The organism is Nodularia chucula CCY0103, from assembly GCF_963923915.1.
In the GTDB taxonomy this organism is placed as follows: Bacteria; Cyanobacteriota; Cyanobacteriia; order Cyanobacteriales; family Nostocaceae; genus Nodularia; species Nodularia chucula.
This window is the reverse complement of sequence record NZ_CAWUOL010000037.1, coordinates 1-43,056: the sequence shown is the minus strand read 5'-3', so window position 1 is coordinate 43,056 and position 43,056 is coordinate 1. Positions and strand designations below refer to the sequence as shown.

General features: G+C 40.6%; 40 protein-coding genes, 1 pseudogene and 1 CRISPR repeat array. Of the genes and pseudogenes, 17 read left to right on the top strand and 24 right to left on the bottom strand.

Translation table 11 applies throughout. The features are described from left to right. Positions 1-11: 11 nt before the first annotated feature. Together ACM0OP_RS12410 and ACM0OP_RS12405 are read right to left on the bottom strand one after the other, a co-directional pair. The gene (locus ACM0OP_RS12410; protein ID WP_414528713.1) at positions 12-599 is read right to left on the bottom strand and encodes an ABC transporter transmembrane domain-containing protein; all 588 of its coding nucleotides are present in this window, start codon (positions 597-599) and stop codon (positions 12-14) included. Positions 600-736: 137 nt separating this feature from the next. After that, positions 737-1,045, bottom strand: a pseudogene (locus ACM0OP_RS12405) (hypothetical protein); the annotation flags it as partial. A gap of 170 nt (positions 1,046-1,215) precedes the next feature. On the opposite strand from ACM0OP_RS12405, the gene ACM0OP_RS12400 reads away from it, so the two are divergent. The 4 genes from ACM0OP_RS12400 to ACM0OP_RS12385 all read left to right on the top strand — a co-directional run bounded on the left by ACM0OP_RS12400 (position 1,216) and on the right by ACM0OP_RS12385 (position 6,345). Next, positions 1,216-1,983 (top strand): LmeA family phospholipid-binding protein, encoded by a 768-nt coding sequence (locus ACM0OP_RS12400; protein ID WP_414528712.1) that lies wholly within the window; start codon positions 1,216-1,218, stop codon positions 1,981-1,983. A 119-nt stretch (positions 1,984-2,102) separates the two neighbouring features. After that, on the top strand, positions 2,103-3,797 hold the full coding sequence (gene crtO, locus ACM0OP_RS12395; protein ID WP_414528718.1) for a beta-carotene ketolase CrtO: 1,695 nt from the start codon (positions 2,103-2,105) through the stop codon (positions 3,795-3,797). Positions 3,798-4,697: 900 nt separating this feature from the next. Next, positions 4,698-4,976 (top strand): photosystem I reaction center subunit PsaK, encoded by a 279-nt coding sequence (gene psaK / locus ACM0OP_RS12390; RefSeq protein ID WP_414528717.1) that lies wholly within the window; start codon positions 4,698-4,700, stop codon positions 4,974-4,976. Between the two features lie 172 nt (positions 4,977-5,148). Beyond that, positions 5,149-6,345 carry a site-2 protease family protein gene (locus ACM0OP_RS12385; RefSeq protein ID WP_414528711.1) on the top strand — a complete coding sequence of 399 codons (1,197 nt, stop codon included), beginning with the start codon at positions 5,149-5,151 and terminating at the stop codon, positions 6,343-6,345. A gap of 49 nt (positions 6,346-6,394) precedes the next feature. Here ACM0OP_RS12385 and ACM0OP_RS12380 read toward each other — a convergent pair whose 3' ends face one another. From ACM0OP_RS12380 to ACM0OP_RS12360, 5 genes are all read right to left on the bottom strand, one after another. Continuing rightward, positions 6,395-6,610: a hypothetical protein gene (locus ACM0OP_RS12380; protein WP_414528710.1), complete on the bottom strand. Its 216-nt coding sequence runs from the start codon at positions 6,608-6,610 to the stop codon at positions 6,395-6,397. 32 nt (positions 6,611-6,642) lie between these two features. Further along, positions 6,643-6,963, bottom strand: a complete 321-nt coding sequence (locus ACM0OP_RS12375; RefSeq protein ID WP_414528709.1) for a helix-turn-helix transcriptional regulator — start codon at positions 6,961-6,963, stop codon at positions 6,643-6,645. Between the two features lie 17 nt (positions 6,964-6,980). Then, the gene (locus ACM0OP_RS12370; RefSeq protein ID WP_414528708.1) at positions 6,981-7,337 is read right to left on the bottom strand and encodes a type II toxin-antitoxin system RelE/ParE family toxin; all 357 of its coding nucleotides are present in this window, start codon (positions 7,335-7,337) and stop codon (positions 6,981-6,983) included. A 319-nt stretch (positions 7,338-7,656) separates the two neighbouring features. After that, entirely contained in the window at positions 7,657-8,382 is a 726-nt protein-coding gene (locus tag ACM0OP_RS12365; protein ID WP_414528716.1) for a lipoate--protein ligase family protein, read from the bottom strand. A gap of 51 nt (positions 8,383-8,433) precedes the next feature. After that, positions 8,434-8,901: a YbjN domain-containing protein gene (locus tag ACM0OP_RS12360; RefSeq protein WP_414528707.1), complete on the bottom strand. Its 468-nt coding sequence runs from the start codon at positions 8,899-8,901 to the stop codon at positions 8,434-8,436. A gap of 194 nt (positions 8,902-9,095) precedes the next feature. Between ACM0OP_RS12360 and ACM0OP_RS12355 the strand changes: the two genes are divergently transcribed. Next, positions 9,096-10,172: an aromatic ring-hydroxylating dioxygenase subunit alpha gene (locus ACM0OP_RS12355; protein WP_414528706.1), complete on the top strand. Its 1,077-nt coding sequence runs from the start codon at positions 9,096-9,098 to the stop codon at positions 10,170-10,172. Positions 10,173-10,524: 352 nt separating this feature from the next. Here ACM0OP_RS12355 and ACM0OP_RS12350 read toward each other — a convergent pair whose 3' ends face one another. The 3 genes from ACM0OP_RS12350 to ACM0OP_RS12340 are packed head-to-tail and all read right to left on the bottom strand — an operon-like array spanning position 10,525 to position 12,588. After that, entirely contained in the window at positions 10,525-11,100 is a 576-nt protein-coding gene (locus ACM0OP_RS12350) for a Uma2 family endonuclease (protein WP_414528705.1), read from the bottom strand. A gap of 44 nt (positions 11,101-11,144) precedes the next feature. Then, entirely contained in the window at positions 11,145-12,260 is a 1,116-nt protein-coding gene (locus tag ACM0OP_RS12345) for a HigA family addiction module antitoxin (protein WP_414528704.1), read from the bottom strand. After that, complete coding sequence (locus ACM0OP_RS12340) at positions 12,253-12,588, bottom strand: killer suppression protein (protein WP_414528703.1); 336 nt, start codon at positions 12,586-12,588, stop codon at positions 12,253-12,255. Before ACM0OP_RS12340 ends, ACM0OP_RS12345 begins: the two co-directional genes overlap by 8 nt. 212 nt (positions 12,589-12,800) lie before the next feature. Further along, a CRISPR array of direct repeats spans positions 12,801-13,505; the repeat unit is 36 nt; unit sequence GTTTCCATCCCCGTTAGGGGAAGAGGTTATGGAAAG. A 370-nt stretch (positions 13,506-13,875) separates the two neighbouring features. Here ACM0OP_RS12340 and ACM0OP_RS12335 point away from each other — a divergent pair. The 6 genes from ACM0OP_RS12335 to truB all read left to right on the top strand — a co-directional run bounded on the left by ACM0OP_RS12335 (position 13,876) and on the right by truB (position 22,834). Further along, positions 13,876-14,991: a protein kinase domain-containing protein gene (locus tag ACM0OP_RS12335; protein WP_414528702.1), complete on the top strand. Its 1,116-nt coding sequence runs from the start codon at positions 13,876-13,878 to the stop codon at positions 14,989-14,991. 95 nt (positions 14,992-15,086) lie between these two features. Then, complete coding sequence (gene ligA / locus ACM0OP_RS12330; protein WP_414528701.1) at positions 15,087-17,117, top strand: NAD-dependent DNA ligase LigA; 2,031 nt, start codon at positions 15,087-15,089, stop codon at positions 17,115-17,117. Between the two features lie 138 nt (positions 17,118-17,255). Further along, positions 17,256-18,437, top strand: a complete 1,182-nt coding sequence (locus ACM0OP_RS12325) for a GNAT family N-acetyltransferase (protein ID WP_414528700.1) — start codon at positions 17,256-17,258, stop codon at positions 18,435-18,437. A 64-nt stretch (positions 18,438-18,501) separates the two neighbouring features. After that, the gene (locus tag ACM0OP_RS12320) at positions 18,502-19,419 is read left to right on the top strand and encodes a DMT family transporter (protein WP_414528699.1); all 918 of its coding nucleotides are present in this window, start codon (positions 18,502-18,504) and stop codon (positions 19,417-19,419) included. A 652-nt stretch (positions 19,420-20,071) separates the two neighbouring features. Next, on the top strand, positions 20,072-21,823 hold the full coding sequence (locus ACM0OP_RS12315) for an alpha/beta hydrolase (protein ID WP_414528698.1): 1,752 nt from the start codon (positions 20,072-20,074) through the stop codon (positions 21,821-21,823). A 138-nt stretch (positions 21,824-21,961) separates the two neighbouring features. Further along, positions 21,962-22,834: a tRNA pseudouridine(55) synthase TruB gene (truB, locus tag ACM0OP_RS12310; RefSeq protein ID WP_414528697.1), complete on the top strand. Its 873-nt coding sequence runs from the start codon at positions 21,962-21,964 to the stop codon at positions 22,832-22,834. 164 nt (positions 22,835-22,998) lie between these two features. Here truB and ACM0OP_RS12305 read toward each other — a convergent pair whose 3' ends face one another. Beyond that, entirely contained in the window at positions 22,999-24,333 is a 1,335-nt protein-coding gene (locus ACM0OP_RS12305) for a pentapeptide repeat-containing protein (RefSeq protein WP_414528696.1), read from the bottom strand. 151 nt (positions 24,334-24,484) lie between these two features. On the opposite strand from ACM0OP_RS12305, the gene ACM0OP_RS12300 reads away from it, so the two are divergent. After that, on the top strand, positions 24,485-24,793 hold the full coding sequence (locus ACM0OP_RS12300) for a TRADD-N-associated membrane domain-containing protein (RefSeq protein ID WP_414528695.1): 309 nt from the start codon (positions 24,485-24,487) through the stop codon (positions 24,791-24,793). Positions 24,794-24,954: 161 nt separating this feature from the next. Here the strand turns inward: ACM0OP_RS12300 and ACM0OP_RS12295 are convergent, their stop codons facing one another. The 6 genes from ACM0OP_RS12295 to ACM0OP_RS12270 all read right to left on the bottom strand — a co-directional run bounded on the left by ACM0OP_RS12295 (position 24,955) and on the right by ACM0OP_RS12270 (position 30,322). Beyond that, positions 24,955-25,251, bottom strand: coding sequence for a hypothetical protein (locus ACM0OP_RS12295; RefSeq protein WP_414528715.1), 297 nt, complete (start codon positions 25,249-25,251; stop codon positions 24,955-24,957). A gap of 110 nt (positions 25,252-25,361) precedes the next feature. Next, a complete protein-coding gene (locus tag ACM0OP_RS12290) occupies positions 25,362-25,997 on the bottom strand; it encodes a Uma2 family endonuclease (protein WP_414528694.1) in 636 nt (211 codons plus the stop codon). A gap of 78 nt (positions 25,998-26,075) precedes the next feature. Beyond that, on the bottom strand, positions 26,076-28,151 hold the full coding sequence (locus ACM0OP_RS12285; protein WP_414528693.1) for a TonB-dependent receptor plug domain-containing protein: 2,076 nt from the start codon (positions 28,149-28,151) through the stop codon (positions 26,076-26,078). A 167-nt stretch (positions 28,152-28,318) separates the two neighbouring features. After that, positions 28,319-28,933 (bottom strand): anti-sigma factor family protein, encoded by a 615-nt coding sequence (locus ACM0OP_RS12280; RefSeq protein ID WP_414528692.1) that lies wholly within the window; start codon positions 28,931-28,933, stop codon positions 28,319-28,321. A gap of 133 nt (positions 28,934-29,066) precedes the next feature. Next, positions 29,067-29,723, bottom strand: a complete 657-nt coding sequence (locus tag ACM0OP_RS12275) for a sigma-70 family RNA polymerase sigma factor (protein ID WP_414528691.1) — start codon at positions 29,721-29,723, stop codon at positions 29,067-29,069. A gap of 446 nt (positions 29,724-30,169) precedes the next feature. Next, complete coding sequence (locus tag ACM0OP_RS12270; RefSeq protein ID WP_414528690.1) at positions 30,170-30,322, bottom strand: hypothetical protein; 153 nt, start codon at positions 30,320-30,322, stop codon at positions 30,170-30,172. A 231-nt stretch (positions 30,323-30,553) separates the two neighbouring features. Between ACM0OP_RS12270 and ACM0OP_RS12265 the strand changes: the two genes are divergently transcribed. Beyond that, positions 30,554-31,285, top strand: coding sequence for a L,D-transpeptidase (locus ACM0OP_RS12265; protein WP_414528689.1), 732 nt, complete (start codon positions 30,554-30,556; stop codon positions 31,283-31,285). 201 nt (positions 31,286-31,486) lie between these two features. On the opposite strand, the gene ACM0OP_RS12260 is transcribed toward ACM0OP_RS12265, so the two are convergent. The 5 genes from ACM0OP_RS12260 to ACM0OP_RS12240 all read right to left on the bottom strand — a co-directional run bounded on the left by ACM0OP_RS12260 (position 31,487) and on the right by ACM0OP_RS12240 (position 37,182). After that, positions 31,487-32,023 carry a late competence development ComFB family protein gene (locus ACM0OP_RS12260; protein ID WP_414528688.1) on the bottom strand — a complete coding sequence of 179 codons (537 nt, stop codon included), beginning with the start codon at positions 32,021-32,023 and terminating at the stop codon, positions 31,487-31,489. A gap of 121 nt (positions 32,024-32,144) precedes the next feature. Then, positions 32,145-33,083 (bottom strand): M23 family metallopeptidase, encoded by a 939-nt coding sequence (locus ACM0OP_RS12255; RefSeq protein WP_414528687.1) that lies wholly within the window; start codon positions 33,081-33,083, stop codon positions 32,145-32,147. A gap of 196 nt (positions 33,084-33,279) precedes the next feature. Beyond that, positions 33,280-34,452 carry an ABC transporter permease DevC gene (gene devC / locus ACM0OP_RS12250; RefSeq protein WP_414528714.1) on the bottom strand — a complete coding sequence of 391 codons (1,173 nt, stop codon included), beginning with the start codon at positions 34,450-34,452 and terminating at the stop codon, positions 33,280-33,282. Between the two features lie 45 nt (positions 34,453-34,497). After that, the gene (locus ACM0OP_RS12245; RefSeq protein ID WP_414528686.1) at positions 34,498-35,703 is read right to left on the bottom strand and encodes an ABC exporter membrane fusion protein; all 1,206 of its coding nucleotides are present in this window, start codon (positions 35,701-35,703) and stop codon (positions 34,498-34,500) included. 735 nt (positions 35,704-36,438) lie between these two features. Beyond that, positions 36,439-37,182 carry a class I SAM-dependent methyltransferase gene (locus ACM0OP_RS12240; RefSeq protein ID WP_414528685.1) on the bottom strand — a complete coding sequence of 248 codons (744 nt, stop codon included), beginning with the start codon at positions 37,180-37,182 and terminating at the stop codon, positions 36,439-36,441. A gap of 470 nt (positions 37,183-37,652) precedes the next feature. Between ACM0OP_RS12240 and ACM0OP_RS12235 the strand changes: the two genes are divergently transcribed. The 4 genes from ACM0OP_RS12235 to prfC all read left to right on the top strand — a co-directional run bounded on the left by ACM0OP_RS12235 (position 37,653) and on the right by prfC (position 41,773). Continuing rightward, positions 37,653-38,348 (top strand): class I SAM-dependent methyltransferase, encoded by a 696-nt coding sequence (locus tag ACM0OP_RS12235; RefSeq protein ID WP_414528684.1) that lies wholly within the window; start codon positions 37,653-37,655, stop codon positions 38,346-38,348. Positions 38,349-38,574: 226 nt separating this feature from the next. Further along, on the top strand, positions 38,575-39,324 hold the full coding sequence (locus ACM0OP_RS12230) for a beta-1,6-N-acetylglucosaminyltransferase (protein ID WP_414528683.1): 750 nt from the start codon (positions 38,575-38,577) through the stop codon (positions 39,322-39,324). A 219-nt stretch (positions 39,325-39,543) separates the two neighbouring features. After that, positions 39,544-39,870, top strand: coding sequence for a hypothetical protein (locus tag ACM0OP_RS12225; protein ID WP_414528682.1), 327 nt, complete (start codon positions 39,544-39,546; stop codon positions 39,868-39,870). A 277-nt stretch (positions 39,871-40,147) separates the two neighbouring features. Continuing rightward, positions 40,148-41,773 carry a peptide chain release factor 3 gene (prfC, locus tag ACM0OP_RS12220; protein ID WP_414528681.1) on the top strand — a complete coding sequence of 542 codons (1,626 nt, stop codon included), beginning with the start codon at positions 40,148-40,150 and terminating at the stop codon, positions 41,771-41,773. A gap of 16 nt (positions 41,774-41,789) precedes the next feature. On the opposite strand, the gene ACM0OP_RS12215 is transcribed toward prfC, so the two are convergent. Continuing rightward, positions 41,790-42,464: a DsbA family oxidoreductase gene (locus ACM0OP_RS12215; protein WP_414528680.1), complete on the bottom strand. Its 675-nt coding sequence runs from the start codon at positions 42,462-42,464 to the stop codon at positions 41,790-41,792. Positions 42,465-42,603: 139 nt separating this feature from the next. Continuing rightward, entirely contained in the window at positions 42,604-43,017 is a 414-nt protein-coding gene (locus tag ACM0OP_RS12210) for an arsenic resistance protein (protein ID WP_414528679.1), read from the bottom strand. Positions 43,018-43,056 lie beyond the last annotated feature (39 nt).

The window sequence follows — 43,056 nt, the reverse complement described above, 5'->3', positions numbered from 1 at the left end:
TCAATCCTCTCCTAGAATCCCACTGTCAATAGGGTTTGAGACGCGCTAACCCTGATTGCTAACCAAGCAACATTAGGGGCGATGAAAAGAAATGAACCACTAACAGCTACAATCGTTGTCATGATTTGCAAAATGTGAGCAGCCAGATAAGCAAGAAATTTTTCTAGCTGGTTGATATCATCATTCAATATCGATAATAGAGTACCTGTAGAGCGTTCTTCAAAATAGCTCAATTCTAGTAATTGCAAATGATTATAACCATCAACACGTAACTGATGCTGAATACTGTGGGCTAGGTTGAGCCACAGGCGATCGTAAATAAATTCAGATAATGATTCTAAAGTCCGTGTCAGTAAAGTTAATAATGATAGAACTACCAACTGTGCAATAATATTACTAATTCCCCATTGGGCAATGATAGAATTTTCTGGGTCTACCACTACATCCACCGCTACCCCAATCAGATAAAATCTGCCAATGACGAAAACTCTTTCTACTATGGTAAAAGTTACAGCAGTCCATATTTGCCAACGGTAGTTTTTAGCGTAGTGTAATAACCGCAGCAGTGGATGTTGTTTAGTGAATGGTAAAGAGGTCATTGTGATTAAGTTAAAACAGCTATAGAAATCCTACTTGAATCTTACTCAGTATACTGAGAAGTCAAGCTTCTAGGCAGCTTGATTGTTCAAAAATCAAATATTAGTCCTATAGCTTGGGTTGTTCGCGTTAGCGTTGCTCAATCCCCGAACAGATTATCCTCGAAGGTATGAGTAGGCACATATCCAGATTGTACGTTCCACAAACTTGTATAAATTCCATTACCTCATGCTTACCCTGCTCGACAATTTGACCTTGTTCCATCACATATATGCAATGACTGTGGCGAATTGTGGAAAGACGATGTGCAATGGCTATAGTCGTGCGATTTTGGGTAATGATAGCTAACTAAAGATTTCTGAATAGCTGCTTCGGTTTCATTATCCACCGCAGAGGTTGCCTCATGCAAAATCAAAATAGGTGGATCTTTGAGAATAGATAGCAGGATACCCGTGCTGCGGTCTTCAAAGTAAGCAAGTTCTAGTTCTTGTAAGTCGTTGTAAGTATCAACTTCATCATCGGAACTACTCATATTTGTATATTTCTGGCTGTAGATAACATTTTTACCATCCAAAGTTTAAAGTAACCAATATGTAGAAATAATCAGAGGCAAATTTTATGGAAAATAGCAAAAATATTGAAGGAAAAATTGCATCATATCAAGCTGAAAAAACAGTATCAGAAAGGATAGAAGCAGCCGAAGAAATTGATATAGATATAGAAACTGATGTTGTGAAAATCCTTCAGGGACAAGCAGAAAAGGTTTCCGTTTCAGGTAAAGGAATAGTGCTAAAAGAAAATATCCGTGTCCAGGAAATCCAACTGCAAACAGATAATATTACTATAAATCCTTTCCGAGCGATTTTCGGTCAAATTGAACTCAATCAGCCAGTAAATACCGTTGCGCGTGTAGTCCTCACCAAAACAGATATTAACCTCGCCTGCACCTCAGATTTAATTCGTAGCTTGGTAGAAAAAATTACGTTAAATGTAGATGGCCAAATAATTAGTTTTGCACCGCAAAATATCAATATATTTTTACCTGGAGACGGCAAAATCGGTTGTAATGCCACAGGGTTACTCAAGTCAGAGAAAAATACACATCTTTTAGGTGTGACGGTGACTTGTCGTCCCCGGAATAATTCCCATCCCATCTTGTTAGAAAGTGTGACTTGTACTGAAGGAGAAGGAATTTCTGTAGAACTAATATTAGCATTCATGCAGAAAATTAAAGAACTAGCTAATCTCCCCTTTTTGAAGTGGGAAGATACAGCATTTAGGATTATAGATATGGAGGTTGAATCGGAGAAAATTATACTAATGATTGAAGCAAATGTGCAGCCAATCTCCGAATCACAAATTGAGTTTATCAATCAGCTTCAGTAGTCATAGAGGATTAGTGTAGAATTAATTATTTACGAGAACCTGAGATTCGGTAAGAATTTTCGGGGATGACAATTTATAATAATAGTCTAAACTCTAGAGATCAAAGTGTAGCTAAAAATATGCACGAGTATGATGTTGTTATTATTGGCGCAGGACATAATGGGTTGGTTTGTGCAGCTTATTTACTGAAGGCTGGTTACAGTGTGTTGCTACTAGAAAAGCGTTCAGTTCCCGGTGGTGCAGCGACGACAGAAGAATGTATACCGCAAGAAGCACCGGGATTTAAATTTAATTTGTGTGCAATTGACCATGAATTTATTCATTTAGGGCCAGTTGTGGCAGAATTGGAATTAGAAAAATATGGTTTAGAATATTTAGACTGTGACCCGGTTGTTTTTTGCCCACATCCTGATGGTAAGTATTTCTTAGCGCACAAATCAGTGGAAAAAACCTGTGCAGAAATTGCTCGTTATAATGAGCGAGATGCTAAAAAATATGCGGAGTTTATAGATTACTGGCAAAGGGCAATTAATGCAATGGTTCCTATGTTTAATGCTCCACCTAAATCAGTTATAGATATTTTTGGTAATTACAATATTCAAAAATTTAAAGATTTATTTTCTGTAGTTGGTTCGCCATCTAAAACCTTAGATTTCATTCGCACTATGCTGAACAGTGCTGAGGATATTTTAGAGGAATGGTTTGATGAGGAATTTTTAAAGGCCCCACTTTCCCGACTGGCTTCCGAACTGGGTGCGCCTCCTTCCCAAAAAAACTTAGCTATTGGTGTGATGATGATGGCTATGCGTCACAACCCCGGTATGACTAGACCCCGTGGGGGAACTGGGGCTTTAGTCCAGGCTTTAGTTAATTTAGTTACTAGTAAGGGAGGAAAAATTCTCACCGACCAACAGGTAGAGAAAGTCTTAATTGACGACAGGAAGGCTGTGGGTGTCAGGGTTGGGGGTGGTCAGGAATATCGGGCTAAATACGGGGTAATTTCCAATATTGATGCTAAACGTCTATTTTTACAACTTATAGATCCCTGTGAAGTTGATCAAGTTGATGGTGATTTACGCGAGAGGTTAGAACGTCGTATCATTAATAACAATGAAACTATTCTGAAAATCGACTTAGCTTTAGACGAACCTCTACATTTTCCCTATCATGACCACAAGGATGATTATCTCACAGGCTCGATTTTAATTGCCGATTCAATGGCTCATGTGGAACAGGCTCACAGTAAATGTACCTTGGGAGAGATTCCTGATAGTAACCCTTCTATGTATGCGGTTATGCCTAGCGCCCTTGATCCTACATTAGCACCACCCGGTAAACATACGTTATGGATTGAGTTTTTTGCTCCTTATCAAATAGCGGGTGCTGAGGGTACTGGTTTAAAAGGTACTGGTTGGACGGATGAATTAAAAAATCAAGTTGCAGACAAAGTAATTGATAAATTGGCTAATTATGCCCCAAATGTGAAGAATGCAACTATTGCCCGTCGTGTGGAAAGTCCAGCCGAATTAGGGGAAAGGTTAGGTAGTTATAAGGGAAATTACTATCATATTGATATGACGTTAGACCAAATGGTATTTTTCCGACCTTTGCCAGAGTTAGCTAATTATAAAACACCAATTGATAATTTATTTTTGACTGGGGCTGGGACTCACCCCGGTGGGTCAATTTCCGGAATGCCAGGACGTAATTGTGCGCGGGTATTTTTGCAAGCGAAACATCCTTTGGCGCAAAGTTTAAAAGATGCACGGGATTCTTTTAAATCTAGTTTTATTTCTGTATTTGGTATTGGTTAAAAAGATTTGGCTGCTAGATCTATATATCAGAAGTTATAAACTTCGGGAAAATAACTCTTACTTAAGTCTTCAATAAAACACTATCGTAGGATGAGGTTTTTATGGGCTAAAGTGCTGAAAATGGGAATGTAGCAACTTCTTGTATAGCAATTCCCATTTAAGGGATATGGGAGCGGTAATAATTGAACGCGGATGGACGCAGATAAACGCAGATAATTTTGGATTTGATTAGACTATTAGACTAGAAAATGCTATGTGGGGTATCATTTTTACCTATGTTTACTGTTGGAGATTATGTGATCAATAAAGAAACAGGACATTTCGGAAAGGTTATTGGTTATGGGCAGATATTAATTAATCATTTACCATCTGTAACTTTACAGGTTTTTGTGAGGGAAACTAGAAATTGTCAAAGGTATGAATTGATTATAGAGGATGAGATTTCAAGCTGGAGTCTCTGGTGTGTTCCTGCTAGTTGATACATCCTGAATCTATGCTAAATAGAGCTAATTTTTATGGTGAAAGATATTATTTTCTGTCTTAAGGAAGTAACTTTATATTATATTTCCAAAAAATCTACTACACCCCAAGATGCGACAGATTGCTTTGTTAATCCTCCCTGTGGTTGCGCTAATCCAGGCAAGGAACTGAAGTGTGAGGACTGTAATTATTTGGAGTCTTGTTTGTCTCACTTTAAACTGGGTCACAAACCAATGCTATAGGATAGTTAAATAAATCTCTCTTTGTTAAGGATATTTAATTTATTTTGTCATCACTTGGACGGAAGAGTGAGAGATTAACCTAACCTTTGAGAGAGGATTTACTCACTTCAATAGGCGGACTATTTACATGGCTGATAAATCACAGCTATATCCGTTTGTTAATGCAGGAGTAAAAACCATGATTTCATCAATGTTATTGGTAGTCCAGATGACTGTTCCCAATACTAATACTACAGGGAATTGGACTCAGATGGCAATTATTATTGGTAGTTGTCTATTATGCTTGTTGATTATTCCGCGTATAATTAACTATCCTCATGTTGGGCAAAAAATGCCTTTACCTTTTCCGGCAATATTTAATAATCCTAGTGTGGCTTCTTTCTTGGCGGCGATGAGTGCTGGTCATCTGATTGGTGTTGGCGCAGTCTTGGGATTGACAAATCTGGGAATAATTTGACGGTGGAAATCCTCACCCTCAGTTATTAGTCCTGGGGGTAGGTTATATGTCAAAATATAGTAAGGAAGGGGCTTGAAACTCTTTGATAAAATTGGCAATTGTAAATTTTATTAATAATGAATGTACATTTTGAGGATTAATTACCGAAAATATCTAGTTGTGGGAAAATATAATGCAAACAAATTGGCGAATCGGATCTTTATTTGGCATTCCTCTATTTTTAGACCCGTTGTGGTTTGTAATTTTAGGGTTAGCTACGCTTAATTTTGGCATGGCTTACCAGGAATGGGGTTCTGCTGTGGGTTGGAGTGCGGGGATGGTGATGGCGCTGCTGCTGTTTGCTTCGGTGTTGTTACACGAGTTGGGTCACAGTTTGGTGGCGCGATCGCAAGGGATTAAAGTTAATTCTATTACTCTATTTCTGTTTGGCGGTGTGGCGGCCATTGAAGAGGAATCGAAAACACCAGGAAAAGCGTTTCAAGTGGCGATCGCGGGGCCTCTAGTCAGTATTGCCCTATTTTTGCTATTTAGCCTCGCTACTAATGTTACACCTGAATCTAGCCCAATTACAGCAATGGTCGCAGATTTGGCGAGAATTAATTTAGTTGTTGCCCTATTTAACTTAATTCCCGGCTTACCTCTGGATGGGGGACAGGTGCTAAAAGCCGCACTATGGAAAATTACCGGAAATCGCTTTCAGGCTGTACACTGGGCTGCGAGGGCTGGGCAAATTTTAGGTTATGGTGCGATCGCATTAGGATTTGCTGTAGACTTTTTCACCAGAGAGTTAATTACTGGTTTATGGATTGCTTTAATTGGTTGGTTTGCTGTGCGTAATGCTAACAGTTATGACCGCATGACCACATTACAAGAAACTTTACTGCAAATAACAGCCAGTGACACCATGACTCGTGATTTTCGAGTAGTGGATGCTGACCAAACTTTAAGAAATTTTGCTGACTCCTTCCTCTTAGATATTAACGCCCCCAGTGTCTACTTTGCCGTTTCTGATGGTCGTTATCGGGGTATGGTAGCCATTGACGATTTACGCTTAGTAGAAAGAAGTGAATGGGAAAACCGCACTCTTCAAAGTATTGTCCATCCCTTAACAGAAATTCCCTCTGTATTAGAATCCACTGTATTAGCCGAAGTGATCAATAAACTAGAAAATGAGCAATTACCGCGAATTACTGTACTTTCCCCTGCGGGTACAGTAGCGGGTGTCATTGATAGGGGCGATATTGTGCGGGAATTAGCCCAAAAGTTAAATTTACCGATTACCGATGAAGCAATTAAGCAAATTAAAGAAGAAGGTAGTTACCCCCCAGGGTTGCAGTTAGGAAGTATTGCCAAATCAACCACAAATTAATAAAGTTTGTAGTGAGGACTTTAGTCCTCCGGAATCACCAATGATTTTGTTAACTTTCCCCGGTGAAAAACTGGCTTAAGGTTGCAGGTAAGTTTGTAACTTCTTCTATCAGGTCTTGGGGACTAAAGCCAAAGATATTCAAAATGATCACAATTACCAAAATTGCGATCGCACTACTCAGAAATGTCTTTAATAGTTTTAAAGCAGCTTTAAAGATAATCCATGCAACTATTAAGGCAGCAATTAAAATGATTATGTTTGGCATCAGTAAGTTAAGTCTCGATAAATCTAAATTTTTTAGCTTTGGATAGAAGAGATTGCTATTGCTACATCCTCACGAGTTCCCCCGACTGCTAAAATGGTCTTTACTATTAAGTCTAGAGAAACTGAAGGATCTCCCGCTTCCATCTTAGCTACCCGCGATTGACTGGAATTAATTTTCTTAGCCAAATTCGCCTGAGAAAGCTGGTTTTTTAAACGCAGTTCCTTCAAATATCTACTTAATGATAGCTTCATTTCTATAAAAGCTACTTCTTCAGGTAAAAGTTCTAGAAAGTCAGCCGCATCTCCGACAGACCAACCAGATGCTTCCAAACGTTGACGCTTTGCTATATCCATATATGTTCTTCAATAAATTAACTCTCCTGAGAAATGTCGTCATAAAGTTTCAATCTTCTTTGGCAATTTTCAATTACACGCTTGGGTGTTTTCTGAGTAGTCTTTTGAAACACATCTGCAATGACAATTGCATCTGAATCAATTCTGTAAATAATTCGCCACTGTTTCTCAGCATCATTATCATTAATCCGCAATTCATGGCAGTGAACACCAATATTTGGCATTGGTCGAGATATTGGCAGTGAAAGAATTTCTCCTTCTTGTAATTGCCTTAACAAAAACCCTGCTTCAAGTCGTCCTGATGCTGAAAATGGTGGAGTCTTTACCTCACCACGGAGCCAAACAATAACTTTGCTTTGATTTTGAAACTTCATAGAGTATTATTTTCTTTTGATTTTGATTAGGCATCTGTTTTTTCTTCCTTGGTGGTGGTTGTTATGTCAAATCTGACATAAAAGTACTATAGCAGCAATATGATGGCAAAGCCATAAAAAGAAACTCAAGTTGCGTGACGCTGATTCAGAGATTGTTTGAAAAGTCTAATTTATTACAGCCCTGGCGACTAGAAGTCGCGGCTATACAAACAAAGTCCGCCTACGCGGACTAACGAAAAAACAAGGGTTTTGAACCCACGTAGGTGGGTTTCGCCTGTGTAGCCGTGACTTCCAGTCGCCAGGTGCAAGATATGAGTATTCAGACTATTGTGAGAATTTCCTTCCACTCAGACTGGGAGAGGGGTCGTACTTCTATACGCATCGCAAAACAATCACAAGCTGCTGTGATTAAAGTGGCAATTATCTTGTCTAAACTCAAATTTGGCGCAATTTCCATACTGGTAGAAGATGCTGCACCAAATACTTGAGTAAACAACTCTACATCTGGCTGTAGACGCATAGAACCATGTTGTAAAATCACCTCACCCCGTCGCAGTTGGGCGCTACCTATGAATTTACTTCCATCTGGTAAGACTAAATCTGCACTGGTAGCTGTGCCAAAACAATTAGGGTTGTGAATATAGCCACGCCCAGCTTCACCGTAGCTTAATTCTACCCCCAGCGATCGCCATCCTTGAATTAAAAACTCACAAATCTTTTCATATATCTGAAAACGGCTACCAGGTATACCAGAAGTAATCACAGCATAAGTTAAATCACCTTGATGCAATACCGCCCTACCTCCAGTGGGACGACTCACCAAATCTAATTTCTGTCCCCGCCAAATCAAATTTCTCCACAATTCCGGGTATTGGCGTTGGTGATAACCAAGAGAAATAGCAGGTGGCGACCAAGTATAAAATCGCAGAGTTGGGGGGTGGTTTCCAGATTTATGCTGTTCTAACAACCATCTGTCAATGGCCATCTGCACATCACCAGCAGCTTCTAATAAAGGAATTAGTCGCCAAACCTGCTTACCATCAATGTTTTCAATTGGATTCAAGACTAATATTTACAAGGGGACAAGCAATACAGTTTAAGCAGCACCATACTGAGATTGTAAAACTTCATCGTTCTCATCAGCAATTGTAGCCACAATGGTAACAAGCCGTGAGACTTCTGCCGGTGACAAATCTTCTAGAGTACGGGTTGATATCACCACTACCCGATTATCAATAATACCAAAACGGGCTTCTAAGGTGCTAGAACAGTTCATTTCCAAAATATGACGCATCAAATTCAGTTCATCTTTAGCTGGTAAGTTTAGCACCGTTGACCAAATCGTGATCGTATCTTCATCAGAAGTACCAGTAAGTTGGATAAAAACTTCTACAGTCCCATACTTAAATTTCCACAGATAACTATTCTCTGAATTGTGGCTCACCATAGCGCTATCATCTTGTTCTAGGGATGAGATGACATTTTCTATGACTTCCACATGGTTAACACTCACTGTATTGCCATTGAGTTCATTGCTGGATAGGGTTTCTTGGTAGTTTGTCATACAGATTTTTCCTCAATTTCGTGAACGTCTTATCTACCCATACTTTATCGCTTGTGGGCAAAGTTCGTTGTCGGTGCTTCGCAGAATATTTTAACCCAGGCGATCGCAGTTATAAATATTACATTTTCTTTAGACAAAAAATACCTGTAAAATATCTCTTACTGCACCTTCAATATTTCAGGATATTTGATAGTATGTCCTCCTTATCTCCCACTGTCCAAAGTCGTGATGTGCGTCAATTAGGCATAAACCCCAATCATTGGTATGTAGTCGCACGTAGCAGTGAAGTAAGCAATAAACCGATAAATGTAGTATGCTGGCAGCAGACGATGGCGCAAGCGCCCGCCGCAGGCATCGCCCTATATCGAGACAGTACAGGTAAAATTCACGCCTTAGAAGACCGTTGTCCCCATCGCCAAGTCAAACTCAGTCACGGACAAGTAATTGGTAACGAATTAGAATGTGCATATCACGGTTGGCGCTTCAATTCTACCGGAGAATGTGCGGCGGTTCCTTATCTCGCAGAAAATCAGAAATTACCCAACTGTCAGCTTCGCCATTACCCAGTTAAAGAACAAGATGGATTTATTTGGTTATTTCCCGGAAATACCAAACCAACTGTAGAACCGATGGGTTTACCAGAATGGGAACATCTTAATTATATTGCCACAGTTTCAGTGATTAATACCCAAGCCCATTACTCATATTTAATTGAGAATTTAATGGATATGTATCATGGACATTTACATGAAGACTTGCAAGCATGGGCAGAAGCATCATTACAAGATATTGAAGAAAATGAGCATCGTGTAGATGCTCATTATATCGCCCAAAGTTATTACAAAATCGACAAAATTTGGTCAATATCCCAGTTATTTTTTCCCGCACTGAGAAAATTACATCCTGAACCCTTAGATGTGAGTTATATTTATCCCCATTGGGTATCTACCTTGGGCAAAGATTTTAAAATTTATTGTTTATTGTGTCCCATCAGTGCAACCGAAACCAAAGCCTATTTAATCCATTTTACATCATTAAATGCCTTTTGGCGCTTACATAAACTACCTATATGGTTTCGCCGCTTTATTAAAAATAGTTTATTTGGTGCAGCGCAAAAATTACTTGATGGTTTAGTAGTTCAAGATGTGAAAATGATAGAAGAAGAACAACAAGCCTATTTACAGAATCCCCAAAGGCGCAATTTTGAATTAAATCGAGCCTTAGTCAGTGTACAACGTTTAATCCAGAGTCAAGTAGAACGATTGGGTTAATTGTTCATGAAATTATGGAAGCAAAACCATTGAAAAAATCTAGGTAAAGAAAGGCTGGAAACTGTGAAAATGAGGATGTTTTAAAAGTTTTGGGCGAATATAATTCGCTACTACACAAACGAAGTCCGCCTGCGCGGACTAACGAGAAACTAAGGATTTTCAACCCACGTAGGGGGGTTTTGTCTGTGTAGCCGCGACTTTTAGTCGCCAGGGCTAGTAACGCTTTGGTGCCGTACTCTCCTCGCTAACACACTTAGATACTGCGATGGTTTCTGCACTTGTAACTGGAATTAAGAATTGGGATTACTGTGAAATAAATAAATTTTGTATATGAAAGCGAAACAGCCGAAAACTAAGGTATTAAACCAGCACGGTTAAAGATAGTATGGGGAGTAATTGCTAATTCTGGTAATAGTTCATGGCTAATCACTTGATTATCTCGAAATGTCACAGGCAGAGAAGAAGCTGTAAACAGAGTGATGGTTTGAGATATTGTATCTACTATCCACACCAGAGAAATTCCAGCTTGAAGATAATAAGTAGCTTTTTCAATCATGTCTCCAAAAGTTTGACCAGGAGAAATAATTTCGATAACTAATTCTGGGATAACAGGACAAGCTTCATCTTTAAGCCAGTCAGCAGGAAGACGGTTATAGGAAATGTAGGTTAAATCAGGTACAGGTAGCCAATTTTCTTGATTTCTTGTTAAATTTATCCCCCATTCCACCACAACACGACCTTTTGCTTCCGCCCATGTGGATAATAGTATAAATAATGCTCCTGTGGTTGCACCATGAAAAAACTTAGGAGACATTTGCTCATTTTTATATTTAGGTATAGCTTCACCGTTAACAAACTCATAAGGAAGTTCACTTTCGGGAAGTGCAAGAAATTCTTTGAGAGTGAGTTTGGTTTTTAGTTGAGTCATGGTTAATTTTAGTGGGTTCCATTAAGAAGCTACTGCTTCCACAATTAACTTTCTGATTCATCCAATCTCCACTCAAATCGGCGCTTGAGTTCATTGCAGTGACTAGGGGGTAAAATTCCATCATGCTGAAGTCTGCCCACTACAATGCCTGGAGTAATGCCAATTTTAGCAGCAAACTCCTCAATTCCCAATTTACTGCGTTGTTGTCCTGATGCTAAAAATCGCTGGAGTTCCATAGGGGGAATAAGTATGTCCGCAGCAAATTTATTTGCTTGTTCCTCCTTTGCTAAATCCTCGCCATCACCAAAGCCTTTGCCCTCAAAGAAGACATCGCGCTTACCGTGCAGCAGAATATGACCAGATTCGTGAAAGAAAGCAAACCATAAATGGTCATCAGTTTTATGCCTGAGACTAAGTTGAATTAGTGCTTTGTTGGGATTTAACCAACGTGTTGCTCCACTGACTCTTGTTTTGGGAAGTGCCGGTACAAAAACCACAGCCACACCTGCTTCAGCACACAGTCGCATCAATTCTGGTTGAAAGACTGCTGGGGGTTGGTTTGTTAAAAGGCGAACTTGTAGCAATGCTTCCTTGAACTTATTAGCATCATAGCTAGCACAAGGAACATCAGCTGCTGCGATTTCACCTTGACGCAACCAAGCAGTCATTGCTCCAGCCTCAGTTTGAAAAACCTGAGATTTACGGAAATACACATGACTGTTACACCATATTCCCTCCCATTGTTCAGGGGAGGCGACGGCGAAAAAATTTAGCACTGCCCGTAATTGCTCAACTTTATCCTGATATTGGTGAATCCATCCAAATTTAATCATGGCTTTCACGGGAATTGCCTTAAGCCACCTGATTTGCTCTTGCAAGCGTTCTTTTTCTTCAATTCGTGCTAAAGCTTCTCGATATTGTCGTTCACGGTTGTTCCAAAAACTAGCGGAGATACCCAATACACGCTCTATCTGCAATGCAGTTTCAGGAGTAAGAGCTGCTTTGCCATTGATGATTTCGTTAATTGTTTTTTTAGGTCTTCCTGTACGTTCCGCCAGTTCTGCTTGGGACATACCCCGCTCTTCCAGAATTTCTTGAAGAGTCTCTCCAGGAGGAGAAACATAATCTGGCGTGTATTGATTTTGGATTGTATTACTCATGAGTATTGTCCACGCCCAGTATTCTAACGGCAGTTACTTTATTCCAGTCTATGCCACCATCTGGTTTACTAGGAATTGGTTCATCTGCTGGCTCAAGTATTAGCCGATAGGGATGATCCAAATCTAGCGATAACTGACCTGCGCGGTCTTTAACTAATTCGTGGCATCTTCCTGGAAGACATCGCATATCTTCCAATACATTAGCAGCACGTAAATCATCTAGTCGTCTGCGGATGCGTTTTGCTCTATCTGCACCATGTTTTTTCTCTAGAAGCTTCTGGTTATTGCACTCTTTTTCAAATTTACGGTTATTAAACACAATATCCATTGTAGCAAGCTTCTAATCATATTGTTAACCCTTAAGGTTAATATTATTTTAGAGCCTAGAACTAAAAATGACAGCCATTACCTAAAAAATACTGTAAAACTGTTTTTTTAGTCCATTTGTCCGAAATTGTCTTCATAGCTCAAAATTTCAGCTTTTGATCTGATACTCACAACTGACAGTATCTGCTCATAGAAAGCCACGTTAATTATTGTGTTTCCATCCCCGTTAGGGGAAGAGGTTATGGAAAGGTTTCTTTTGCTTTTGCTGCAGTTTCTGCTCCTGTAAATGTTTCCATCCCCGTTAGGGGAAGAGGTTATGGAAAGTCTTCAACTTCAAATTCAACTTCTATTTATTTTAGGGTTTCCATCCCCGTTAGGGGAAGAGGTTATGGAAAGCAGATACAGCGACATATCTGTACTCAAGGTACTACATAAAAGTTTCCATCCCCGTTAGGGGAAGAGGTTATGGAAAGAAGAAGCTCAACCTTCCAAGGAGGCGCCACCGTGGTGTTTCCATCCCCGTTAGGGGAAGAGGTTATGGAAAGAGGTGCTGGACGGTGTATAAATGGTTGTCAGTCTGGGGTTTCCATCCCCGTTAGGGGAAGAGGTTATGGAAAGTTCACAAATGAAAACTTTTCTGGCGCCTTTAGGCAGCTAGTTTCCATCCCCGTTAGGGGAAGAGGTTATGGAAAGCTGTCAGATTGTTGGTATGAGTATTGCGATGTTGCGTGTTTCCATCCCCGTTAGGGGAAGAGGTTATGGAAAGGTCAGTCTGGGGGAGGTGGATGCTCTCTCCTAGCGTGTTTCCATCCCCGTTAGGGGAAGAGGTTATGGAAAGGCTGCTTCCGCAGGAGCGCTCAAGAACAAGCAAATGCTTGGAAAGTTTCCATCCCCGTTAGGGGAAGAGGTTATGGAAAGAGTTCACCTCTGGAAGGCTTGCTAGGAGAGGGTTTCAACCCCACCAATCGACACCAGTTTTTGCAGTGTCAATAACTCCCAAGAATTTCTCAATAAATCCTGAACTTTAGAGGCTGGAAAGCTTACAGTGCAAGCAATCGACACCAGTTAACGAAATTATGCGGTTTTCAAGGTTCGGGGGAGTGGTGTCGATGAGTTTTAACTCACCTCATAAAATGTAAAATATATCACTTGGAATTGTCAAGTTGTCTTCTGCAAATATTTCGGCGATAAAGACTGAATGGCAGTGTGAACCTAGATAATTAACCCATATCATCACCCTTCTGCCTCAGACAAGGCAAAATGAAGATAGTAAGAGTGCCAAACCTCCATGAGTTATTGCCTAAATTCCCATTGTACCCAGCCAGAAAACCCTGATGATGTCAAGTTTTGCTTGAGTTGTGGTTCCAAGTTACTGCTGAAAGACCGCTACCGCGCCATTAAACCTATCGGACAAGGTGGTTTTGGTAAAACTTTTTTAGCGGTGGATGAGGATAAACCTTCTAAACCCCCCTGCGTCATTAAGCAATTTTACCCCCAAGCCCAAGGTACTAATACTGTGCAGAAGGCCGTGGAGTTATTTACTTTAGAAGCTGTGCAGTTAGATGATTTGGGACAACATCCCCAAATTCCCGCACTTCTGGCGTATTTTACCCAAGATGATAGACAGTATCTGGTACAGGAATTTATTGATGGGCAGAATTTAGCTGAAGAGTTGGCGCAAAAGGGGGCTTTTAGTGAGGCGCAGATATGGCAATTGCTGCATGATTTATTGCCAGTGTTACAATTTTGCCATGCTAGAGGTGTGATTCACCGGGATATTAAGCCGGAAAATATTTTACGGGATTCCCATTATAAGTTAGTTGTGGTGGATTTTGGCGCTTCTAAGTCTGCGACGGGTACGGCTTTAAATAGAACAGGTACAAGTATTGGTACTCCGGAATATGTCGCCCCGGAACAAATCAGAGGAAGGGCGATTTTTGCCAGCGATATCTACAGTTTAGGTGCTACTTGTATTCATCTTTTAACTGGGCGATCGCCTTTCGATTCCTATGATATAAATAATGATACTTGGATTTGGCAACAACAACTGCAAACTCCCCTCAGTCCTGGGTTAAATCGCATCCTGGAAAAGATGTTAGTCAGTATCCCGGTTCGTCGTTATCAAACAGCAGATGATGTCCTCAACGATTTAAATCAACAATCGCCAGTAGTCCCCCCACCAGTAACTATAGTTAAACCAAAAGCACCACCTACTACTGTGAGTAAATCTCCGAGTGAATTTGATTTGGAACTGGAAGAAGTGAAAAGTCAATTTTTGGGTGGTGGTAAACCTCAAGCAAATCCAGTACAATCACCAAAACCTATTTCTCCCCCTGCTAATCAAAGCGCTTTAGATCAAGAGTTGGAGGAGTTAAAGGCTAAATATGGGAATAATAATGGTTAGAAGAATTTTTGTCTCACGCAGAGGCGCAGAGTCGCAGAGGAGGAATAAGGAGAGTAAAATTAAGTTTGTCAGCTAGATAATTTGCGATCGCTATAATGGTACAAAGTCAGTCGGAAGTTAAGCGTATAGAAGAATTGCGCCAGTTGTTGCAACAAGCTAGCTATGCTTATTATGTGCTGGATGCACCGATGATGGAAGATGCTGTCTATGACCAGCTTTATCGGGAATTACAAGAGTTAGAAATTCAGCATCCACAATTGATTACACCGGATAGTCCGACTCAGCGCGTGGGTGAGAAACCAGCTACACATTTTACTTCGGTACGTCACAATATTCCTCTCTATAGTCTGGAAAATGCGTTTAATCTTCAGGAATTGCAAGGATGGGATCAACGTTGGCGGCGACAAGTACCTAAAATAGATGCGGTGGAATATGTCTCGGAACTTAAAATTGATGGTTCGGCTTTGGCTTTGACTTATGAAAATGGTGTTTTAGTTCGGGGTGTGACTAGGGGTGATGGGGTGGTTGGTGAAGATATTACCCAAAATGTCCGGACTATTCGTTCTATTCCTTTACGTTTAAATTTTGCTGATGCGAAAAGTTTAGAAAAGATAGAGGTACGGGGTGAGGCGTTTTTACCTTTGGATGTGTTTAAACAAATTAACACCGAACGTCAAAAGGCTGGGGAAAATTTATTTGCTAATCCCCGTAATGCGGCAGCTGGTACACTTAGACAATTAGACTCCCGCATTGTCGCCCAACGTCGGTTAGATTTTTTTGCTTACACTCTGCATATTTCGGGGATGGATGATGCAAGTATTGCGAATACCCAATGGGAAGCGTTGGAATTGTTAGCAAAGATGGGTTTTCCTGTGAACCCCAATCATAAGTTATGTGGTTCTATTGCAGAAATAGCTGAATATTATCAATATTGGGATACAAAACGCCTGAATTTACCCTACATGACTGATGGGGTGGTGGTGAAGTTAAATCCTTTTAAGTTACAAGAACAGTTAGGTTTTACTCAGAAGTTCCCCCGGTGGGCGATCGCACTTAAGTACGCAGCTGAGGAAGCACCCACACGGGTAGAAAATATTTCGGTGAATGTCGGACGTACTGGGGCGTTAACTCCTTTGGCGGAAATGCGTCCGGTACAATTGGCGGGGACGACTGTTTCTCGTGCTACTTTACATAATAGCGATCGCATCCAACAATTAGATATCCGCATTGGTGATACTGTGATTGTTCGCAAAGCTGGGGAAATTATCCCGGAAGTAGTGCGGGTATTAACAGAATTGCGTCCCGATGATACTCAACCTTTTATTATGCCCACCCATTGCCCAGTGTGTGGTCAACCAGTGGTGCGAGAATCAGGGGAAGCGGTGACTCGCTGTGTAAATGCTTCTTGTCCTGCTATTCTCAAAGGGGAAATTGAACATTGGGTAAGTCGGGATGCTTTAGATATTAAGGGTATGGGGGAAAAGCTAGTACATCAACTGGTAGATAGAGAGTTGGTGCATTCCGTCGCTGATTTATACGAGTTGACAACAGACGGATTATGTGTATTAGAAAGAATGGGTCAAAAATCAGCCCAAAAATTAATTGATGCGATCGCACAATCAAAACATCAACCTTGGTCTAGGGTATTATACGGTTTAGGTATCCGTCACGTTGGCAGTGTCAATGCTCAACTATTAACAGAAAAATATCCCAATGTAGAACAGTTAGCCTCAGCCAAACAATCAGATATTGCAGGTATTTACGGTATCGGTGCAGAAATCGCCCAATCTGTATATCAGTGGTTTCGCATTCGCGCCAATCAAGTTTTAATAGAACGTCTGCAAACCGCCGGTTTACAATTAGCTTCTATTCTGGAAACTACACAAAATCCTAGTAATGATAAGTTAGCTGGTAAAACTTTTGTAATTACTGGAACTCTACCTAGTTTATCACGAGATGAAGCTAAAGCATTAATTCAACAGGCTGGCGGTAAAGTTACTGCTTCGGTGAGTAAAAAAACTGATTATTTACTTGTGGGTGAAGATGCGGGTTCTAAATTGGAAAAAGCGCAAGAATTGGGAATTAATCAGTTAACCGAGGCGCTGTTTTTAGAAATGTTGCAATAAAAATATTAAAATTAAATCCCCAAATCTCACATTTTGATTTATCCGCGTTAATCGGCGTTTAATTAAGGATTGCTGACGGTGAGGAGTGATTTCTTGTGGTAAGAGTAAGTAATTAACAGGACTTGATATTAATTATAGATGAACACCGATAAATTTCAATACAGTATTCTCAGTGATAGTGAAGATATGCAGCATCTGGGATATATCCTGGAACAGTGTTTTATTATGTCTGCGGGTGATAGCGCCATCTACATGAAGCGTCTAGGTGTGGACAAGTTTCGCGTTATCCATCAAAATCAGCAAGTTGTCGGTGGACTCGCACTTCTTCCTATGGGTCAATGGTGGGGTGGTCAGTCTATACCCATGACTGGAATTGCAGCAGTGGGTATTGCTCCAGAATACCGTGGTTGTGGTGCAGCGATCGCACTTATGGAAAAAACTCTACAAGAATTGTATCAACAACAAATTCCCATTTCCGCACTCTATCCCGCAACTCAAACACTTTACCGTAAAGCCGGATATGAACAAGCAGGAAATTATTGCACTTGGCAAATTTCCACTGACAAAATCCAGTTAACAGAAACATCTTTACCTTTAAAGCCTGTAGTTGCTGAACAACATCACATTTTTCACGACTTATATCAGCAACAAGCACAACTGACTCACGGTTATTTACACCGACATCCTGCAATTTGGCAAGGATTAACTCAACCAGATACTCAAGAAACAGTTTCTGCTTATTTAATTGGGAACCCAGACCAACCCCAAGGCTACATCATATTTACTCAACAACGCACCCCAGATAGTACAATCATGCTGGTGAAAGATTGGGTAATGCTTACCAATGCAGCTATCACAACTTTTTGGTCATTTATTGCCCGTCATCGTTCCCAAATTGACCAAGTGCAATGGAGAAGCTCTGTAATTGATCATCTCACATTATTATTACCAGAACAAACGGCTAAAATCACCAGTCATCAGCGCTGGATGCTGCGAATTGTCGATTTAGTCAAAGCCTTAGAAATGCGCGGTTATCCTTCCGGAGTCTCTGCGGAATTACACCTGGAAGTTAAAGATGACTTACTACCTGCTAATAATGGTAAATTTATCCTCTCTGTGACTGATGGTAAAGGTAAAATCACCACAGGTGGTAAAGGGGATTTACAGTTAGACATTGCGACTTTAGCACCTCTATATACCAGCCTTTTCACTCCCCAGCAATTACAACTGACAGGAAAACTCAAAGCTACAGAAACAGCCTTATTAGCCGCTACAGAAATCTTTGCAAACTCCTCTCCTGTCATGGTTGATTTCTTCTAATTCCATCAATATATTTCAGCACATCTTCACAAATTACAAATTACGAACTACGAATTAAAAATTTATGCATCACAGTTCTGGTCGCTGGGGTTTGGGTCTAGCATTATCGCTACTGACAGTGTTTTTGTGGGGAATTTTACCGATTGCGCTGAAAGTAAGTCTGCAAGTTCTGGATGTCTACACCATTATTTGGTTCCGCTTCTTGGTGTCCTTTCTGGTACTGGCTGTGTTTTTATCCGTCAGGGGTAAATTACCTAATTCTCAGCAACTGCGTTCTAGTTCTGGTAAATTATTAGCGATCGCCACATTATTTTTAGGACTTAATTATTTATTTTTTATGCAAGGTCTAGCGTTAACTTCTCCTGCTAACGCTGAAGTCCTGATTCAATTAGCACCCCTGCTATTAAGTTTAGGTGGGTTGATAATTTTCAAAGAACGTTATACATCAGTGCAATGGCTGGGTATTAGCATCTTGACATCAGGTTATATTGTATTTTTTCGTGACCAACTAACGAATTTAATCACAGCACAGAATACTTATATTTTCGGTAGCGGTTTAATCATTTTAGGCGCAGCAACTTGGGCTATTTATGCCTTATGCCAAAAACAATTATTACACTTTCTATCATCCTCTCACATTATGCTGATTATTTATGGTGGATGTGCTTTATTATTCACCCCATTAGCTCAACCAGGAACAATTTTAACCTTGAGCAGTTCCTATTTTATGGTGCTGCTATTCTGTGCTTTTAATACCTTGATTGCCTATGGTGCTTTTGCTGAATCACTAGCACATTTACCAGCATCAAAAGTCAGTGCAGTCCTGGCTTTAGCTCCCATTATTACCTTGATTTCAGTTATGACAACCTCAGTATTTTTACCTTCTTTAATTCCCTGGGAAGAGGTGACAATAATTGGCATAATTGGCGCACTTTTAGTGGTGACTGGTTCTGTAGCGATCGCATCACAAAAAGCCAACTAGCAACATTCAAAATTACATTAAAACACTGAGGTAAATAAAAATCTTATTTGCTATCATTTTCTGATGACTGCAATTTCCGCATCTACAAATTTGGGAACAATCAAGAATACTATTTATTCATGAATATATATAGTAAATACCCAGACAATTAGGAAAAAACAGATCATGTATCCCTTACTATTATGGAGTTTAAAGCCTGTTACTTGCTATAGGTAATTAACTGGAGAATAAATAAGTTATACTTAAATTAAGTAGACATTGTTATATGACCACTGATTGAGAAGTTTTCGGCGGCTAGATATGCTGTAGCCGATGTAGATGAAATAGCTGTAAAATTGGGATAAAGACCTTGAAAATATCCTCTGAATTTCATCTTTTACTAAGGAATAATTAGCACTATTCATGTATCTTCATCAGATTGAAAGGTTCACTTTTTTATTTCCACCTGCGAGGAAAGAAGCCACACAAAAAGGCTAAAATCCATCTCATTTAAAGGGTTTGATTATCTATTGTTATCCTCATTTTTGCTACTGTATACATCCCGAAAAATCTCTAAAACTCCGGCAAATAATCCTCATTAAATTGTCCAGGGTGCGTAAATAACTACCAAAGCCAACACTTAGTGCAACAACATCACCACAATAGTTGAGCGATGAATAGTTTGTTTGATAATTGGACAAGCACCCTCAAAAGAAATTCGCTCGTGCTAGTTCTAGGAATACTCCTGGTAACATTAGGAATTAATACTTCTATAATTGCCGCAGAGCGAATTTATGTCACTCTTTCCGCCAGCAAAACTTCCATTTCAGTCACAGCTTTAGAAAAATACGCTGAAGATGGCGTAATTAACCACGAATTGGCATTCTATCAACAATATCTCCCCGCAAAACAATTTCAAAAATTGCAGGGAATTTTACTCACCCCTGTAAAAGTTAGTCCTGTACTACTTTCTCAATTTCTTTACACACCCCAAGGCGAATTTATTCTCCACCGCTTGGCGCAAGTCATTCAACCCCAAACCCAGCAACCACAGGGAATTAGCACATTAAGATCAGCATTAATTTCGGCTGCTGGTGAACCAGGAGGTTTAACACTCTTAAATCTGTTACGCAAATATCCCTACAGCGACATTCATATTAATTTAAGGCGTAGCTTCTCCTTGGCCAGAGAACTAGAAAACATCATTAACGAAACTGAAAGTGCGATCGCCGCAGTCACAAAACAATCTCATCTAGAAGCAGCAAACATTCCCCAACCTCTAAACTTCTTAGAATTAGCAGATTTAGGTCATCCGGGAAAGTTTCAGTTGCAAAAACACACACTGAAATTTTTCGACTCCACACGCCATCGTCTGTTACTCACTGATGTTTATATCCCTCATGTCCAGACTCCCGCACCTGTAATTGTAATTTCTCATGGTTTGGGTACAGACAGCAGCAACTTTGAATATTTAGCCACACATCTAGCTTCCCACGGATTAGCCGTAGTGGTTCCTAATCATCCCGGTAGTACATCGTTACATCACCAAAGCAGTACAGTTATTGAACCAGGGGAATTTCAAGACCAGCCTTTGGATGTCAAATATGTCTTAAATCAACTGGAACAAATTAACCATTCCGACTCCCGGTTTCAAAGTCGGCTAAATCTGCAACAAGTCGGGGTGTTTGGACAATCTTTAGGTGGTTACACAGCCTTAGCTTTAGCTGGCGCTGAAATTAACTTTCCCCAATTAGCACAGGACTGTACACCAGAGGCGCTGAATAAATCCTGGAATATGTCTCTACTGTTCCAATGCAGCGCTTTAGCCTTACAACAGGACTCTAGGAAAAAGTATAACTTGCAAGACGAGAGAGTGAAAGCGGCGATCGCAGTCAACCCCATAACCAGTTCAATTTTTGGGGAAGCAGGTTTCAGCCAGATCAAAACCCCTGTGATGATAGTCAGTAGCAGTGCAGATAGTGTTGCACCAGCATTATACGAGCAAATTCAACCGTTTTCCTGGTTGCAAAATTCCCCCAAATATCTCGTCATGCTATTAGGTGGAACCCACTTTTCTACCATTGGTGATGGAAACCCCACCAGTCAACAAGTATCATTACCCACGGATGTCACCGGGGATGCTTCCCAAGCTCGTGACTACATCAACCTTTTAAGCTTACCCTTCTTTCAAACCTATGTAGCCGCCAAATCAGAATATCTTCCCTACCTGAATGCAGCTTATACCAATAGCATTTCCCGTGAATCACTCGGCTTAAAACTCGTCCAAACCTTCAGCCAAACCCAATTAACCCAAGCAATTGGCGACGACACCTTAACACCCATATCCACCAACCCCATCACAGATTTTGGCTTCTGGATATTAGATATTAGCCTGGCCATGTTGCGTGAAACCATTTCTTCATAAAGTTGCACTAAATTTCCTTTCTTTCTGTACTTCGTGTCCTTCGTACCTTCGTGGTTCGTTTCTCCTAATATTTCTTAAAACAGAAATCGCAGTAACGCCCATTCCCCAGCCATATCTGTTAAAATAGCTAATTTAACTGTGGAAGGTTTTCTTAACTTAAACAAACCCTTTGACTGGACATCTCACGACTGCGTGGCGCGGGTGCGAAAACTCTTGCGCCTCAAACGTGTAGGACACGCCGGAACCTTAGATCCCGCAGCTACCGGAGTCTTACCCATCGCCTTGGGTAAAGCCACCAGACTATTACAATATCTCCCAGAAAACAAAGCCTACAAAGCCACCATCCGCCTCGGTGTGCAGACTACCACCGACGATTTGCAAGGTGAAATCATTACCTCTCAACCTTGTCCCAGATTGAATTTTGCCGACGTTAAAACAGTAATGTCGCAATTTCAGGGTAAAATAGAGCAAATACCGCCAATTTACAGTGCCATTCAAGTAGATGGAAAACGCCTCTACGACTTAGCACGCAAAGGCGAAATAGTAGAAGTTCCCAAACGGACAGTAGAAATTTTTCACACAGAAATTTTAGATTGGCGAGACGGAGATTTTCCGGAATTAGATGTTGCGATCGCCTGTGGAAGTGGTACATATATTAGAGCGATCGCCCGTGACTTAGGCGCAATCCTCCAAACTGGGGGAACCCTCGCCGCCTTAATTCGCACAGCCAGTAGTGGTTTCAACCTTGCAGACAGCCTCACCCTCACAGACTTAGAAACACAACTACAAGCCGGGACATTTCACCCCAGCATCCCCGATATTGCCTTACAACACCTACCATCCGTCACATTACCCACCCTATCCGCCCAAAAATGGTGTCAGGGGCAGAAAATCCCCCAAACCCTAGATTTTTCCGGTATAGTCAGAGTCTACGATCCAGAAACCAACTTTCTAGGTATAGGAAAACTCCAAGACGGTGTGCTAATCCCCACAACAGTATTGAAAACTTAATCCCCAAGCACTGATTTCGGAAACTTAACAAAATAACTAAGGCTTATGGCTTACAAGAGTTAAAATAACTTGAAAATCCTCAAAGTCTTGACTAGAGAGATTTTGGTGGATTAAGAGGGGAAATTAGTCTAAACTCCAGTTATTAAGTTACTGGAGTATTCTGTTTAGCGCGTAAAAACTTCAGCGCGATCGCCGGGTGAATCTTCAAAAATCGCACCTCGTTGTTTTAGTTCGCCCTTTATATCTTCAGTAATTCCTAGATTATCTCCGAATTGAGCATTTTTAACTTTAGCACGACTTAAATCAGCACGACTTAAATTAGCACCACTTAAATTAGCACGACTTAAATTAGCACCACTTAAATTAGCACCACTTAAATCAGCACGACTTAAATCAGCACCACTTAAATTAGCAGCAATTAAATAAGCACGACTTAAATCAGCACGACTTAAATCAGCACCACTTAAATTAGCAGCAATTAAATCAGCACCACCTAAATTAGCACCACTTAAATTAGCAGCAATTAAATAAGCACCACTTAAATCAGCACCACTTAAATTAGCAGCAAATAAATTAGCACCACTTAAATCAGCACCTGCAAGATTTTTAACTCTTGCGCCTCGGTTGATTAATTCTTGTTTTAATTCTGAAGATATACCTAAATTATTCCTGAAAACAGCATTTTCAACTATTGCATCACTAAAGTCAGCATTACTGAGGTTAGCACCGCTCAAGTTTGCACCACTAACGTCTGCACAATTCAAGTCAGCATTTTCTAAATTGGCATTTTCTAAATTAGCATTACTCAGGTCAGCACAACTCAAATCAACGCCACTCAAATCAATGTCACGTAAATCAGTACCGCTCAAATTAGTGTCACTTAGGTCTAGTTCTTCACCTTTAACTCTGCGAATAATCCTTGCAACTAGACTAATTTTATCCTGTTCTTCTTCTAGCTTTTTAATGCCATCTGGAGAAACATTGAAGATTATTTTTATACTGCCGCTTTCAATTTTATATATTTCTGCATTTTTATCCCCTGAAGTTCTTTTCACGGCTTCTAGCCAAATATTTTGTTCTTTAGGATTTTCTAAGAAACTGTTTATATCGCCTGGGATTTTAACAACAAATTTACCGTTTTGGGTAGTATATGTAACAATTGTTTTGGTACTATCTTGTTCTTCTACCAGACCTATTGATGTAGTTCCTTCAATTCTAGATCCAACAGGATTACTTGCTATATTCATACTACCAGTAGTCCTAGAAGTTTCCTCTTCCTCTGACTCTAGTTCCGCAATCTCTTTCCACTTCAAGTTTAACGTATGGCACAGACTTTTAAATAAGCGCTTCTCAACAGGTCCTCCTGCTAAAAATTTGTTTACAGTCTGTCGAGTACACCCTGCCAAACCTCCCAGACACTCCTGCGTTTTACCATATCTATCAAATGCTTTATTGACCTTTGCAATACCTGCTGCTGATACTCGATGCGATCTCCCCATTACTTACTCACAATAACTTTTACAAAAGTTTTACATGATATAAATTTGACATAAGTTTTACATACAAGTTGTACATAAAATAGACCACAACCAACAAAATACAGGGGTTAATAAAGAGGTAACAAAGTAAATTCCCGAAATCCCTAGTATTATGCCTAAGAATATCATGCTTTCTCAACCCAGCCCTGAATTTAACCCTTTGTTAACAGCAAGACTAAGTATTGTCCAAGAGCGTATTCGTCAAGCACGTTACAGCTTCAATTTTGCCTTAATTGCCACTGCGCTATCTTTCGGTATCAGTATTGTAGGTGCTGGGTACTTGATTGGCAACAAAGCATCAGAAGGCGCTGTCACCACTGCTATTGGACTCGTAGCTAGTATGCGCTATATGAAGATTGCCAAAGACGCAAATAACCGTTTGGACAAAATTTTAGATGATTTGGATACAGAGAGGCTTTGATACGAAAATGCAGTTCCCCTCCTCGCTTGCGGTGAACCAGCGCTGTAGGCGGGTTTCCCACCGTAGGCGACTGGTGAACCCGAAGGGGGAGGGGCTAGGGGTGGGGTTCTTATATCTAATAACACCGGGAAGTGCTGTAATAGAGAGAATTTTCCGCCAACTTACTCCCAAGTAGCAGCATCTCGTAATTCAGCCGGAATTTCCCCTATCTCAAGGGGAAACTCTAACAAAGTTTCCTTATAACCCAAATAGCCAGATTCAGCAAAAGACAACAGCATCCGCGTCAATGCTAACCACACCTCTGGCTCATACTCCCAATCACGATAACGGGTAGCACGACCAGCAATAGAACGTAACGCCCAGAAATAAGAATTTCTCACCACCGAACCACCCTTTTTAAACGCGGGTAAATCCTCGTGGTGAATCAAAAGTATAGTATTTTCAATTCTGGCTCTCATGTAGCCATTATATAGCACTACCCATACACATGAGGACATAAACTGATCATAAAAGTTAGACACCAAAAGGCTTTTACCCCACTCCCTACTCCCCAGCTATAATTGCAGGTCTATTGACTGAGCAAGGTTCTGAGTTCTCGTAGCATTTGACTTGTTCCCTTATCTATGGCTTTTTGCACCAGTTGGGGAATAAGTTCTGTCATGGGTAAGTTGGGAAAAGTGGGACTAACAGCAGATTCTACATAGCTGTCACCTTGAAGGATGTAAACTTTTAACTGATAGTTGCTGTAAATCCAGACTTCGGGAACACCCAGGGCTATGTAGGCATCAAGGGTAGTTTTTGAAGTAACATCAGATTCAATGGCTAAGTCTGGGGGAGGATAGATACCTAAATCCATTTGGGTACATCCTTGGACTTCGTGAGCGTTTTGGATGTAGAAGCAGGTATCTGGTTCAACTCCAGCGATGTCTGGAAGTTTAAAGATGGTAGATCCGAAGTCCTCCCAGTTGCGTCCTTGGATTTCTAGAATTGTGGTGATGATGTAAGCAATGATGCGGTGGGGACGCTCATGTAATGCTAAGGGGGACATGATTTCTAGCGTTCCTCGGTAGTAAGCAATGCGGGTGTGACGCTTTTCTCCTAAATCGTCGAGAAGTCCCTCAAAATCTTCCCAGGACAGGTTATGAATGGCGATTTGACTACCGGGTGCTAGTTCTATGGCTTGAATGGGTATAGTTACTGTCATTCTGTTCCCTCTGGTAGCTGTGTTGCTGTTTCTTCAATTTTGACTTTAATCCCACATTCCGCAGATCCCAAATGGGTGCTATAAATTTGAGGTTACACCCACACGCACAGTAAACCCAGGACTGTATATGCGATTAACGCGTTCATATTGCTCACCCAGTAGATTTTCTAGATAAATCGTCACTCCCAAATTACTGGTGACAGGAATCCTACCACTAAAATCTAAATTCAAGAAAGCCGGTACAAAATCTCTATTAGTTTCACTAGGGACATTAAAAAAGGCTCGGCGAGTCCCACTGTTATAGGTGACATACAAATTCGCATTCCAGCCGGAATTTTGATAACCCACACCAGCTTGAGCCACAGAATAAGGAATAAAACCTAACTGTAAACCCCTATCTGCTCCGGTTTTGATTTCAGCATCTGTATAAGTATAATTCAGAAAACTTGACCAATTCCGCGCCATTTGTAATCTTAATGCCGCCTCTAAACCATTAGTATTAACTAAACCGATATTCTCCCATCTTCCCGCAATAATTCCCAGGCGATTATCTAAACTACTACCAAAATAGGTAAACTGTCCCAGCAAATTATTTGCTAATTTCACATCTAGTCCTGCAGTCCAAGAGGAACCAGTTTCTGGGATTAAATCTGGGTTAGGTTCCCAACCGTGAACAGTATCATAAACATATAATTGATCTAAACCAGGATTACGCTGTCCCCCAGCCCAACTTCCCCGCATTGCAACTGTTGGCGACAGCGCATAACGTAAACCAGCGCTAGGGTTAAGATAATTACCAAACTCGCCATCAAAACTTTGCCTTAATCCTAAATCCACCTGGAAATTATTGCTAATATTGAAAGTATTCACAGCAAATAAAGCTGTATTTAACACGTTTCTATTTTCAGTACCATTCAGGGCAATTCTATCAGGTCGGGTACTAAAAGTATCACCGTTTAAATTATTATTCTGCAAATCTAATCCCCAGCGTAATTGATGACTGGGTGTTAATTTCCATGCGTGATCTACCCTAGCGGTCAATTGTTTGGTATCTAAAACACCTGTACGGTTGAATTGTGACCCAGCAAATACCGTGGGTCCATAGGTGCTGAAATAATCTTGGTTATAACCGAGTGTAGTGGTGAGATTAGAACTTTCTCCTTCACCCAAGCGAGTTTTCCAAGATAAACCCACATTTAGGCCATCATGGTCTAATCGATCTCTTTGTAAAGGAAAACCAAAATAAACTAAACCGCGACGACTGCTGAGGGTTTTAACATCTAAATTTAAAGAATTTCTACTATCTAAATCTAGACCAATGCTACCAAAATAAGTGCTGGTAGCTGTATCTGCATTGGATAAAAATCCTTCCGGGTCACGATTAGCTGCGCCCAGGGGAACGCGATAACGATTATCTACAAAGAATCTTTCAAAGCTGAAATTATACCGAGCATCACCCACAGAGCCAGCATAACTCACCTGTTGATTATTTAAATTTAAGGAGCCAAATTCTGTACTCCCAGTTAATCTTGGTTGAGCATAACCTGTTTTTGTAATGATATTCACCACACCGCCAAAGGCTGATGCACCATACAAAGCAGAAGTTACACCACTAGATAATTCTACTCGTTCAATAGCCTCTACGGGAATGCTATTTAAATCAGTTCCCCCATGATAGGTATTGACATTATTATTAATTGGTCTACCATTAATCAGAAATACTGACTGATTAATTGAAGCTCCCCGATAGTATGTACCTGTGTGAATATCTGCACCGGGTCCCACATCGTTGATGGCAAAACCAGGCATTCTTTTTAAGACATCAGCTACACTGGTAGCACCCTGTTGTTGAATTTCTTCTTTTTCGATCACATAAACAGGGGTAGACTCCGGCACAGGGTCTTCTTCCCCGATGACTTCTAGGAAAATATCTGGTTCATCTTGGGGAATTGATTCTATTTCTGGCTGAGTTACCGGATTAACTTGAATCGGTATAGACTCTTGAGTTAAAAATTGGGCTTTAGTTGCAGGTAACTCAATTTCACTCAAGTTAAAAATTCTGGAGTTGACCTGTTCTCTATCACTAGCGAGAACGGGAAAAGCTATGAATAAAACTTGTAAGGCAGCTGGTAGGAAAAAAAAATACTTGCTCACTTGGTGTTCTTACTTTCAGTAAAAATTACTAAGTAGTATTTTTGCTGCCACTATAAAATTATGTCAAAAGACATCCTGTCATAGTTAGATAAATGGATTTTGAGCGAGTTTACCAATCTGGACTGTTACCCAACAAGGTAATTAACCCGCTCTCTTTCCCATGACGATTAGTTGATGTTTGGTTCCAATTCCCCTAATTGAGGTTCTTCCAGATTCATTAAATCTTCCGGCGAGGCTATGGCCGCTTTGGGAATTTCTATGACTGGGTTATTTAAGGCCACCATCAGAGTAGAAGTAGAAATCCCAGGGTTGGAGAGACCTTGTGTCGGCTCCACTGGTTCTTGAGCTAGTTGCAGTGTTTTGAATCCACCGCCGGGGAGAAATCCAGAAACCGCGCCGATAACACAGGCTGCTACAGCGACTCCGCCAAAAGCCCAAGCAGGCCGGGAGCGACGGCGCGCACCCTGGAAAACTTTCTGGGCTGTGATTTCTGGCGGTTGTGAGGCTGTGGGAACTGGTAGAGTCCGTAAACCTTGCCGTAGACTCAGTAGTCGGCTATACAGGCGTTGGACTGAGGCATCGTTTTTTAGCCATTCCTCTACCTGTCTGCTTTCACTGGCTGTAACCTCACCATCGAGGTAAGCACTTAATAACTCGAAGCGATCGCGCTTCACCATATCCATAGCACCCGTTGATTCATTGGTATGCTGACCTTCGCCACCAGAAAAATATTCCCTATTTAGCCAGTGGTTCCGATCATCAAATGGAGAATTTGTATTCATTGTAGCATTATGACCAATTCATATGCGGGTAAAATCAGCAAGAAATGCTGACTAATTTAGGCAATTTTATCTAGATAGTAGCGGGAATCTGAACATGGATCATAAATTATGAAACATTGTTTAAATTTCACCGTTAGGCATCGAGATAATTTTGTAGTTGAGCTTGCAATCTGGATCTAGCTCTGGCGATTCTCGATTTCACCGTTCCCAAGGAAACGCCGGTAATTTCGGCAATTTCTTCGTAGGCCATACCTTCAATTTCTCTGAGAACAATGGTTGTGCGAAACACTTCTGGTAAATCCGCGATCGCTTCGCGCAGTTGCTCGTAAAACTCTCTGGTTGTCAGTTCTTCCTCTGGGCCTGGAGTATCTCCAGCGATTTCCCAATCCATTTCGCCATCTTCTAGGGTGCGGGGTGCATCTAGGGACAGGGGACTGGCTACGCGCTTGCGTTTACGCAACTCGTCATAGAACAAGTTAGTAGCAATGCGGCTCAACCAACCACGAAACTTAACTGGCTCTTGTAATCGGTTAATGTTTCGATAAACTCGAATCCACACTTCTTGAGCCAAATCAGCTCTGTCTGGCCAATCTGGAGCTAGGTGGTATAAAACTCGATCAACTTGACTTTGATAGCGGCGCAATAGCTCGGCAAACGCGGCACGGTCTGGGCGCAGTCCCACTTGACAGCGTAAAATCAGATCGTGATTAGAGAGTTTGTCAACTGACACCGAAGTTTCTGGGTATCTGGCATCAACAGTTGACCAGGATACAGTAATCGATTGGCTCATAGATCGTACTGAATTTTGAATCATCCCTATCTATTAGACAAGGTATTGAGCGCAATGTTCCAAAAATAGTGCCGGATTTCCGATTGGTACATTAATGTATATAAAGTTCAGCGCATTTATCCCTACAGCAAAACTCTGTTTTAGCCCTGAATCACTCTGTTGCCGTGTTTTGAGCCATAAATTGGCAGTAGTTTCACTTTCGTGATTATACGTAATCTGTACCATCAACACTATCCGACTACCTGCTATTGACAAATCAAAGGTTATGTGTGTTCAAAAAAGTGCCACAAAAAACAGTGAAAGTGGTTTTTCTCTCACACCAACTGCTGATCAAAAGGGAGCAGGGAGCAGGGGAGTAGGGGAGAGGTCCCCATCCCTGAAGGCGATCGCAGTTATTTTCAAGGGAAATTACACATCTGCTAATATAGGCAGAGCCGTAAAACAGCTTATTTCTTCTGGTTTTTCACCATAATTGTGGTTGATGTTTCTGTGTGTTGTGGATCATGAATACCAGCATGAGTAGTATTGAGTATGCGGACTTGAAAAAAGAAATTTAAGGAAAACGTAATGATCACTGCTAGGAATAGTTTTTCAAACATAATTTTTCTCTCACCCACAAAATTAATGATGGAGAACTCCACCGTGAGTGTTCCTGTAAATAAAATTTTTCAGGAAAAATTCTTTGTAGAGATATCCTGATATCCTTAGTTTGCCCAAAACTGTTGGCAGAGTTATAAGAGAACAAATAAGTAAATATAAATTATTGATAATTCGGGGTGTACTGATGAAGCGATTAGTTAACTTGATCTGTCAGGGATAAACAATAGGCGATGGCAATGGTAAGAAATGAATCTGTAGCACGCATAGTCATGTTTCTCTGTTTTGGCACAGCCATCTTATCTTTAGGTATCCATTGGCGGATGACAACTCAAGCCCAGTTTGAGCAGCCAGCTAACGCCGCCGGAAGACCAGGAGAGGGTGGTTATGGGGGTATGGTGTCTATACCTGCTGTCCCACAGAGTTCTCCACCAGATGTCCAGAGGGGTTCTCTATCTCGTCAGGGGGGCGCAGTCAGTTATAATTCGGCCTCAGCGAGTGATTTTTTACCCAATATCCGTTCAGTGTTACCTGGACAAAGGTCAAATTCCCAGGGTTTGTCTTCACCAAGATCATCGCAGACGGAAGTAGTAGTAAATTTGAGCGATCGCCGTACCTATGTTTACAAGGGTGGTGAAGTCATAGCCAGTTACCCAATTGCTGTCGGTAAGGAAGGTTGGGAAACTCCTACAGGTTCTTTCCGTGTTAAGGATATGCAACATTATCCTATTTGGCAACACCCAATCACGGGTAAAGTTTTTCCATCAGGTGCGGATAGTCCTTTAGGAGAGCGATGGATTGGATTTTGGACGGATGGACGTAATCAAATTGGCTTTCACGGTACGCCAGATATACACTTGTTAGGGTCTGCTATCTCTCATGGTTGCCTGAGAATGCGTAATGATGATGTCCGCTTATTATATGAGCAAGTAGAAATTGGTACCCTTGTATCCGTGAAAGATTGACACTCCCCCGTTTTCTAAACGGGGGATTCTTGGGTCAAAAGGGAGCTATTGCTTAACCCCTCGCCCAGCATCTTGACCGTATGCCCTACGGAACCGCTAAGTCCATGCTGCATCACCACCATAGCGGGGGTAACGTCTCTATTTGTGTTTCAAATCCACACTGATTACGATGAGGCTGAACTCTAATTTACTCGCACCTAGTTAAGATTTTTGCTCAAAGTTGGGTGCATAGACATTTAGTAAGTTGCTGACTTGGTGCATAATTTCATCACTGTTATTTTTGCCGACAACTGGCGTTTTATTGTCGTTGGGTTGGTCAATGTTACGCCCTATTGACTCACTAATTTGCAGGGAAATTAATTCTTGCAGTTCTGCTTTAGCACGTAGCCGTTGGTAGCTAGCACCTTCTTCTGTGGTTGCGTACAAGGGTGGTAAGCGGTTGAGGGCGTAAGCAGCTATATCCCCCACATCTAATGATTTTTCGCTGGTGGCTTCAATTTCTGCGGCTCTGCTGATGGCTTCAGTCAGTACCAACTCTTCCATGACGTTAATGAATTGTTTGCGAGGTACCGCCACTACCTCGCCAGTTAATAATGCTCCCATGAGTCGATCCAGGGCCATATACTCTTCAATTGATAGCTCGGATGCGTTATCACAGATTCTTCCCACTTCTGCTTCCATGACTGGTGTTAAATAACCATCTTGGAGAGCTTGCTCTACAATTTTTTCAATACTCATAACGCTCATTATTTTTACGCTAACCAAGGAGGAGACGGACGGTATCAATGCAATTCATTTTCCCTAATTTTTGCCAAAAAGTATATAAATTAACGACAACGACGATTATTTTTGTCTGAAATTAGTCGATACCATCAAATCTCCAGGGTACGGGATCAACACTTTGACCGTTGACATATAAACCCCAGTGCAAATGTGGCCCTGTGGAAGCGCCTGTGGAACCAACTGTACCGACTAATTGACCTGCTTGGACGAAATCACCTTCTTTGACATTAATGTCTCTCAGGTGCAGTAAAATACTGGTGACACCTTGACCGTGGTCAATGCCAATGGTGTTGCCGTGAACCCGAAATCCTGCGGATACCGTACCTACTAAGGCCACTGTGCCAGCAGCTGGGGCGATGACGCGTGAACCGGCAGCACCAGCGTAGTCAACGCCACGATGGTAGTAATTTTCGGCAAATTTACCGTTATAGTAGCGACGAACACCATAAATTGTAGTAATCCGGCCTTGATTTGGTTGCAACATGGGGCCATTCCAATGTTTTTGGGGTGTTTGTATGGCTTTGAAAGCTGCTACGCGCTGGAGTTCATGTTCTGTGGCTCTCACGCCAGCGCTTCCCGGTGGTAAATTAATCCGTTGTGTGGGAAAAGTGCGATTTCGTAAGTTGACTGCTAAGTTTCTGACTGCACCATTGCCGGCGACTTTCAGGGTGATGGTTCCTGGTTTATCTAGTGGTGTTGTGGGAATTAAAGCTCGATATTTGTTGGGGGCGATCGCAAATGCTGGATAAGAATTTTCACCTACAGTAACGGTGGGATTACTAGCATTTGGGGAATTAGCTACGTTAATCACCACTGATAGGGTATCTCCCAACTGAGGATTACTGGGTGTTACCTGTGCTTCTAAAGCATTTACAGGCAAAGCCAAGATGGCAACAAACACCGATGCAAATATACCGATGAACAGGTTTTTTATCTGACGCTGGGGTTTCCAGCCTGTAAAAGTAAAATAGGACAATTTTTTGTAAAATTCTCTGGTTTTATGATCGATAGTCATATAGCTACAATACAATTTCTTAGTTCTGTTAACAAACAGACTAGCTCATGATGGCGGGAGTTTCTCACCGCAGAATATTTTGGGGAATTTCAATAGTATATGATACTAAATAGTTTAAGTAAATACCCTGAGAACTAAATTATATTAAATTTATGGGACTTACGCACTGTACAAATTCATCATCTTGTGTATCAACTTAAAACATATCAGCCGGGTCAGCAGATCGCAGTTTACGTGTGGCGATCGCCCCGGAAATAAAACACATAATGATAGTTAAAATCAGGACTTGTAAACCCCGAATTGCTGTCATATACATAGGTAAATTTGTGGCGGTGCGGGTCATTTGGTAAAGTCCCAAGGAAACCACTACTCCGGGAATAAAACCCAAGGCTCCTAAAATTAAAGCCTGTTCAAACACAACACCCAGTAAGTAATAATTGCGATATCCCAAAGCTTTAAATGTTGCGTATTCCCGCACATGGGCATTAATATCAGTGGAAAGAACTTGATAAACGAGAATTACGCCCACAGCGAACCCCATCGATACACCAAGGTTAAAAATAAACCCAATGGGTGAGTTAGTTCTCCAGAAATTATGCTCAAATTGAATAAATTCACCACGAGTCATCACCTTGACATCATCTCTGAGGTAGGCTTGCAAGGTTAAAGCTACCTGTTTGGGGTCATAACCTGGTTTGACCTTGATTAAACCTAAGCTAATACTGCTGGCTGGGCGTTGGGGAAATAACCGTAAAAAGTTTTGATCGCTGGTCATGATGCTACCATCAGAACCGAAAGATGCGCCCACTGAGAATAAACCACTAATGGTAATTGTCCGCCCTGCAATTTCCGTAGTTAGTTTTTCCCCTTGGTCAATTTGGGCGATCGCCTGTTGGTAATCTCCTCTAGCGCTGCGGTCAAACAAAACCGTATCTGGTAACTTAATCGGCTGTAATTGGCTATTCACATCCGGTAAGTCAAAGGCTGGCTGATCGGGATTAAAGCCAATGACTTGTACCGATGTCTGGCGGCGGGTTTGGGGATTCTTCCAAGTTATATTATTGACATACATGGCTTGGGCTAACTCCACCCCTGGAATATCCATTGCTTGGTAAAGTCGCCGCCGGGAAAAGGGGGGCATATTTTGGAAACTGCGGACTTCGGGACTGGTTAAAACAATATCTGCTTGCAAACTGCGATGTAATCTGGTGTTGCTGTCATACAATGCTGTCTGAAAGCCAATCTGCATAAACATCAGAACATCAGCAAAAGCAATGCCAGATAATGCTACTAGTAAACGGCTTTTTTCATGACTTAGTTGCAGCCATCCTAAAGGTGTGCGTCGCCGCAGTTGTTTAAACAGTCCCATCATAATGAAGTGCTGAATGCTGAATAAGGATATGAGTGTGATTAATTAGGAGTCAGACAATTGAATTACTGCTTTCACTTGCATATTGGTTAAGTGGGCAGCTTTCTGACTGGATATTTCATCTAGGCGGATATAAACCTCTACAACTCTGTTATCAATATTGCTAACTGGGTTAGTATTAATGACGTTTTGTTGCCGCACTTGTAAGGCTTTACGCTCTACAGTTCCCCGTAATTCTAAAGGTAGGACATCACCAAATACTTCCACTTTCTGCCCTGGATCAACTTTCTGGATATCACTTTCATAAACTTCGGCAACTACATACATTTGGCTAGTTTGCCCAATGTCAGCAATCCCATCAGTGGAGATTAATTCTCCGGGGCGGGAGTGAATCTCAAATATTTGTCCATCTTGGGGCGATCGCACATAAGCTTGTTGTAGATTTACTTGGGCGCGCTTCATCGCTGCGATCGCCCGATTGACTTCTGCCGTTGCTCCTTCTATATCCACTTTTGGCACTTCCGCAATCTGTTGTAGTGTTGCTTCGGCTGCTTTAATTTGTTGCTTGCTGCTTAATTGAGTACGAGTTAACTGAGTTTTTGCCTCTTGCAAATTTTTTTGCGCGGTTTCCAGCATTAAGCGTTTACTATCTCGCTGGGAAGCTGATATTGCTCCCTCTTGGTACAGTTCCTCATATCTTTGGTTTTCTGTGGCGGCGTTACGCACTTCTGCTTGCCATCGGGATATAGTAGTTTCTTGGGCAGCTATATCACCTTGACGTTCCGCCTGTAAGCGGGCAATTGTAGCTGTTTGTGCTAAAATTTCTCCTCGTTTTGCACCTGCTGTGATTCGGTTTAAATTTGCCTGTTCTACTTTGACTTGTTCCTCAGCCTCTTGCAACGCTGCTGACAAGGATGCGCGACTGTCTAAAATCGCTATTACCTGCCCGGCTTGGACTGTATCCCCTTCTGTAACTAACAGTTCTTCTATCCGACTTCCTGCGGAGGAGGTGGTAGCAGAAAGTTTAACTACTTTGCCTTTTGGTTCAATACGTCCGAGGGCTGTTACCGTTTTTAGCTCAGGTAGTAGTGCTGCTGGATCTTGGTTTTGATGATTTACTTTATCCTGAAATTTTAATACCGTATAAACACTACTGCCAATTATAGTTAATGATATAATTATGGCTATAAAAAACGGCGGACGTACAATTGATGGGGATGATATTGATCGATCTAGCTTGGAGTTCTGCACGATAGCATACCTTTGAAGCAATTCTAAATAAACTGATTAAAATCAGAGAAAATCAAATTTTGGTAAATGTCCCGCCTAACTCTGTTTTATCACTGGTCAGAGAAAAAAAAGCTGATGATATCTTTGATTTTTGGACATAATCATCGATTTGTCTGACATATTCTAGATGTATCCTAGTCCCACTCACATTTTCTTGATGAGGTGAGAAAGTCGATAGAGACTAAAATTATCGATGTTTGATGACTTGCAACTGTCCTTTGTTAAACTACTAATTTGTTACTGTTGCATAATCACTAGATATTATCTGTAGAGTACAAAACTAAATTGTTGAATTATATAAGGGAATGCTTATAAGGTACAAACAGTAATAATTAAACGCAGATGGACGCAGATAAACGCAGATGATTTTGTACTTTATTAGACTAGGAAATGCTATATCTTTTTGGGTAATTAAAATTTATATACTGTGATACTTTATAATTTGTATCTGCTATTTATAGGTTTATTCGGTATGTGCAAGATGTCAGTTAGAAAGACTTAAGATTATAGAAGCGTTGTATGACACCCATGCCAGTCTGTGAATATCCGATAGGTTAAAAACTATAGACAATAGACACAGACTATTGAAAGAATGCAGAAGGTAAGAAAGCTTGTTTTATCAGCTTTTTCACCTTTTTACACTGAATAGTTATTTCCGCCAAGCTGCACGATGGTCAACAACTAAATTTTCAGATTTTAAACTAACTTACGGTAACAACGAGATGCTATTTGGTAAGGGTGAAAAATTTCTAAGAACTTACTTTGAAGTGTGCGATAGAAAATATCTACTAAATCAGGATCATCGAGATGAAAAGGATGCTCTTGATTAACACCTTTAAAGAAACACCAATTGAGGATAATTTTACCCTCATCTGTCAGAGCTTGATGGAATTTTAACAACTGCTGGCTAGGATCTGGTAAATGTTCTAAAACATCAAAAGAAATAATAGTGTCAAAAGTTTCATTAGCAGCTATCTCCTGACAAAAAACGATTTTTTGAGTCAAACCCATTTGTTCAGCCCGATATTTAACAAAATCACGATTAATCGGATTAATATCACAATATACAACTTGCTCAACCTGCGGACACAGGGCAGTACCCAGGGTATGTGTCCCAATTCCACCACCAAAATCCAAGACCCGACCTTGAGCATGATCTGTAATCAGCAACAAGGTATCTTCAATATTTTCATGAATTGCTAAATGCCACGCCCCCAAATCAAATAAGTAAAATTCTCCTACCTTGTCACGATAAAAATCTGTTGCTTGTTCCCAATCAAAATCTTTATGGCCTAACTCAGCCATTTGCTGCTGACCTGTCTCTAACCTACTCTCTACTGTTTCTGAATCCAAATGCAAAAATTTCTGTATATGGTGCTTTAAATTAAATAAATCTGTATAGTAAGAGCTTAAGAAAGAAGGAAGTGGTAATCTAGGCATAAAAGAGATTTATTTTCATTAATTTACTCAACACTTAAACAAGATTACCAAATTTCATGTAGATAAACTTACACTTAATAAAAATTTTATCTTGTTAACTAACAGGCCGATTTTTTAAGATCACCTCCTCAATAATATCAATAGCACGACCTAATCATTCTGCTTGATTCACTGCCGTTTTTAGCCTCAAAACATTATTCTTGTGTAAGATGGTTGCGTCAATACTTCTTGCAGACTTTAGCATAGCTATTGCAACAACACCCAAATAGACATAAAACCTAAGACTCTCTATTAGAGTACAGAAACAATTGTGCAAGAGGTCTCTTGGTTTAGAAAATTTATTTGGATCAGATGAAAAATAGCACTCATATGCTAAATTTAGCTTAATATGTAAAATTTTATTACCCCCTTCAATATTTCCGAATTTTGGAGGTTATTCTGGAAATCATTAAGTAATAAAAAAAAGAAAAATGGAATCTCAATACATTAAAGAATGTGTCTGTTGTGGGTCAAAAAATATTATATTGTCCGCAGTTTTATGGGAATCATTGATTAATGAATGGCAAATCTCTACTCAAGAAGCAGATTATATTAATCAACAACAAGGTTTACATTGCTCCGATTGCAACTCTAATTTACGAACTATGGTTCTAGCAACTTCAATAATGAAATCTTTTAATTACAAAGGAGTATTTAAAGATTTCGTCAAAGAAGATAATATCAAAAATTTAAAAGTTTTAGAGATTAATGAAGCTGGATTTTTAACATCTTTTCTTTCTCAAATATCTGGTCATACGTTGAAGTTATACCCTGAAATAGATATTATGAATATTGATTACCCAGATATGTATTTTGATATAGTTATTCATTCGGACGTTTTAGAACATATTCAATACCCATTAAGAGCATTATCTGAATGTTACAGAATATTAAAAACTGGCGGATTTTGTGCTTTTACAGTACCTATGATTGTTGATAGACTAACTAGAAGTAGAGAAGGATTATCTCCTAGTTATCATGGTTCTGGAGAAGATTTTAGTGGTTTTTTAGTATATAGTGAATATGGATGTGATGTTTGGAAACAGATCATTCAAGGAGGATTTCAGGAATGTAGATTACACTCTCTTAATTATCCTGCTGCTCAAGCTTGGGTAGGAGTCAAATAATTGCGACAAAAACAATTGTGCAAGAGGTCTATTAGATGCCGAACTAGAAATTTCATCAATTTATCCACGTGCATATTTATCAGTCAAGATGAGCATATCCGTAGGCTTCGTTTTACTTACCCACAGGAAACCCCAACAAATTCACAGACTAATAGCCCACTTGAATAAAATGTTCAATTATCCGCCAATAGTCTGTCACCATGATTTTTTTAAATGTGATTTGTCTGTGGATAACCTATCAAAAAATATCTCCTTTGTTCGCCCTCATCTACAAACTGGATGGGGTGAGTTTTCCGTAGTTGAAGCTACGGTACAGGCAATTAAACTCATGTATGAGTATGCAAATTGTCCAGACTGGTTTATATTGCTTAGTGGCTCAGACTATCCCATTAAAACTGCCAAAGAAATATTAGGTGATTTAATTGCAAGTCGATATGATGCTCACATCCACCATCAACAAATTATATATAAAGTTTATCAGCAAAATGTTAAAATGAGTCTGATATGGCAGATATTAGCCTATCAAAGATACTGTAGTTACGAATTATTTTCAATTCCTTTCTTAAAGAATTTAAAAATTCGCCTGGAACATCCATTATTAACTAAACCCTTTCTTCCCTTTTCTGAGAAACTTCGCTGCTTTGCTGGAGGCCTATGGTTTTCAGGAAATCAGCGATCCGCAGAGTATATTATTAACTTCCACAGTCAAAAAAATGCCTTAAAATCACACTATCATCATCGAATGTTTGTCGATGAATCGTATTTTCAAACTATACTGGCTAATGCACCAGATATTAACTTAAAAAACGATGATGATCGTTATGTAGATTGGTCAACGAGAGGCGCTCATCCTAAAATACTAGTTATGGAAGACTTGCCTCTTCTTCTGGCTTCTTCATGCCATTTTGCTCGTAAATTCGATATAGATGTAGATAGCAAAATTTTAGATCAACTTGACAAGATTACTCTCCGATGATGAGTCAACTTTGATTGAATAGTCATCACAACTTATTTAAAATAATATGATGAAAAAATACTGAGGGGGCTAGGATATAAAGATTTATATGGTGAAACTTGCTAAGGCTGGCTGCTGGATAATTCTTTAACAAACTCTTTCTTAAGAAGGAACTCATCATGGCTGTGATTTTTTAGATTGTTCTTAGCAGATGTATCAATTTTGATCAGGAAAAATATCATGGCTAAGAAATTAAACAATCAAATGAATCAGCCAGTCAGCCCAGATTGGCATTCCAGAGAACACCCTACAGTCCAGGAAAGACACTTAACAGCGAATCCAGGGGACGTGATTGATGAGTCGAAATCACTGGAAGAAAAAGCGCAGCAAGTGGCTGTGGATGTGCCGGATATCACAGGTGATCACATTACAGTCCCGACTTATTTTATTGTCGAATACCCAGATGGGACTCAAAAAGCACTCCACCATGTCAAAGATGCTGAAGAGATTTCTGATGTGATTCGCCAAGCACGAGTGGATGAAGATGGAAATCGGATTTGGTGGTAGTTGGTCGTAAAACTGGGGAAGTTGAATATATAATTGAGGAAGAACAATGTAACAACTTTTTGTTTTTTAACTGTGAGCTACTGGAGATGGAAAAAAATTTACTTCTGTGAGGTGAGAATTGGTAATCAGTGGCCACCATAGGACTGCTCTATGTTTGCTTGTCTTGTATAATCATGCAGTTGGTTTGATGAGAGTCAGACTTGCGCTACATACAATAAGTTAGATTAACTTGACAGTTAACGTTGATTAATAGAGCAGTTCTGAAAATTTTAAACTTATGGCAACAGAATTACGGGATGCGATCGCACCGCAAGAAATAGAACGTCGGCGCAATTTTGCAATTATCTCTCACCCAGACGCAGGTAAAACCACTCTCACCGAAAAACTCCTTTTATACGGGGGTGCAATCCAGCAAGCAGGTTCAGTAAAAGCTCGTCGTTCCCAACGTCACGCCACTTCAGACTGGATGGCCATGGAACAACAACGGGGGATTTCTATCACCTCAACGGTATTACAATTTGAATATCAAAGTTGTTTGCTGAATTTATTGGATACACCAGGACACCAAGATTTCAGTGAGGATACTTACAGAACCTTAGCTGCTGCGGATAATGCCGTGATGCTGATTGATGCTGCTAAAGGACTAGAAACCCAAACTCGCAAGTTATTTGAAGTTTGCCGATTGCGATCGCTACCCATCTTCACCTTTATTAACAAACTGGATCGTCCCAGTATGTCACCCTTAGAGTTGATTGATGAAATTGAGCGGGAATTAGGACTTTCCACCTATGTAATTAATTGGCCTATTGGTACAGGCGACCAATTCCAAGGGGTTTTTGACCGTCGCCACCAGCAAATTCACCTGTTTAACAAGAGTGGCGATCATGGTAGTAAAAAAGCTACAGACACGACTATCTCTTTAACTGATCCCAGAATTGAGTCATTGTTAAGCACAGATTTGTACCAGCAACTGCTAGAAGACTTAGAAATTCTTGATACTTTGGGGGAAAGTCTCGACTTAGAAGCGGTGCATAAAGGTAAAATGACACCGATATTTTTTGGCAGCGCCATGAACAACTTTGGCGTAGAGTTGTTTCTAGAGTCGTTTTTGGAATATGGACTCAAACCAACTCCCCATGAAAGTAACAGGGGTGAAATTTCCCCAACTTATCCGGAGTTTTCTGGCTTTGTGTTTAAGTTGCAAGCCAACATGGACCCCAAACACCGCGATCGCATTGCCTTTTTGCGCGTGTGTTCTGGTAAATTTGAAAAAGACATGGTAGTAAACCATGCCCGCACAGGGAAAACAGTCCGCCTCTCCCATCCCCAAAAATTGTTTGCTCAAGAACGAGACACAGTAGAAGTTGCTTATGCAGGGGATGTGGTCGGGTTAAATAATCCGGGAACATTTGCCATTGGCGATACTGTTTACATCGGTGAAAAGCTGATTTATCCCAGTATTCCTTCATTCTCCCCAGAGTTATTTGCATACCTGAAAAACGCTGACCCTACGAAGTATAAAAATTTCAATAAAGGAGTAACTGAACTGCAAGAAGAGGGCGCAGTGCAGATTTTACACTCTACAGATGAAAGCAAACGCAACCCAATTTTAGCTGCTGTGGGTCAACTTCAGTTTGAAGTAGTGCAGTTTCGGTTGGTTAATGAATATGGAGTGGAGACTTATCTAGAAGCTCTACCTTATTCGGTGGCGCGTTGGGTAACAGGAGGCTGGACTGTTCTGGAAAAAGTGGGGCGTTTATTTAATACCTTTGTCGTCAAAGACCGTTGGGAGCGTCCTGTATTGTTGTTTAAAAACCAGTGGAACTTAGATCAAATCATCGGAGATCATCCAGAATTACAGTTAAGTCCCATTGCTTTACCTCCCACCAGCGAGAAAGCCTAGCATCCCGGAGGGGAAGTTAACACCAAGATTGTTCACCCGAAGGATTGTGCAGTAATTCACGGATATTAGCCTCAATGACTCGATAGCCGACATTACCATTGAGTCTCTGCCTTCCTTCATTAAAAATCAGGGTGGGGCTGACTGTCACTGTATGCTCTTTGACCAATTCAAAATCTTTCGATAATTGAGCATAAGCCTCGCCACTATCGATTTGAGCTTGAATAGCAGCGATGGGGAGTTTTAACTCCTCCGCAATTTCAAATTGCACTTTGCGGTCAGAAACGTTAGCTAGTTGGGTAAAAAATGCGTCCCGAAATGCTTTGGCTGCTGCTTCAAATACCCCTGTTTGCTCTACCAAACCTTTAGCTTCTACTAATTGAATGGCATGGAGAAACAAATGGCAAGATGTCGAGGAAGTTGGTGTCACTTGAGTCCAAATATTGGGATGAACGGTGATGTGATCGAACTTTTTCACAACTTCTTGAATATGATTTCCATATCCTTGCAGTCCTCCCCGATCTCGCCATCTGTTCTCTAATTTTTCATGAGCAGCACCAAAGACGGGAACAAAGTGTTGTTCTAAGGTAATTTTGTCTTGAAAGGTGGCTTTCAACTCATCGAGACGGATTTGAGCAATATAAGCCCAGATGCAGAGAATATCTGAAAAGTAAAAAATCCGAATGGGTTCCATATTAGTTCTAGCTGGGGAGTAGGGAGTAGGGAGTAGGGTAAAAGCTTTTCTGTGTCTAACTTTTATGATCAGTTTATGTCCTAACGTGTATGCGTAGTGCTTTAATCCTTAAAATATAAGTTTGGACTGGGGGCTTTTTCTAACGAGAACGTAGCCGCAGCAAAGACTGTGAAATTATCACCATTACTGGTAGTTCGATCAAGGGACCAATGACTAAAGCTAAGGCAATTAAGGGACGTTCTCTAAAAGTAGAAGTGGCGATCGCCAATGCAATAGGTGAATTGCGGGCTAGGGTTGTGCAGTTAAAGCAAGCAATTTCTTCATAGCTAAATTTAGCTAGATGTCCAATTAATTGCCCTAAACAGAAATTTACACCAAAGAAAATCAATACAGGTATTAACATTTTTAGTAGTAAATCTGGTCGTTCCATGAGAATCTGCCCTTGGGAAGCAAACATTGCGGCGATCGCCACAGCCAAAAATACAGTTTGATTCGCGGCTATTTTGAGGGTAATTTTCTGCCAAATAGTGTTTACAGGCTTAACGGGTGACAAGGTGGCTCAAGATGAGATGTGGCAATAATTTGAGAAAAT

Bases quoted from the DNA above. Each gene is read 5' to 3' on its own strand.
- ACM0OP_RS12410 (WP_414528713.1), bottom strand. From the start codon at position 599: ATGACCTCTTTACCATTCACTAAACAACATCCACTGCTGCGGTTATTA.
- ACM0OP_RS12400 (WP_414528712.1), top strand. From the start codon at position 1,216: ATGGAAAATAGCAAAAATATTGAAGGAAAAATTGCATCATATCAAGCT.
- crtO (WP_414528718.1), top strand. From the start codon at position 2,103: ATGCACGAGTATGATGTTGTTATTATTGGCGCAGGACATAATGGGTTG.
- psaK (WP_414528717.1), top strand. From the start codon at position 4,698: ATGATTTCATCAATGTTATTGGTAGTCCAGATGACTGTTCCCAATACT.
- ACM0OP_RS12385 (WP_414528711.1), top strand. From the start codon at position 5,149: ATGCAAACAAATTGGCGAATCGGATCTTTATTTGGCATTCCTCTATTT.
- ACM0OP_RS12380 (WP_414528710.1), bottom strand. From the start codon at position 6,610: ATGCCAAACATAATCATTTTAATTGCTGCCTTAATAGTTGCATGGATT.
- ACM0OP_RS12375 (WP_414528709.1), bottom strand. From the start codon at position 6,963: ATGGATATAGCAAAGCGTCAACGTTTGGAAGCATCTGGTTGGTCTGTC.
- ACM0OP_RS12370 (WP_414528708.1), bottom strand. From the start codon at position 7,337: ATGAAGTTTCAAAATCAAAGCAAAGTTATTGTTTGGCTCCGTGGTGAG.
- ACM0OP_RS12360 (WP_414528707.1), bottom strand. From the start codon at position 8,901: ATGACAAACTACCAAGAAACCCTATCCAGCAATGAACTCAATGGCAAT.
- ACM0OP_RS12355 (WP_414528706.1), top strand. From the start codon at position 9,096: ATGTCCTCCTTATCTCCCACTGTCCAAAGTCGTGATGTGCGTCAATTA.
- ACM0OP_RS12350 (WP_414528705.1), bottom strand. From the start codon at position 11,100: ATGACTCAACTAAAAACCAAACTCACTCTCAAAGAATTTCTTGCACTT.
- ACM0OP_RS12345 (WP_414528704.1), bottom strand. From the start codon at position 12,260: ATGAGTAATACAATCCAAAATCAATACACGCCAGATTATGTTTCTCCT.
- ACM0OP_RS12340 (WP_414528703.1), bottom strand. From the start codon at position 12,588: ATGGATATTGTGTTTAATAACCGTAAATTTGAAAAAGAGTGCAATAAC.
- ACM0OP_RS12335 (WP_414528702.1), top strand. From the start codon at position 13,876: ATGAGTTATTGCCTAAATTCCCATTGTACCCAGCCAGAAAACCCTGAT.
- ligA (WP_414528701.1), top strand. From the start codon at position 15,087: ATGGTACAAAGTCAGTCGGAAGTTAAGCGTATAGAAGAATTGCGCCAG.
- ACM0OP_RS12325 (WP_414528700.1), top strand. From the start codon at position 17,256: ATGAACACCGATAAATTTCAATACAGTATTCTCAGTGATAGTGAAGAT.
- ACM0OP_RS12320 (WP_414528699.1), top strand. From the start codon at position 18,502: ATGCATCACAGTTCTGGTCGCTGGGGTTTGGGTCTAGCATTATCGCTA.
- ACM0OP_RS12315 (WP_414528698.1), top strand. From the start codon at position 20,072: ATGAATAGTTTGTTTGATAATTGGACAAGCACCCTCAAAAGAAATTCG.
- ACM0OP_RS12305 (WP_414528696.1), bottom strand. From the start codon at position 24,333: ATGGGGAGATCGCATCGAGTATCAGCAGCAGGTATTGCAAAGGTCAAT.
- ACM0OP_RS12300 (WP_414528695.1), top strand. From the start codon at position 24,485: ATGCCTAAGAATATCATGCTTTCTCAACCCAGCCCTGAATTTAACCCT.
- ACM0OP_RS12295 (WP_414528715.1), bottom strand. From the start codon at position 25,251: ATGAGAGCCAGAATTGAAAATACTATACTTTTGATTCACCACGAGGAT.
- ACM0OP_RS12290 (WP_414528694.1), bottom strand. From the start codon at position 25,997: ATGACAGTAACTATACCCATTCAAGCCATAGAACTAGCACCCGGTAGT.
- ACM0OP_RS12280 (WP_414528692.1), bottom strand. From the start codon at position 28,933: ATGAATACAAATTCTCCATTTGATGATCGGAACCACTGGCTAAATAGG.
- ACM0OP_RS12275 (WP_414528691.1), bottom strand. From the start codon at position 29,723: ATGAGCCAATCGATTACTGTATCCTGGTCAACTGTTGATGCCAGATAC.
- ACM0OP_RS12270 (WP_414528690.1), bottom strand. From the start codon at position 30,322: ATGTTTGAAAAACTATTCCTAGCAGTGATCATTACGTTTTCCTTAAAT.
- ACM0OP_RS12265 (WP_414528689.1), top strand. From the start codon at position 30,554: ATGGCAATGGTAAGAAATGAATCTGTAGCACGCATAGTCATGTTTCTC.
- ACM0OP_RS12260 (WP_414528688.1), bottom strand. From the start codon at position 32,023: ATGAGTATTGAAAAAATTGTAGAGCAAGCTCTCCAAGATGGTTATTTA.
- ACM0OP_RS12255 (WP_414528687.1), bottom strand. From the start codon at position 33,083: ATGACTATCGATCATAAAACCAGAGAATTTTACAAAAAATTGTCCTAT.
- devC (WP_414528714.1), bottom strand. From the start codon at position 34,452: ATGGGACTGTTTAAACAACTGCGGCGACGCACACCTTTAGGATGGCTG.
- ACM0OP_RS12240 (WP_414528685.1), bottom strand. From the start codon at position 37,182: ATGCCTAGATTACCACTTCCTTCTTTCTTAAGCTCTTACTATACAGAT.
- ACM0OP_RS12235 (WP_414528684.1), top strand. From the start codon at position 37,653: ATGGAATCTCAATACATTAAAGAATGTGTCTGTTGTGGGTCAAAAAAT.
- ACM0OP_RS12225 (WP_414528682.1), top strand. From the start codon at position 39,544: ATGGCTAAGAAATTAAACAATCAAATGAATCAGCCAGTCAGCCCAGAT.
- prfC (WP_414528681.1), top strand. From the start codon at position 40,148: ATGGCAACAGAATTACGGGATGCGATCGCACCGCAAGAAATAGAACGT.
- ACM0OP_RS12215 (WP_414528680.1), bottom strand. From the start codon at position 42,464: ATGGAACCCATTCGGATTTTTTACTTTTCAGATATTCTCTGCATCTGG.